The sequence below is a fragment of the Sphingopyxis sp. genome, assembly GCF_036261875.1.
In the GTDB taxonomy this organism is placed as follows: Bacteria; Pseudomonadota; Alphaproteobacteria; order Sphingomonadales; family Sphingomonadaceae; genus Sphingopyxis.
In genome coordinates this window covers 1-55,253 of the sequence record NZ_DATAJZ010000008.1, presented here as the reverse complement: position 1 = coordinate 55,253, position 55,253 = coordinate 1, and the positions used below count along the sequence as shown (strand labels likewise).

The 55,253-nt window shown below is 66.0% G+C and carries 60 protein-coding genes; 33 read left to right on the top strand and 27 right to left on the bottom strand.

From position 1 onward, the window contains the following. Positions 1 to 8: 8 nt before the first annotated feature. From VHO04_RS03790 to thrS, 4 genes are read right to left on the bottom strand one after another with little or no spacing between them, the layout of a single operon-like run. Entirely contained in the window at positions 9 to 707 is a 699-nt protein-coding gene (locus tag VHO04_RS03790) for a helix-turn-helix domain-containing protein (protein WP_329627073.1), read from the bottom strand. Then, positions 704 to 1,003 carry a hypothetical protein gene (locus VHO04_RS03785; RefSeq protein ID WP_329627072.1) on the bottom strand — a complete coding sequence of 100 codons (300 nt, stop codon included), beginning with the start codon at positions 1,001 to 1,003 and terminating at the stop codon, positions 704 to 706. The genes VHO04_RS03790 and VHO04_RS03785 overlap by 4 nt, the downstream gene beginning before the upstream one ends. Further along, the gene (locus VHO04_RS03780; RefSeq protein ID WP_329627071.1) at positions 967 to 1,551 is read right to left on the bottom strand and encodes a metallophosphoesterase; all 585 of its coding nucleotides are present in this window, start codon (positions 1,549 to 1,551) and stop codon (positions 967 to 969) included. The genes VHO04_RS03785 and VHO04_RS03780 overlap by 37 nt, the downstream gene beginning before the upstream one ends. Beyond that, positions 1,548 to 3,551, bottom strand: a complete 2,004-nt coding sequence (thrS, locus tag VHO04_RS03775; RefSeq protein ID WP_329627070.1) for a threonine--tRNA ligase — start codon at positions 3,549 to 3,551, stop codon at positions 1,548 to 1,550. Before thrS ends, VHO04_RS03780 begins: the two co-directional genes overlap by 4 nt. 149 nt (positions 3,552 to 3,700) lie before the next feature. Between thrS and VHO04_RS03770 the strand changes: the two genes are divergently transcribed. The 11 genes from VHO04_RS03770 (at position 3,701) to VHO04_RS03720 (ending at position 9,689) form a co-directional block, all read left to right on the top strand. Next, the gene (locus VHO04_RS03770) at positions 3,701 to 4,126 is read left to right on the top strand and encodes a MerC domain-containing protein (protein WP_329627069.1); all 426 of its coding nucleotides are present in this window, start codon (positions 3,701 to 3,703) and stop codon (positions 4,124 to 4,126) included. 101 nt (positions 4,127 to 4,227) lie between these two features. Then, positions 4,228 to 4,398 (top strand): hypothetical protein, encoded by a 171-nt coding sequence (locus VHO04_RS03765; RefSeq protein ID WP_329627068.1) that lies wholly within the window; start codon positions 4,228 to 4,230, stop codon positions 4,396 to 4,398. 4 nt (positions 4,399 to 4,402) lie between these two features. Continuing rightward, positions 4,403 to 4,816, top strand: a complete 414-nt coding sequence (locus VHO04_RS03760; protein ID WP_329627067.1) for a hypothetical protein — start codon at positions 4,403 to 4,405, stop codon at positions 4,814 to 4,816. Next, positions 4,813 to 5,004: a helix-turn-helix transcriptional regulator gene (locus VHO04_RS03755; RefSeq protein ID WP_257548746.1), complete on the top strand. Its 192-nt coding sequence runs from the start codon at positions 4,813 to 4,815 to the stop codon at positions 5,002 to 5,004. The genes VHO04_RS03760 and VHO04_RS03755 overlap by 4 nt, the downstream gene beginning before the upstream one ends. A 2-nt stretch (positions 5,005 to 5,006) precedes the next feature. Then, a complete protein-coding gene (locus VHO04_RS03750; protein ID WP_329627066.1) occupies positions 5,007 to 5,918 on the top strand; it encodes an alpha/beta hydrolase in 912 nt (303 codons plus the stop codon). Positions 5,919 to 5,997: 79 nt separating this feature from the next. Then, complete coding sequence (locus VHO04_RS03745) at positions 5,998 to 6,252, top strand: DUF6356 family protein (protein WP_329627065.1); 255 nt, start codon at positions 5,998 to 6,000, stop codon at positions 6,250 to 6,252. A 180-nt stretch (positions 6,253 to 6,432) separates the two neighbouring features. Next, positions 6,433 to 7,197, top strand: a complete 765-nt coding sequence (locus tag VHO04_RS03740) for an alpha/beta hydrolase (protein WP_329627064.1) — start codon at positions 6,433 to 6,435, stop codon at positions 7,195 to 7,197. 125 nt (positions 7,198 to 7,322) lie between these two features. After that, positions 7,323 to 7,760 carry a thioesterase family protein gene (locus VHO04_RS03735; protein WP_329627063.1) on the top strand — a complete coding sequence of 146 codons (438 nt, stop codon included), beginning with the start codon at positions 7,323 to 7,325 and terminating at the stop codon, positions 7,758 to 7,760. A 167-nt stretch (positions 7,761 to 7,927) separates the two neighbouring features. Beyond that, positions 7,928 to 8,365, top strand: a complete 438-nt coding sequence (locus tag VHO04_RS03730; RefSeq protein WP_329627062.1) for a VOC family protein — start codon at positions 7,928 to 7,930, stop codon at positions 8,363 to 8,365. Positions 8,366 to 8,431: 66 nt separating this feature from the next. Continuing rightward, complete coding sequence (gloB, locus tag VHO04_RS03725) at positions 8,432 to 9,160, top strand: hydroxyacylglutathione hydrolase (RefSeq protein WP_329627061.1); 729 nt, start codon at positions 8,432 to 8,434, stop codon at positions 9,158 to 9,160. Between the two features lie 67 nt (positions 9,161 to 9,227). Further along, complete coding sequence (locus VHO04_RS03720) at positions 9,228 to 9,689, top strand: hypothetical protein (protein ID WP_329627060.1); 462 nt, start codon at positions 9,228 to 9,230, stop codon at positions 9,687 to 9,689. Positions 9,690 to 9,798: 109 nt separating this feature from the next. Here the strand turns inward: VHO04_RS03720 and VHO04_RS03715 are convergent, their stop codons facing one another. The 3 genes from VHO04_RS03715 to VHO04_RS03705 all read right to left on the bottom strand — a co-directional run bounded on the left by VHO04_RS03715 (position 9,799) and on the right by VHO04_RS03705 (position 14,729). Then, the gene (locus VHO04_RS03715) at positions 9,799 to 11,625 is read right to left on the bottom strand and encodes an AMP-dependent synthetase/ligase (protein ID WP_329627059.1); all 1,827 of its coding nucleotides are present in this window, start codon (positions 11,623 to 11,625) and stop codon (positions 9,799 to 9,801) included. A 181-nt stretch (positions 11,626 to 11,806) separates the two neighbouring features. After that, a complete protein-coding gene (gene ggt / locus VHO04_RS03710; protein WP_329627058.1) occupies positions 11,807 to 13,498 on the bottom strand; it encodes a gamma-glutamyltransferase in 1,692 nt (563 codons plus the stop codon). Between the two features lie 154 nt (positions 13,499 to 13,652). Then, positions 13,653 to 14,729 carry a quinone-dependent dihydroorotate dehydrogenase gene (locus tag VHO04_RS03705; RefSeq protein ID WP_329627057.1) on the bottom strand — a complete coding sequence of 359 codons (1,077 nt, stop codon included), beginning with the start codon at positions 14,727 to 14,729 and terminating at the stop codon, positions 13,653 to 13,655. A gap of 29 nt (positions 14,730 to 14,758) precedes the next feature. On the opposite strand from VHO04_RS03705, the gene VHO04_RS03700 reads away from it, so the two are divergent. The 10 genes from VHO04_RS03700 (at position 14,759) to VHO04_RS03655 (ending at position 24,225) form a co-directional block, all read left to right on the top strand. Then, positions 14,759 to 16,612 carry a DUF885 domain-containing protein gene (locus VHO04_RS03700; RefSeq protein WP_414713078.1) on the top strand — a complete coding sequence of 618 codons (1,854 nt, stop codon included), beginning with the start codon at positions 14,759 to 14,761 and terminating at the stop codon, positions 16,610 to 16,612. Between the two features lie 58 nt (positions 16,613 to 16,670). Then, positions 16,671 to 17,588, top strand: a complete 918-nt coding sequence (locus VHO04_RS03695) for a helix-turn-helix domain-containing protein (protein WP_329627055.1) — start codon at positions 16,671 to 16,673, stop codon at positions 17,586 to 17,588. 430 nt (positions 17,589 to 18,018) lie between these two features. Continuing rightward, positions 18,019 to 18,528, top strand: coding sequence for an Rrf2 family transcriptional regulator (locus VHO04_RS03690; protein ID WP_329627178.1), 510 nt, complete (start codon positions 18,019 to 18,021; stop codon positions 18,526 to 18,528). Continuing rightward, entirely contained in the window at positions 18,525 to 20,012 is a 1,488-nt protein-coding gene (gene sufB, locus VHO04_RS03685; protein ID WP_329627054.1) for a Fe-S cluster assembly protein SufB, read from the top strand. Before VHO04_RS03690 ends, sufB begins: the two co-directional genes overlap by 4 nt. Next, positions 20,012 to 20,296, top strand: a complete 285-nt coding sequence (locus VHO04_RS03680; protein ID WP_329627053.1) for a hypothetical protein — start codon at positions 20,012 to 20,014, stop codon at positions 20,294 to 20,296. Before sufB ends, VHO04_RS03680 begins: the two co-directional genes overlap by 1 nt. Then, entirely contained in the window at positions 20,283 to 21,122 is an 840-nt protein-coding gene (sufC, locus tag VHO04_RS03675) for a Fe-S cluster assembly ATPase SufC (protein ID WP_329627052.1), read from the top strand. Before VHO04_RS03680 ends, sufC begins: the two co-directional genes overlap by 14 nt. Positions 21,123 to 21,273: 151 nt before the next feature. Continuing rightward, positions 21,274 to 22,002 carry a SufD family Fe-S cluster assembly protein gene (locus tag VHO04_RS03670; protein ID WP_329627051.1) on the top strand — a complete coding sequence of 243 codons (729 nt, stop codon included), beginning with the start codon at positions 21,274 to 21,276 and terminating at the stop codon, positions 22,000 to 22,002. A gap of 155 nt (positions 22,003 to 22,157) precedes the next feature. Further along, positions 22,158 to 23,303 (top strand): cysteine desulfurase, encoded by a 1,146-nt coding sequence (locus tag VHO04_RS03665; RefSeq protein ID WP_329627050.1) that lies wholly within the window; start codon positions 22,158 to 22,160, stop codon positions 23,301 to 23,303. Beyond that, complete coding sequence (locus tag VHO04_RS03660) at positions 23,300 to 23,770, top strand: SUF system Fe-S cluster assembly protein (protein ID WP_297662862.1); 471 nt, start codon at positions 23,300 to 23,302, stop codon at positions 23,768 to 23,770. The genes VHO04_RS03665 and VHO04_RS03660 overlap by 4 nt, the downstream gene beginning before the upstream one ends. 92 nt (positions 23,771 to 23,862) lie before the next feature. Further along, complete coding sequence (locus VHO04_RS03655; RefSeq protein WP_329627049.1) at positions 23,863 to 24,225, top strand: iron-sulfur cluster assembly accessory protein; 363 nt, start codon at positions 23,863 to 23,865, stop codon at positions 24,223 to 24,225. Between the two features lie 182 nt (positions 24,226 to 24,407). Here VHO04_RS03655 and VHO04_RS03650 read toward each other — a convergent pair whose 3' ends face one another. Together VHO04_RS03650 and VHO04_RS03645 are read right to left on the bottom strand one after the other, a co-directional pair. Beyond that, the gene (locus VHO04_RS03650; protein ID WP_329627048.1) at positions 24,408 to 25,124 is read right to left on the bottom strand and encodes an extensin family protein; all 717 of its coding nucleotides are present in this window, start codon (positions 25,122 to 25,124) and stop codon (positions 24,408 to 24,410) included. Between the two features lie 44 nt (positions 25,125 to 25,168). After that, positions 25,169 to 26,560 carry a cytochrome P450 gene (locus tag VHO04_RS03645; RefSeq protein WP_329627047.1) on the bottom strand — a complete coding sequence of 464 codons (1,392 nt, stop codon included), beginning with the start codon at positions 26,558 to 26,560 and terminating at the stop codon, positions 25,169 to 25,171. A 174-nt stretch (positions 26,561 to 26,734) separates the two neighbouring features. Here VHO04_RS03645 and VHO04_RS03640 point away from each other — a divergent pair, with 174 nt between their 5' ends. Beyond that, positions 26,735 to 27,514, top strand: a complete 780-nt coding sequence (locus VHO04_RS03640; RefSeq protein WP_329627046.1) for a hypothetical protein — start codon at positions 26,735 to 26,737, stop codon at positions 27,512 to 27,514. 12 nt (positions 27,515 to 27,526) lie between these two features. Here the strand turns inward: VHO04_RS03640 and VHO04_RS03635 are convergent, their stop codons facing one another. The 8 genes from VHO04_RS03635 to VHO04_RS03600 form a co-directional block, all read right to left on the bottom strand. Next, on the bottom strand, positions 27,527 to 28,879 hold the full coding sequence (locus VHO04_RS03635; protein ID WP_329627045.1) for a dicarboxylate/amino acid:cation symporter: 1,353 nt from the start codon (positions 28,877 to 28,879) through the stop codon (positions 27,527 to 27,529). Between the two features lie 72 nt (positions 28,880 to 28,951). Beyond that, positions 28,952 to 30,736, bottom strand: a complete 1,785-nt coding sequence (locus VHO04_RS03630; protein WP_329627044.1) for an SLC13 family permease — start codon at positions 30,734 to 30,736, stop codon at positions 28,952 to 28,954. Between the two features lie 3 nt (positions 30,737 to 30,739). Then, positions 30,740 to 31,816, bottom strand: coding sequence for a chorismate synthase (aroC, locus tag VHO04_RS03625; RefSeq protein WP_329627043.1), 1,077 nt, complete (start codon positions 31,814 to 31,816; stop codon positions 30,740 to 30,742). Beyond that, positions 31,813 to 32,187 (bottom strand): VOC family protein, encoded by a 375-nt coding sequence (locus VHO04_RS03620; RefSeq protein WP_329627042.1) that lies wholly within the window; start codon positions 32,185 to 32,187, stop codon positions 31,813 to 31,815. The genes aroC and VHO04_RS03620 overlap by 4 nt, the downstream gene beginning before the upstream one ends. A 41-nt stretch (positions 32,188 to 32,228) precedes the next feature. Beyond that, complete coding sequence (locus VHO04_RS03615) at positions 32,229 to 32,759, bottom strand: N-acetyltransferase (protein WP_329627041.1); 531 nt, start codon at positions 32,757 to 32,759, stop codon at positions 32,229 to 32,231. Then, complete coding sequence (locus VHO04_RS03610) at positions 32,752 to 33,579, bottom strand: SDR family oxidoreductase (protein WP_329627040.1); 828 nt, start codon at positions 33,577 to 33,579, stop codon at positions 32,752 to 32,754. Before VHO04_RS03610 ends, VHO04_RS03615 begins: the two co-directional genes overlap by 8 nt. Continuing rightward, a complete protein-coding gene (locus tag VHO04_RS03605) occupies positions 33,576 to 34,658 on the bottom strand; it encodes a YihY/virulence factor BrkB family protein (protein WP_329627039.1) in 1,083 nt (360 codons plus the stop codon). Before VHO04_RS03605 ends, VHO04_RS03610 begins: the two co-directional genes overlap by 4 nt. 3 nt (positions 34,659 to 34,661) lie before the next feature. Beyond that, on the bottom strand, positions 34,662 to 35,594 hold the full coding sequence (locus VHO04_RS03600; protein WP_329627038.1) for a DnaJ C-terminal domain-containing protein: 933 nt from the start codon (positions 35,592 to 35,594) through the stop codon (positions 34,662 to 34,664). 228 nt (positions 35,595 to 35,822) lie between these two features. Between VHO04_RS03600 and pdxH the strand changes: the two genes are divergently transcribed. Together pdxH and VHO04_RS03590 are read left to right on the top strand one after the other, a co-directional pair. Continuing rightward, entirely contained in the window at positions 35,823 to 36,401 is a 579-nt protein-coding gene (gene pdxH / locus VHO04_RS03595) for a pyridoxamine 5'-phosphate oxidase (RefSeq protein ID WP_329627037.1), read from the top strand. Then, positions 36,398 to 37,216, top strand: coding sequence for a PhzF family phenazine biosynthesis protein (locus tag VHO04_RS03590; protein WP_329627036.1), 819 nt, complete (start codon positions 36,398 to 36,400; stop codon positions 37,214 to 37,216). Before pdxH ends, VHO04_RS03590 begins: the two co-directional genes overlap by 4 nt. A 156-nt stretch (positions 37,217 to 37,372) precedes the next feature. On the opposite strand, the gene VHO04_RS03585 is transcribed toward VHO04_RS03590, so the two are convergent. Then, positions 37,373 to 38,497, bottom strand: a complete 1,125-nt coding sequence (locus tag VHO04_RS03585; RefSeq protein WP_329627035.1) for a serine hydrolase — start codon at positions 38,495 to 38,497, stop codon at positions 37,373 to 37,375. 9 nt (positions 38,498 to 38,506) lie between these two features. Between VHO04_RS03585 and VHO04_RS03580 the strand changes: the two genes are divergently transcribed. After that, complete coding sequence (locus tag VHO04_RS03580; protein ID WP_329627034.1) at positions 38,507 to 38,929, top strand: hypothetical protein; 423 nt, start codon at positions 38,507 to 38,509, stop codon at positions 38,927 to 38,929. Here the strand turns inward: VHO04_RS03580 and VHO04_RS03575 are convergent. The 8 genes from VHO04_RS03575 to VHO04_RS03540 form a co-directional block, all read right to left on the bottom strand. After that, positions 38,913 to 39,146, bottom strand: a complete 234-nt coding sequence (locus VHO04_RS03575; RefSeq protein WP_329627033.1) for a hypothetical protein — start codon at positions 39,144 to 39,146, stop codon at positions 38,913 to 38,915. The genes VHO04_RS03580 and VHO04_RS03575 overlap by 17 nt on opposite strands. A gap of 41 nt (positions 39,147 to 39,187) precedes the next feature. Then, a complete protein-coding gene (locus VHO04_RS03570) occupies positions 39,188 to 40,408 on the bottom strand; it encodes a low temperature requirement protein A (RefSeq protein WP_329627032.1) in 1,221 nt (406 codons plus the stop codon). Then, entirely contained in the window at positions 40,398 to 41,171 is a 774-nt protein-coding gene (locus VHO04_RS03565; protein WP_329627031.1) for an AraC family transcriptional regulator, read from the bottom strand. Before VHO04_RS03565 ends, VHO04_RS03570 begins: the two co-directional genes overlap by 11 nt. Before the next feature lie 205 nt (positions 41,172 to 41,376). Continuing rightward, on the bottom strand, positions 41,377 to 42,300 hold the full coding sequence (locus VHO04_RS03560) for an alpha/beta hydrolase (protein ID WP_329627030.1): 924 nt from the start codon (positions 42,298 to 42,300) through the stop codon (positions 41,377 to 41,379). A gap of 225 nt (positions 42,301 to 42,525) precedes the next feature. After that, entirely contained in the window at positions 42,526 to 43,410 is an 885-nt protein-coding gene (locus VHO04_RS03555; RefSeq protein WP_329627029.1) for a pirin family protein, read from the bottom strand. After that, positions 43,410 to 43,781, bottom strand: coding sequence for a cupin domain-containing protein (locus VHO04_RS03550; protein ID WP_329627028.1), 372 nt, complete (start codon positions 43,779 to 43,781; stop codon positions 43,410 to 43,412). The genes VHO04_RS03555 and VHO04_RS03550 overlap by 1 nt, the downstream gene beginning before the upstream one ends. Next, positions 43,778 to 44,137, bottom strand: a complete 360-nt coding sequence (locus tag VHO04_RS03545; RefSeq protein WP_329627027.1) for a DUF2200 domain-containing protein — start codon at positions 44,135 to 44,137, stop codon at positions 43,778 to 43,780. The genes VHO04_RS03550 and VHO04_RS03545 overlap by 4 nt, the downstream gene beginning before the upstream one ends. A gap of 8 nt (positions 44,138 to 44,145) precedes the next feature. Continuing rightward, positions 44,146 to 44,394: a BolA family protein gene (locus VHO04_RS03540; protein ID WP_329627177.1), complete on the bottom strand. Its 249-nt coding sequence runs from the start codon at positions 44,392 to 44,394 to the stop codon at positions 44,146 to 44,148. 58 nt (positions 44,395 to 44,452) lie between these two features. Between VHO04_RS03540 and VHO04_RS03535 the strand changes: the two genes are divergently transcribed. From VHO04_RS03535 to cobS, 3 genes are all read left to right on the top strand, one after another. After that, complete coding sequence (locus VHO04_RS03535) at positions 44,453 to 45,043, top strand: J domain-containing protein (RefSeq protein ID WP_329627026.1); 591 nt, start codon at positions 44,453 to 44,455, stop codon at positions 45,041 to 45,043. A 10-nt stretch (positions 45,044 to 45,053) separates the two neighbouring features. Beyond that, entirely contained in the window at positions 45,054 to 45,491 is a 438-nt protein-coding gene (locus VHO04_RS03530) for a nuclear transport factor 2 family protein (RefSeq protein WP_329627025.1), read from the top strand. Between the two features lie 280 nt (positions 45,492 to 45,771). Then, entirely contained in the window at positions 45,772 to 46,761 is a 990-nt protein-coding gene (gene cobS, locus VHO04_RS03525) for a cobaltochelatase subunit CobS (protein WP_257548666.1), read from the top strand. Positions 46,762 to 46,794: 33 nt separating this feature from the next. Here the strand turns inward: cobS and VHO04_RS03520 are convergent, their stop codons facing one another. After that, positions 46,795 to 47,853 (bottom strand): DUF5694 domain-containing protein, encoded by a 1,059-nt coding sequence (locus tag VHO04_RS03520; protein WP_329627024.1) that lies wholly within the window; start codon positions 47,851 to 47,853, stop codon positions 46,795 to 46,797. A 127-nt stretch (positions 47,854 to 47,980) separates the two neighbouring features. Between VHO04_RS03520 and VHO04_RS03515 the strand changes: the two genes are divergently transcribed. The 5 genes from VHO04_RS03515 to VHO04_RS03495 form a co-directional block, all read left to right on the top strand. Beyond that, complete coding sequence (locus tag VHO04_RS03515; RefSeq protein ID WP_329627023.1) at positions 47,981 to 49,162, top strand: alpha/beta hydrolase; 1,182 nt, start codon at positions 47,981 to 47,983, stop codon at positions 49,160 to 49,162. A gap of 165 nt (positions 49,163 to 49,327) precedes the next feature. After that, entirely contained in the window at positions 49,328 to 51,151 is a 1,824-nt protein-coding gene (cobT, locus tag VHO04_RS03510; protein WP_329627022.1) for a cobaltochelatase subunit CobT, read from the top strand. After that, positions 51,148 to 51,681 (top strand): hypothetical protein, encoded by a 534-nt coding sequence (locus VHO04_RS03505; protein ID WP_329627021.1) that lies wholly within the window; start codon positions 51,148 to 51,150, stop codon positions 51,679 to 51,681. The genes cobT and VHO04_RS03505 overlap by 4 nt, the downstream gene beginning before the upstream one ends. A 369-nt stretch (positions 51,682 to 52,050) precedes the next feature. Continuing rightward, positions 52,051 to 53,697, top strand: coding sequence for an acetolactate synthase large subunit (locus VHO04_RS03500; protein ID WP_329627020.1), 1,647 nt, complete (start codon positions 52,051 to 52,053; stop codon positions 53,695 to 53,697). A gap of 170 nt (positions 53,698 to 53,867) precedes the next feature. Continuing rightward, positions 53,868 to 55,253: aldehyde dehydrogenase family protein (locus VHO04_RS03495; RefSeq protein WP_329627019.1), on the top strand; the 1,386-nt coding region annotated here is incomplete at its 3' end.

Genomic DNA, 55,253 nt, shown 5'->3' with positions numbered 1-55,253 from the left:
CGCCAGCCCTAACCGCGCGGCGGCGCGGCGGCTTGAACGGATTTTGCCCGGAAACGAACCGGAGGCATTCCGGTCATCGCGACGACCGAGCGAGCGAGATGCGCCTGATCGGCGAAACCCTGATCGGCGGCGAGGTCAGCGAGGCTGCCGCGCCACGACGGCAGCGCGGCCAGCGCCCCCCGCGTCCGCGCCTCCAGCCGGAAGCGCTTGGGCGTGACGCCATAGGCGCGCGCAAAGCCGCGGCTGACCGATGCCGGGTCGAGCCCCATCGCTTCGGCCCAATGCCCGAGCGTCAAATCAGGGTCGGCCGCCAATGCCCCGGCAAGCAAGTCGGGCCAGTCGTCGCGTCGTTCCACGCCCGACCTGAAATTGTCGCACACATAGATTGCCGCCGCGACCGGATCGCGTTCGGCGAGGCGCACGGCATGGTCGGGATCATCGATCTGCCCCACGCCTGCCGCAAAGCCGGGGACAGCCGGCAGATTGACCACCTGCGCGCCCCGAAGACCAAAGCGATCCTGATGTGCGGTCCAGTCGCCATGCGCCACGACCGTTCCGGCGTAGGCCACAAGCCGCCCCTGATCGCCAGCTTCCTCATAATCGCCGCCGACCACCAGTGCGATATAGCCCCGTACATGGCGATGGCGCGGCAGGGTCTCGCCCGCTGGGTGCCTGTCGATAGCCGCGTGGTGGGGCGAATGCTTCATGCCGCCGGCCCCAGCGTGACGAGCCACACATCAGGCGGCGTGCCGTAGCGGAGCGGAACGATACTGGTGCCGAGCCCCGCACCGACGAACACCGACTGTCCACCCACCTCGATCCGGCCGCAGGCGAAGCGGTCGCCATAGTCGGACGAATAGGTCAGCGCGCCGATGACGGGAAAGACCAACTGCCCGCAATGCGTATGGCCGGTTAGGACGGCAGCGACCGGCGCGGGCAGCTTCGGCACCACGTCGGGACTGTGCGTCAGCAGAACGCGCGGCCCGGGACCGAGCGCTTCCATCGCGGCATAGGTGGCTGGAACATCATCGTGCCTTGTGACTTCGTCGGCGATGCCGCCAATGGCCAGCGGGCCGCGCCGCAAGCCGTATTGGCGAGAACGGCGATGCCTCGTCTTCGCAACGCAGCGGCCTGTGCCGGCGCATCGTGCCAGAAGTCATGGTTGCCGAGCACCGCAACGGTGCCGAGCGGCGCCTTGAACCCGGCAAGCGGCGCGGCGATCTCGTCAGGCGTATGATGGCGGGTAGCGAAGCGCTTGCCGCTGGTAAAATCTCCGGCGATGGCGACGAGGTCAGGCTTCAGCTTATTGAGCTGCGCCACCAGCCGTGTCAGCCGTGCTGGGGACATATCGGGGGTCGAAACATGGACGTCGGACAGCAGTAATATGTTCAGTGGCGGCTGACCCGCCGGCCAATCGGCCACCTCGACCGAGGCCTTGCGCACGATCGGGTCGCGCGTCGCATTCCAATAACCCTTGGCGAGCAGCGCCACGCAGAGCAGCGCGACTAGCGCCACCCAGCGCAGCCAGCGCCGCCGCGATCCGGCGCTCAATCCTTGAGGTCCGGCGGCGTCGCTTCGCCCTTCAGCATCGCGATCGCCTCGGCGAGCGGCAGGATGCGCTGGCCGTCCTGGCCGAGGGTGCGGATCGCGACCGTGCCCTCGTCGGCCTCGCGCTTGCCGACGATGAGCAGATAGGGGACTTTCTGCAGGCTGTGTTCGCGCACCTTGTAGTTGATCTTTTCGTTGCGCAGGTCGGCCTCGACGCGGACGCCGGCGGCGGTCAATTGCTCGACGGCGTCCTTCGCATACTCGTCGGCGTCGCTGACGATCGTCGCGACCACCGCCTGCACCGGCGCGAGCCAGGTCGGGAAGCGGCCGGCGAAATGCTCGATCAGGATGCCGATGAAGCGCTCGTAAGTGCCGAGGATCGCGCGATGGAGCATCACCGGGCGGTGGCGCTCGCCATCCTCGCCCACATAGGAGGCGTCGAGGCGTTCGGGCATCACGCGGTCGGACTGGATCGTCCCGCACTGCCAAGTGCGGCCGATCGCGTCGGTCAGGTGGAATTCGAGCTTGGGGGCATAGAAGGCGCCCTCGCCCGGCAGTTCCTCCCAGCCATAGTCGTCGTTCGCCATACCCGCGCGTTCGACGGCTTCGCGGAGTTCCGCCTCGGCCTTGTCCCACATCTCTTCGGTGCCGAAGCGCATATCGGGACGCAATGCGAGCTTTACGGCATATTTTTCGAACCCGAGCTGCTTGTAGACGCGGTCGAGCAGCGCGCAGAAATCACGCACTTCCTCGACGATCTGATCCTCGCGGCAGAAGATATGGCCGTCGTCCTGGGTGAACTGGCGCACGCGCATGATGCCGTGGAGCGCGCCGTGCGGCTCGTTGCGGTGGCAGCAGCCCATTTCGGCCATGCGCAGCGGCAGGTCGCGGTACGACTTGATCCCCTGACGGAAGATCAGCACGTGCGCGGGGCAGTTCATCGGCTTGAGCGCCATCCACTCGGCATCGTTCGAGACGATCGGCCCCTCATCCTCGGTGTTCGGGATTTCGTCGGGGATGACGAACATATTCTCGCGATATTTGCCCCAATGGCCCGACTGCTCCCACTGGCGGGCGTCCATCACCTGCGGGGTCTTGACCTCCTGATAGTCGGCGCCGTCGATCGCGCGCCGCATATAAGCCTCGAGTTCGCGATAGATGCGATAGCCCTTGGGGTGCCAGAAGACGCTGCCGTGCGCCTCTTCCTGCAGGTGGAACAGATCCATCTCGCGCCCGATCTTGCGATGGTCGCGTTTCGCGGCCTCTTCGAGGCGGACGAGATGCTCGGCGAGCTGCTTCTTGTTGAGCCAGCCGGTGCCGTAGATGCGCGAAAGCTGCGCATTCTTCTGGTCGCCGCGCCAATAGGCGCCCGACACGCGCGTCAGCTTGAAGGCGGCGGGGTCGAGCTTGCCGGTCGAGGCCAGATGCGGCCCGCGGCACATGTCCATCCAGCCGTCGCCGCTGCGGTAGACGGTCAGTTCCTCGCCCTCGGGCAGTTCGGCGGCCCATTCGGCCTTGAACGTCTCGCCATCGGCGCGCCATTTGGCGATGAGCTTGTCGCGCTCCCACACTTCGCGCGTGAGGGGAAGGTCGGCGGCGATGATGCGGCGCATCTCCTCCTCGATCAGCGGCAGTTCGTCGTCGCGAAACGCGCCATGCTCCGCGGTCGGCGCGAAGTCGTAATAGAAGCCGTCGTTCGTCGAGGGGCCGAAGGTGATCTGCGTGCCCGGAAACAGGCTCTGCACCGCCTCCGCCAGCACATGCGCATAGTCGTGGCGCACGAGTTCGAGCGCGTCGGCCTCGTCGCGGCTCGTCACCAGCGCGAGGTTGGTATCCGCCTCCAGCGGGCGCATGATGTCGCGCAGTTCGCCGTCGATCTTCGCGGCGAGCGCGGCCTTGGCGAGGCCGGGGCCGATGTCGGCGGCAATCTGCGCCGGGGTGGTTCCGCGCGCGACTTCACGGGCAGAGCCATCGGGAAGGGTGACGCGGATCATCTGGGACATCGGAAAAGGGAGCCTTTCTGGGCAGGATTGCCGCGCTCCTTTGCCAGCGCGCGAAAGCAGCGGCAAGGGCCGTTTTCACGCGGAAGGGTTGCAATGATACATTGTATCATTATGTAGCGGCGCGATCTGCCAACGGAAAGCCCCTGCCCATGTGCCTCCCCGCCCGCCCTTCGCTGCGCTCGCGCGCCGCCGACCTGCTCGGCGTCGGCCTGTCGCTCGCCTGCCTGATCCATTGCCTCGCGCTGCCGCTGCTGCTGCTCGCCGCGCCGGCGCTCAGCGCCTGGCTGGCGCTGCCCGAGGCGTTTCACGCGATCGTCCTGCTGCTCGCGGTGCCCGCGGCGACGCTCGCGCTGTCGGACGGGTGGCGGCGGCATCGGCATCCCTATCCCGTCGCGGCGGCGCTGACGGGGATCGCGCTGCTCGCCGCCGGGCTTGCCGCGCACGAAGGCTGGATCGCGGGGCTCGATCCCGAAACCGGCGACCGCCTGCTCACCTCACTCGGCGCGCTCGGGCTGGCGAGCGCCCACATCGCCAATTGGCGGCTCCGCCACGGCGAGGTGCCATCTGGCCACTGAAGCGCGCAGGATTGGTTCGCTTGTCATTGTGTAAATGACACTTGACAATCACGACTCGCCGTGTCAATGTCCCTTTACTGATTAACAAGGGAGCTTGACCAATGCCGAAAATCCTCCGCATCCTCGCCCTGCCCGCCGCGACCGCGGCCCTTGCCGGAGCCGGCGGGCTGATCTCCCCCGGACTGACCAGCGCGCTGATCGTCGCGCTGCCCGCCTTCACCGCGGTGCTGCTGATCGCCAAGCGGCACGAAGCCGCGCTGGCGAAAGGCTGAAGAGATGGCGATGAATCCCGCACAGCGGCGCTATATCGGCCGCATGATCCCGGTCAGCATCGCTTATGTGGCCGCGATCTTCCTTGCCAGCAGCCTCGTTCCGAACGGGTCGCCCGCGACCCCGTTGACCGTCGCCGTCGCGCTGGTCCCCGGCCTTGCGGTCGTCGGCTTCATCTGGGCGATGGGCAGCTATTTGTTCGAGCTCAAGGACGAATATGTGCGGCTGCTCGAAGTGCGCAAGGCGTTGATTGCGACCGCCCTGACGCTGGGCGTCAGCGCGACCTGGGGGATATTAGAGATCTACACCAATGTGCCGCGCCTTACGATCTTCTGGGTCTTTCCGATCTGGTGCGTCGGCCTTGCCATCGGCGGACTGGTCAACCGGCTGACGCTCGGCGCCGGCGGGGGGTGCCCATGAGGAACCGCCTCAAGGTGCTGCGCGCCGAACGCGACTGGAGCCAGGGCGACCTGGCCGAACGGCTCGAAGTGTCGCGCCAGTCGGTCAACGCGATCGAGACGGGGAAATACGACCCCTCGCTCCCCCTCGCCTTTCGCATCGCCGACCTGTTCGGCCTCCCCATCGAAGAGATTTTCCTGAAGGATTGATGATGAAAAAACTCGCTATCGCCGCTTCGTTCACTCTGCTGGTCGCGAACCTTGCCGGTCACGCCAACGCCGCGGAAGCGCCGACCGAGGGCGCCTGTTCGGCCGACATCACGCTCGGCAAGAGCGTGACGATCCTGAACGAGGGTCAGGGGCCCGATGTCATCCTGATCCCTGGCCTGTCGACCCCGCGCGCGGTGTGGGACCCGACCGCCGAGCGGCTGAAATCGAAATATCGACTCCACATCGTCCAGATCCGCGGTTTCGGCGACGATGCCGGTCCGAACGGCGAGGGGCCGGTGCTGCCGCGCGTCGCCCAGGACATCCACGGATTCATCGCCGACTGCATCACCGGACAGGACCGCCCCGCCCCGGCGATCATCGGCCATTCGCTCGGCGGCCTGACCGCGATGATGATCGCGGCGCGTGACCCGGAGGACGCCGGCAAGCTGATGGTCATCGACAGCCTGCCCTTCTTCGGGATGCTGTTCGGCCCGACCGCGACCGTCGCCTCCGTCGAGCCGCAGGCCGCCGCGATGCGGAAAATGCTCGCCGCGAAGATCAATGCGGAGGCCGACGACCAGACGCTGCAGATCATGTCGGCGACCGATGCCGGCCGCGCGCAGGTCAAGGCGTGGACCGCCACCGCCGACGCCCGGGTGGCGGCACAGCTCATATATGACGACATGACCACCGACCTGCGCCCCGAACTCGGCGCGATCAGCGCGCCGCTGACGATGCTCTATCCCCTCGATGCGAGCGCGATGCCGGCCGACATGGTCGACGGCCTCTACAAGGGCGCCTTCGCCACCGCGAAGACCGCGACGCTGAAGCGGATCGACGGCAGCCGGCACTTCATCATGCTCGACCAGCCCGCCGCCTTTGCCGCCGCGGTCGATACATTCCTCGCGAATTGACGGCTTCCCGGCGCGCCGCCCTTGCGGGAGACGGGCTCTCCCGCTAGGGCGGCGACAGCCGGAAAGGAGCCACCCCCAGATGTTCAAGCGCCTGTTCGTCGATCACCCGAAGAGCGTCGATGAAAATTATGTCGAACATTTCGGCGTCGCGTCGAAATTCGGGGTGACGATGATCTTCGGCGGCCTCTGCGCGCTGGTCCATGCGATCGTCCCCGGCTGGTGCATCACCACCGGCAGCGACACGATCCGCCGCCTGAACCGGATCATGGTCGAACAGCGCGCCGCCAAGGGGCTGGCGACGATCCAGATGAACACGGTCGACTGGGTCATCTGACGCCAACGGGAAGGCAATCTTGCCCCCATACATCCGTTCGCATCGAGCGAAGTCGAGATGCCCCTCGACCAAGCGTTGCCCCGACGGGTGTCTCGACTTCGGCCAAGGGCCGAAGTTTATCCTGAGCGCCTGCCAAGGCAGTCGAAGGGCTCGATACGAACGGAATGAGAGGCCTGCTCGATGAGTGAACCCGCAATGCCCGACTATCTCGACCGGGCCGATCGCCCGCGCCTCGCCTATCGCCATGTCGCGGGCAGAGGGCCGACGATCGTCTTTCTGCCCGGCTATATGTCCGACATGGCGGGCGGCAAGGCGACCGCCCTGTTCGATTGGGCCGCATCCGAAGGCCGCGCCTGCCTGCTGCTCGATTATGCCGGCTGCGGATTGTCCGACGGGCTGTTCGCCGATCAGAATCTGCTCGACTGGCGCGGCGATGTGCTCGTCCTGATCGATGCGAAGATCGATGGCCCGGTGCTGATCGTTGGATCGTCGATGGGCGGCTGGCTGATGCTGCTCGCGGCGCTCGCGCTGGTCCGGCGCGACGGGCCGAGGCGGATCGCGGGGCTCGTAGGCATTGCGGCGGCGCCCGACTTCACCGACTGGGGTTTCTCGCCCGAGGAGAAGGCGATCATCCTCGCCGAAGGGGCGCTGGTCGAGGACACGCCCTACAGCGACCAGCCCTATGTCACCACGCGCGGCTTTTTCCAGTCGGGCGAGGCGAACCGGCTGCTCGATGCCGACATCCCCCTCGCCTGCCCGGTGCGGCTGCTGCACGGGCAGGAGGATGGCGACGTTCCGCCTGAGATCAGCCTGCGCCTCGCCGCGGCGCTCGCCAGCGAGGATGTGCAGGTGACGCTGGTCAAGGGCGGCGATCACCGCCTGTCGCGCGACGGCGACATCGCGCTGCTCATCGACACGGTGGCGCGTTTGGCGGCCGCAAATTAAACTTTGATTGAAAAAAATCCGTTCCCCCGCGAAGGCGGGGGTCCATCTCCGGTGGGCGCAAGCTCGAACCGTCCGGAGATGGGTCCCCGCCTTCGCGGGGACACAAAGCGTTTCAAAGGATCATCATGGCTCGCAGCGACTTCAAATTCCACGTCACCAAGCGCGTCCGCTATGCCGAGATCGACGCGCAGCGCGTCGTGTTCAACAGCCGCTACCTCGAATATTTCGATATCGGCATCACCGAATATTGGCGCGCAGTGGGCGTCTACGACCGCTGGCCCGACCACAGCAGCCCCGAATTCCACGTCGCGCACGCCGAAGTCGATTACAAGGTGCCGATCCTGCTCGACGAGGAGATCGACATCTGCGTGCGCTGCTCGCGCGTCGGCCGCAGTTCGATGACCTTCCTGTTCGAGCTTCACGGCAAGGGCGCGGACGACCTGCGCGCGACGGGCGTCGAGGTCAGCGTCCACGTCGCCGAAGCGCGCGGTGCGCCTACGCCTGCGCCGGATGAATTCGTGGCGCTGTTCGAGACCTTTGAAGGGCGGGCTTTGCGGGGGTAGGTCTAGGCCGTCATTGCGAGGAGCATAGCGACGAAGCAATCCCCAGCTATCGGCCTTGCGCAGAGCGATAGCGGGAGATTGCTTCGCTTCGCTCGCAATGACGATTCCAGGCGAAGGCATCCTGTTCTAATGGTTCCATTCCTCAAGCCGCGCATTATGTTGGGCGCATGACCCAATATCTTCACACCATGATCCGCGTCACCGACCCCGACGCCACGGTCGATTTCTTCAAGTTGATCGGGCTCGAGGAGGTGCGCCGTTTCGACAGCGAGGCGGGCCGCTTCACGCTGATCTTCCTTGCGCCGCCGGGACAGGCCGGCGTCGCCGAGGTCGAGTTGACTTACAATTGGCCGCCCGAGGACGGCAGCGCGCCCGAAGACTATACGGGCGGGCGCAATTTCGGCCATCTCGCCTATCGCGTCGACGACATCTATGCGACCTGTCAGCGATTGATGGACGCCGGGGTGACGATCAACCGCCCGCCGCGCGACGGCCATATGGCGTTCGTGCGCTCGCCCGACGGCATTTCGGTCGAGCTGCTCCAGGACGGCCATCTGCCGCCGCAGGAACCCTGGGCCTCGATGCCCAACACCGGCGTCTGGTAAATCGGCCAAGGCTGGCCGCCCGGCGCTCCGTCTGGGAGACATGAGGCCGGAAGAAAGGAGATATTCGTGAGCCCGCTCGACATCGTCCGCATTCCGGTCCTCCATGACAATTACGTCTGGCTGGTCCACGATTCCGACAGCAAGGCGACGATGGTCGTCGATCCCGCCGTCGCCGAGCCCGTGCTGGAAGCGGCGGCCGCGCGTGGCTGGACGATCACCGACATCTGGAACACCCATTGGCACCCCGATCACACCGGCGGCAACGCAGCGATCAAGGAAGCGACAGGCTGCACGATCACGGGTCCGGCGGCGGAATATGAGCGCATCCCGACGCTCGATGTGCGGGTGACGGGCGGCGACCGCGTCCGGCTGGGCGCGCATGTCGCCGAGGTCTGGGACGTGCCCGCGCATACCGCCGGGCACATCGCCTATCATTTCGCGGCCGACGACGCGATCTTCGTCGGCGACACCATCTTCGCGATGGGCTGCGGCCGGTTGTTCGAGGGCACCGCCGAACAGATGTTCGCGAACATGCGGCGCTTCGACGCGCTGGGCGATGCGACGCGCGTCTATTGCGCGCACGAATATACGCTGTCGAACGCGCGCTTCGCGGTCACCGTCGACCCCGGCAACGCCGCGCTCACCGAACGGCTGGCGGCGGTCGAGGCGGCGCGCGCGGCGGGCGAACCGACGGTGCCGACCAGCATCGGCGCCGAACGCGCGACGAACCCCTTTCTCCGCGCCGCCACGGCGGCCGAACTGGGACGCATCCGCACGCTGAAAGACGCCGCCTGATGCCGCGGCTTCACCGTCCATTCATTTCGAAAATGTCAGCATCCCCGATGCTGCAAGGAGCCTGACGATGACCCTGACGATAACGGGCCGCAAGCCGATCCGCGCCGCGGCGCTGGCGCTGTTGGCCGCGCCGATGATGGCAAGCTGCGCCCCCAGCGGCACCGCCGAAGCGGGCGCGGCGGCGCTCAGCCCCAAGCAGGCCCAGCAGCTCGACAAACAACTCGCGGGCAAGGTGCCGGGGGAGCCGATCCAGTGCCTGCCCAGTTATCGCACCACCGACACCATCCGCATCTCGGACGATATCCTGCTCTATCGCGCGGGCGGCAATCTCGTCTATCGCAACGATCTCAAGGGAAGTTGCCCGGGCCTCGCGCGCGACAGCGACATCATGGTCGTGCGCCAGTTCGGTTCATCGACCTGCGAAGGCGATTTCTTCCATCTGGTCGACCGCAGCAGCGGCATTCGCGGTCCGACCTGCGTCTTCGGTCCATTCGTCCCCTATCGCAAACCGGCGGGGGACGCTGGCTGAGCCATCGGCTCGGCCGCAGGCGGGGCTCCGGTTTGCACCGAGCTCTTCGGGTCGCATCCCCGCCTGCATTCACTGAAACGTCGCCCCCCGCCTGTGCGGGCGCGACGGCTTATTTATACAGCGCCGCGATCTTGTCCTCATAGACCTGCCGCAGGATATGCCGCCGGATCTTCATCGAGGGCGTCATCTGCTCATTCTCGATCGTGAAGGGTTCGTCGGCGAAGTCGAACTTGCGCACCTTTTCGATCACCGAAAGCTGCTCGTTGACGCGGTCGACCGCGGCGCGGACGGCGGCGCGGAATTTCTCATGCTCGCGGAGCCGTTCGAGATCTTTCGGCAACCCCTCCGCCTCGGCCCATTCGGCCATCCACTCGGGATCGGGAACGAGGATGCCGACGAGATGCGGGCGCTTGTCGCCATAAACCATCGCCTGGAGGATTTCGGGCTGGAGCGTCAGCATCCCCTCGACGCGCTGCGGCGAGACATTGTCGCCCTTGTCGTTGACGATCAGATCTTTCTTGCGGTCGGTGATGACGATGCGCCCCTTGGCGTCGATATGGCCGATGTCGCCGGTGTGGAGCCACGGCCCCTTGTCGGGCTCCGCCGGGTCGACGACGAGCACGCGCTCGGTTTCGGGCTGGTTGCGCCAATAGCCCTTCATCACCAGTTCGCCGCGGACGAGGATTTCGCCGTCGTCGGCGATCTTCACCTCGGTGTTCATCAGCGGCGGGCCGACGGTATCCATCTTGAGCCCAGCGGCGGGGCGGTTGCAGCTGATCACCGGCCCCGCCTCGGTCTGCCCATAGCCCTGGAGCAGGGTCAGACCGATCGAGTGGAAGAACACCCCGATTTCGGGATTGAGCGGCGCGCCGCCCGACACCAGCGCCTTCATCCGGCCGCCGAAGCGCTGCTGGATCTTGGGGCGGAACAATTTGTTGAGGAGGAGGTCGACGGGGCGGTCAAACACGCCCATGCGGCGTTCATAATCCTTTTCGCCGACGCGCAGCGCCTGCCCCAACATCCAGTTCGCAAGCTTGCCCTGCTTCTCGACCGACTTGATCATCCGCGCGCGGATCACCTCGAACAACCGCGGCACGACGACCATGATCGTCGGCTTCGTCTCCTCGATGTTCGAGACGAGCTTTTCGAGCCCCTCGCTGTAATAGATTTGTGCTCCGACCATGATTGGCAGGAACTGCCCGCCCGAATGCTCATAGGCGTGGCTCAAGGGCAGGAAAGAGAGGAATGTCTCATTCTCGCCGATCCCGAAGTCGTTGACGAGAATCTCGGCCGCCCCGGCGCCATTGTGGAGGATCGCGCCATGATGCTGCATCACCCCGCGCGGCGCGCCGCCGGTGCCGCTGGTGTAGATGATGCAGGCGGTGTCGTCGCGCGTCATCGCGAGGCCGCGCGCCTTCGTCTCCTCGACCCACGCCTCGCCGCCGGTGACGAGCGGGTCCCAGTCGAGCACGCGCACATCGCCCTGCTGGCCGACGCGCAGGCTTTCCATCGTGATGACGAGCTTGACGTTCGAGCGCAGCACCGCGGGCATCAGCGTCCGCGCAAGCTTCGCGGTCGAGACGATCACCGCGCTCGCGCCGCTGTTGTCGAGGATATGCTGGTGATCGCGCTCGGTGTTGGTGGTGTAGGTCGGCACGGTGACGCAGCCCGCCGCCATGATGGCGAGGTCGGCGATGCAGAATTCGGGCCGGTTCTCGCTGACCAGCACGACGCGGTCGCCGTCCTTCAGCCCCAGTTCGCGCAGGTTGTGCGCGAGCGCCGATACCTGGTTCGCGACCTGCCGCCAGCTCAGCGGCTGCCAGACGCGATCGGCCTTGCGCCACAGGAACGGATCTTCGCCGCCCCGCCCCGCGCGGTCGAAGAACATCGCGACCAGACTCGGAAAATGGTCGAGATGGGGGTTTTCCAGCTTCATGCCTCTCGCTCTCCTCGGGAGGTTATATTGTCATTGGGCCATTCTTAAGGTCAATCGCCACACGATAGAAGCCCATAACCCCTCCGTCATCCCGGCGAAGGCCGGGATCTCGCCCTCGCGTCACAGCGCAGCGGCGAGATCCCGGCCTTCGCCGGGATGACGATGAAAAAGGCCGTAATAATCAGTTCTGCGCCGGTGCACCGTCGACCGACGAGGTGCCGGGGCCGCGCGGGTCGGCGGCGCCTTGCCAGCCATCCCCGACCCGCTGAATCGCATTGAGTTTCGAGCCGAGGTCGGTCGGCGTGAAGCTGTAGCCGAAAGGCTTCATCTTCGCGGCAATCGCCTCGCCCGCCGCATTATTCTCGATCAGCACGCCCTGCTGGCCGAAGAAGAGGTTGGGAAGCTCCATCGCCGACTTGGCGTCGAGACCCCAGTCGAGGACGCCGATCAGCGTCTTGGTCACGTGCATGATGATCCGCTTGCCGCCCGCCGAGCCAAGCGCGAGCACGACCTTGCCGTCGGGGCCATAGACGATCGTCGGCGACATCGACGACAAAGGCCGCTTGCCCGCCTGCACCCGGTTCTGCGTCGGCACGCCGTCCTGGATCGGCGCGTGGTCAAAGTCGGTGAGCTCGTTGTTGAGGAAATAGCCGTTCGCCATCAGCTGACTGCCGAAGATGCTCTCGACCGTCGAGGTCATCGACATCACGTCGCCGTCCTTGTCGGCGACGACGAAATGCGTCGTCCCCTGCTCCTTGACCGGCGCCGCCGCGGCGCGCGGCTTGGCGCCCGGCGGCGTGCCGGCCTCATAATGCCCGGCGGCGCCGAAGGGCGAGATGAGCTGGCGGCGCTCGGCGAGATAGGCCTTGTCGAGCAGCCCCTTCACCGGCACATCGACGAAATCGCTGTCGCCGAGATAGGCGGCGCGATCGGCATAGGCGAGCTGCATCGCCTCGGCGAGCAGATGCCAGCTCATCGGATCGTCCTTGCCCATCGTCTTCATGTCATAGGCTTCGAGCATCCCGAGAATGCCGAACACGGTCGTCGCCCCCGACGAGGGCGGCCCCATGCCGCAGAGTTTGTAGATGCGATAGGTGGTGCAGACCGCCGGGCGCTCCTTCGCCTTGTAGGCGGCGAGGTCCTTCAGCGTGAGCTGGGTCGCGTTACGCGGCGCTTTCGCGACCGCGTCGCTGATCGCCTTGGCATTGGCGCCCGCGTAGAAGGCCTCGGGGCCGCGCGCCGCGATGTCGCGGAGGATCGCGGCATAGGCGGGGTTCCGGATCGTCGTGCCGACCGGCGCGGGCTTGCCGCCCACATAATAGATGGCGCGCGCCGCCGGGAAGTCCTTCCATAGCGGCTCGAACTGGACGAGCCAGTTATTGAGCGCGGGGGTGACCTGATAGCCCTCCTCGGCCAGCTTGATCGCGGGCTGGAACAGCGCCTTCCATTCGAGCTTGCCCCATTTCTTGTGCGCCATTTCCATCAGCCGGACGTTGCCCGGAACGCCGACCGAGAGGCCGCCGGGAATGATGTCCATATAGGGACGCGGCTTGCCGTCGGGACCGAGGAAACGCTCGGGCTTCGCCGCGGCGGGCGCGGTCTCGCGGCCGTCGATCGTCGAGATGCTGCCATCCTTCGCATCGTGATAGACCATGAAGCCGCCGCCGCCGATACCGCTCGACTGCGGCTCGACGAGTGTCAGCACCGCGACCATCGCAATCGCCGCGTCGGCGGCGCTGCCGCCCTCGTGCAATATCTCGCGCCCGGCCTCGGTCGCGCGCGGATCGGCGGACGAGGTGACGCCCTGCGCGCTCGCGAGCGACGGGAAGGCGATGACGAAGAGGCTGAAGGCCGCAAGGAGTCGTTTGATCATGGGCGCGACATTGGCGCGCCCCTCTGGCGAGCGCAACCCCGCCCTATCGTTCCATTACCCCCGTGTCCCCGCGAAGGCGGGGACCCATCTTCTGCCGGTTCAACATAACGCGGTCCGGAGATGGGCTCCCGCCTTCGCGGGAGCACACGGCTTACTAACTGCCAGAGGCGGTTCCGACCGCATCGCTGACCCGCGCGAACCCATCGCGCGCGGCGAGCTTTTCGAGACCGTGCGCGATGCGCGCGGCAAGCCCCGGCCCTTCATAGACCATCGCCGAATAGATCTGAACCAGGCTGGCGCCCGCACGGATGCGCTGCCACGCCTGCTCGGCCGAGCCGATCCCGCCCGCGGCGATCAGCGGCAGCTTGCCGCCGCTCGCAGCGCGAAAATCCCTGACGCGCTGGAGCGCCAGTTCGGCGAGCGGCGCGCCCGACAGCCCGCCGGCCTCGCCGCCATGGCGCGAGGCGAGCACCGGCCGCGCGATCGTCGTGTTCGATACGATCACCGCGGCGAGCCCCTTGGCGAAGGCAACCGCGACGATGTCGTCGATGTCGGCGGGTTCGAGGTCGGGTGCGACCTTGAGGAACACCGGCTTTGCCGCGCCCTTCGGTTGCGCAGCCGCGACGCCATCGAGCAAGGCTTCGAGCGCGCCCTTGTCCTGCAAGGCGCGCAGTCCGGGCGTGTTCGGCGACGATATATTCACCGTCAGATAATCGGCGAGCGGCGCCATCGCGGCGGTGCCCTTCGCATAGTCGGCGATGCGGTCGGCGCTGTCCTTGTTCGCGCCGATGTTGATACCGAGCGGCACCGGCAGGCCGTAACGGCGCAGGCACGCGATGCGGTCCGCCGCCCGCGCCTGCCCGCCGTTGTTGAAGCCCATGCGGTTGATCACGGCGCGATCCTCGACCAGCCGGAACAGGCGCGGGCGTGGATTGCCCTCTTGCGGCAGCGGGGTCAGCGTGCCGACTTCGACGAAGCCGAAGCCGAAATGCGGCATCGCGTGCGCGGCGCGCGCATCCTTGTCGAAGCCAGGGGCGAGACCGACGGGATTCGGGAAATGCAGCCCGGCGAGATCGGTCGCCAGCACCGGACTGGTCAACGCGCGACGCGCGCGCGGCAAGGGCTGAAGCGCGTTCAGCGTCAGATTATGCGCCGCTTCGCCATCGCTGGCGTGGACGAGCGGGCGGACGAGCGCATAAGCGGCGTCGGCGGCGGATGCGATGAACGACATGGGGTCGCCATTGCGCGCGCCGGGCCGCTATGGCAAGTCCGCCAGCACAGGAAAACAGGGAGAAAATCGTGTCGCACCGCCGCCTGATCGTCGCATTGTCCACCAGCCTGCTGGCGCTGACCGTTGCCGGCTGCGCCGCGCAGCCCGGCGTCGTCACGCCCGCCGCCGAGGCCGCGCCGGACCAGCCGCCCGCGGGGGCCGACCTTGCCGGCTTCTTCCAGAAATACGACGATGCGCAACTCTCGCTGAGCCCGCAGGGCAAGGCCTATCGCGGCATTCGCGACGCCGATTATGGCCGCTGGGACGATGTCGGCGACGAAGCCGCGGTCGCGCGCCACAAATTGCAGCAGGCGAGCGCCGACGCGATGCGCGCGAGCTTCGATCCGGCGACGCTTTCCGCCGACGACGCGCTGTCGTTCGAGCTGTTCAACGCGCAGGCGGCGCGCGCCGACCGGCTCTTCGCGTGGCGCGACCACGACTATATCTTCGACCAGATGAACGGCGCGCAGAGCCGGCTTCCCGCTTTCCTGATCAACATCCACCGCGTCGCCAACGTCGCCGAGGCCGAAGCCTATGTTTCGCGCATTCGCGGGCTCGGCCCGCTGCTCGACGCGCTGTCGGCCGAATCGGCGAAGCGCGCCGGACAAGGCTATGCGCCGCCGAAATGGGTCTATGCCTATGTGCTTTCGGATATCCGCAACCTGCTGAAACCCGACAATGCGGTGATCGAGGATATCACGGCGAAGGTCGGCAAGCTCGACGCCGATGCGACCGAAAAAGCCCGGCTGATCGACGCCGCCAAAGCCGCCTGGGCCGACAGCGCGGCCCCCGCCTATACCCGCCTGCTCGCCGAGATGGAGCGCCAGCAGGCGGTCGCGCCGACCGAGGACGGCGTTTGGCGGATGCTCGGCGGCAAGGATTATTACGCCGCGCTGCTCGCCAATTATACGACCACCGACATGAGCGCGGAACAGATCCACGACCTCGGCCTGTCCGAAGTCGCGCGCATCCATGGCGAGATGGAAGCGATCATGAAGAAGGTCGGCTTCAAGGGCACGCTGCCGCAATTCTTCGAGCATCTGCGGACGAGCCCGCAATATTATTACACGACCCGCGAGGCCTATCTTTCCGACGTCGCCGCCAAAGTGAAGGCGATGGAGGCGCGGCTTCCCGCCTATTTCAACACGCTGCCGAAGGCGCCCTTGCAGGTGAAGGCGGTCGAGGCATTCCGCGAGAAGTCGGCGGGCAAGGCCTTTTACCAGTCGCCCTCGCCCGACGGGTCGCGGCCCGGCACCTATTATGTGAACCTCTATGACCTGCGCGACATGTCGAAGATCGAGCTCGAGGCGCTGGTTTATCATGAGGGCATTCCCGGCCACCACCTCCAGCGCGCGGTGCAGACCGAACTCACCGGCCTGCCGCCCTTCCGCCGCTTCGGCGGCTTCACCGCCTATACCGAGGGCTGGGGCCTCTATTCGGAGGAGCTGGCGAAGGACATGGGCGCCTATACCGATCCCTACAGCGATTTCGGGCGGCTGGGGATGGAGCTGTGGCGCGCGTGCCGGCTCGTCGTCGATACCGGCATCCACGACAAGCGCTGGAGCCGCGAGCAGGCGATCCAGTATCTGAAGGACAATACCCCCAACCCCCAAGGCGACATCGAGAAAGCGATCGAGCGCTATATCGTCTATCCCGGGCAGGCGACCGCCTATCTGATCGGCAAGCTCAAGATCATGGAGCTCAGAACCCGCGCGCAGACCGCGCTCGGGGACCGCTTCGACATCCGCGCCTTCCACGACACGGTATTGCAATCGGGTCCGGTGCCGCTCGACATATTGGAGCGCCGGGTCGATGCCTGGATCGCGCGCGAGAAGCAGGGCTGACACGGAATTGCGGCTTGACGCCTCGCCGCAAATGGAAAATTATAGCGGGTAGAAAAAGGTGGCAACAAAGCTGCCTGGGGTCGGTCTCGTCATGTCGGAAACTGCTACGCCAGCGGGCGCGGAGGGCGATGCGCCGTTCGAGCTCCAATATTTCCCGCCCGATCCCGATCTGGCGGAGATGGTATCGAGCTTCTACTTCGTGCGGATCGACATGCCGCTGTTCGACGAGGCCGAGCGCGCCGACCGACCGCAATTCCGGATCATGAGCACGGCCGAGGGCGAATATGTCTTCCCCGACGGCCACCGCTTTCCCGCCGGGCGCGCGACGATCATCGGCCCGACGAGCGGCAGCGTGCGCGCGATCGGCCGCGGCCCGCTTCGCATCTATGGCTTCGGGATGATGCCCGCGGGCTGGGCGACGCTGATGGGCGACCATGCCGACAAGCTGACCGACCGCGCGATCGACGCCGCCGACCTGTTCGGAAACTGGATCGAGGAAGTGATCGAAACGCTGATCGGCGCCGCCGATACCGCCGAGCGGCTGGTGATCGCCAATAATTTCGTCCGCGAAATCCTGAAAAAGAACGAGCCGGCGCCGGTGTGGTTCACGCGCACGGTCGACCAATGGCTGACCGAATCGATATCGCCGCAGGTTCCCGATCTCGTCGAGGCGACGGGCATGTCGATCCGCTCGGTCGAACGGATGACCAAACATTATTACGGCCTGTCGCCGCGGATGCTGGCGCGCAAATATCGCGCGGTCCGCGCGGCCTCGGCGCTCGCGCGCGGCGAATGCCTGGAGGAAGCGCAGCTCGGCGACGCCTTTTACGACCAGTCGCACCTGATCCGCGAGATGAAGCGCTTCGCGGGCGCGACCCCCGGCCAGCTCGCCCACCCTACCCTCTATACCGAAGCGACGACCAGGGGCCGCAAGCAGATGGCGGGCAAGGTCAGCCCGCTCGTCTCGGACACCTGATCCCCGACCCGTCCCACGACAGGACGAAAGAAAATGGCGCCGAACGACGATTTGGCGTTTTCGTCCAATCGCGAATCGCGCGGCGGGCATAATCGGACCTTGCGACCCAGAAGAGCTCTTCCTCTGACGAGGACTGAGACCTTCATCTCGGCACTCGCTCGGTCTCGGCCGGGCGGGTGCCATCTTTTGTCGCCTCCGGCCCGCTCTTCCTACCGTCATCCCGGACTTGATCCGGGATCCATTCTCTCAGCACTGCGGAAATGGATCCCGGATCAAGTCCGGGATGACGAAGCTGGAACGGTCGGCTTACACCCATTCCCCTCTTTACCCCGCCCAACCACGGCTTGCTTGCGCCGCGCGCAACCCTCGCCTATATAAGTGGAGTAATTTGCTCCAGTTAAGAATCATTCGCAATTCCAACGAGGATTTCGTGCGCCTGTCGAACCTTGCCGATTATGCCGTGGTGCTGATGAGCGCCGCCGCGCGCCAGTGCGGATCGGTGCCGCTGCACGCCGCGCTGCTCGCCGAGCAGACCGGGATTCCGGGGCCGACCGCGCAAAAGCTGGTGAGCGGCCTCGCGCGCGCCGGGCTGCTCGTCGCCTCGCGCGGCAGCGGCGGCGGCGTGCGGCTCGCGCGGCCCGCGGCGGCGATCAACGTCGCCGAGATCATCGAGGCGGTCGAAGGCCCGATCGCGCTGACCGCCTGCTGTGACGAGGGGCGCCACGACTGCGGCTTCGAAGGAAGCTGCCAGGTCCAGCCGCACCTCGGCGTCGTCAACGGCGCGGTGCGCGCGGCGCTGGCGGGCATCAGCCTGGCGAGCCTCGTTAAACCCCTCCCGCTTGCGGGAGGGGTTTGGGGAGGGCCTGTTGCCACCCCCGCTTCCGCCGACACTCCCTCCCCCAACCCCTCCCGCAAGCGGGAGGGGAGGATAGAAGCATGACCGACAACCCCACCCTCCCCGTCAAGGACCAGGCCGCGCACGATGCCGCGGCGAAGGTCGCCGATTATGAACATGGCTGGTCGTCGGCGATCGAAACCGACTTCGCGCCGAAAGGGCTGAACGAGGATATCGTCCGTTTCATCAGCGCCAAGAAGAACGAGCCCGAATGGATGCTCGACTGGCGGCTGAAGGCGTTTCGCCACTGGCTGACGATGGAGACGCCCGACTGGGCGAAGCTCGACGTTCCGCCGATCGACTATCAGGACGCCTATTATTACGCAGCGCCCAAGGCGAAGCCGAAGCTGGCGAGCCTCGACGAGGTCGATCCCGAAATTTTGGAAGTTTATAAAAAGCTCGGCATCCCGATCGAGGAGCAAAAGGTGCTCGCCGGGGTCGAGGGCGCGCGCAAGGTCGCGGTCGACGCGGTGTTCGACAGCGTCAGCGTCGCGACGACCTTCCGCGAGGAATTGAAGCGCGCGGGGGTGATCTTCCTCTCGATCAGCGAAGCGATCCGCGAATATCCCGATCTGGTGAAGAAGTGGCTCGGCAAGGTCGTGCCGATGCACGACAATTATTTCGCGACGCTCAACTGCGCGGTCTTTTCGGACGGCACCTTCGTCTATGTGCCCGAGGGGGTGCGCTGCCCGATGGAGCTTTCCACCTATTTCCGCATCAATGCCGAGAATACGGGGCAGTTCGAGCGGACGCTGATCATCGCCGACAAGGGCGCCTACGTCTCCTACCTCGAGGGTTGCACCGCGCCGATGCGCGACGAGAACCAGCTTCACGCCGCGGTGGTCGAACTGGTCGCGCTCGACGATGCCGAGATCAAATATTCGACCGTCCAGAACTGGTATCCCGGCAATGCCGAGGGCCTCGGTGGCATCTATAATTTCGTCACCAAGCGCGCGCTGTGCCAGGGCGCGCGGTCGAAAGTGTCGTGGACGCAGGTCGAAACCGGCAGCGCGATCACCTGGAAATATCCGAGCTGCGTCCTCAACGGCGACGACAGCGTCGGCGAATTCTATTCGGTCGCCGTCACCAACAATTTCCAGCAGGCCGACACCGGCACCAAGATGATCCACAACGGCAAGCGCACCCGCTCGACCATCGTGTCGAAGGGCATCAGCGCGGGCCAGTCGAACAACAGCTACCGCGGCCTGGTGCGCGTCGCGCCCAATGCCGAGGGCGTGCGCAACTTCACCCAGTGCGACAGCCTGCTGCTCGGCGACCGCTGCGGGGCGCATACGGTGCCCTACATCGAGGTCCGCAATCCGAGCGCGCAGGTCGAGCATGAAGCGACGACGAGCAAGATCAGCGACGACCAGCTCTTCTACGCGATGCAGCGCGGGCTGTCGCAGGAAGAAGCCGTGGCGCTGATCGTCAACGGTTTCGCGAAGGAAGTGCTGCAGCAATTGCCGATGGAGTTTGCGGTCGAGGCGCAGAAGCTGCTGGGGATTTCGCTTGAGGGGAGCGTGGGGTGATGGATGGAATGATTGCCTCCGTCGTCTGCGGCCTCTTTGCGGTTTTGTTTGCCTTCGTTGCGAAGCGAAGAATCGAAACCGGCTCAATTTTAGCTTCGTCCGAACCTGGAATGGGCTCGGGCCAGACGACACGTGAGAAGTATCCGATCTTCTTCTGGTTTTGGAATATCCAACTCATCGGCGTGACCCTGATATTTGGTACAGTCGCTATTATGTGCCTCGCAGAGGCAGTTGGGATCACGCACTTCTCAAACACCCTTGAAGGCCAACATGCTCAAGATTGAAAACCTCCACGCCACCGTCGCCGACAAGCCGATCCTGAAGGGGCTGTCGCTCAGCATCAATGCGGGCGAGATTCATGCGATCATGGGGCCGAACGGCGCGGGTAAGTCGACGCTGGCCTATGTGCTGGGCGGCCGGCCGGGGTATGAAGTGACCGAGGGGTCGGTGACCTTTTCTCCCCTCCCGCTTGCGGGAGGGGTCGGGGGAGGGTCTGTTTCGGCATCGTCCGATCTCGACATGCCCTCCCCTAACCCCTCCCGCAAGCGGGAGGGGGATTTGGACCTCCTCGCCCTCGACCCGCACGAGCGCGCCGCGGCGGGGCTGTTCCTCGGCTTCCAATATCCGGTCGAAATTCCCGGCGTCTCGAACGTCCAGTTCCTGCGCGAAAGCCTCAACGCCCAGCGCAAGGCGCGCGGTGAGGAGCCGCTGTCGGGCGGCGATTTCCTCAAGCTCGCGCGCGAGAAGGCGGGGCTGCTCAAGCTCGACATGGATATGCTCAAGCGCCCGGTGAACGTCGGCTTTTCGGGCGGCGAGAAGAAGCGCAACGAGATGGTGCAGATGGGCATCCTCGACCCGAAGCTCGCGATCCTCGATGAGACGGACTCAGGCCTCGACATCGACGCGCTGCGTATCGTCGGCGACGGGATCAATGCGATCATGCGGCGCCCCGACAAGGCGGTGCTGCTGATCACCCATTATCAGCGCCTGCTCGACTATGTGCAGCCCGATTTCGTCCACGTCCTCGCCGCCGGCCGCATCGTCAAGTCGGGCGGGCCGGAGCTGGCGCGCGAACTCGAAGCGCATGGCTATGCGGAGGTGGTGGCGTGAGAGTGACGCGCCGCACGATCCTCCCCGGAACGGGGAGGGGGACCATGCGAAGCATGGTGGAGGGGCACGCGCAGTCGAGCGCCGCGTCCGACCTCCTGTGCCCCTCCACCACCCTTCGGGTGGTCCCCCTCCCCCTATGGGGGAGGATCCGATGACGGCGCCCCTCCCCACGCGCCGTGATGAGGCGTGGCGGTATAGCGATATGGAGGCGCTGGCGCGCCTCTGGCCGCTGCCGGCACCCGAGAGCATCATGGTGCCCGCGGGCGGCAGTTTTGCGCGCGCGATCGTGCAGGACGCGGGCGCGATCCGGCAAATAGAGCTCACCCTTGGTAAGGGTGCGGTTGCCAAACTGCATGTTCTCAACATCGGCGGCGCCTATGGGCGCATCGAACTCGAGGTCACCCTCCATGAGGGCGCCGATTTCACGCTCGGCGCGGTGCAGATCGGCGGGCGGGAGCAAACGCTCGAGATCGTCACCACCGTCACCCACACCGAGCCCGGCGCGACCTCGCGGCAGGTGGTGCGGTCGGTGCTGGCGGGAACCGCGACGGGCACCTATCTCGGCAAGGTCGCGGTTGCGCGCGATGCGCAGGCGACCGACAGCGCGCAGGATGTAAAGGCGATGCTGCTGACGCGCAGCGCGACCGCCAACGCCAAGCCCGAACTCGAAATCTTCGCCGACGACGTCAAATGCGCGCACGGCTGCGCGATCGGCGAGCTCGATGCGGAAGCGCTCTTCTACCTCCAGTCGCGCGGGATGCCGCCCGCCGAGGCGAAGAAGATCTTGCTGCAGGCGTTCGTCGCCGGCGTGTTCGACGGGGCGGAGGACGAGGCGCGGTTGCAGGAACTGGCGCTGGCGAAATTGGGGGAATTGGTGTGAGCAGCGACGCGAAGATCCTCCCCGGAACGGGGAGGGGGACCAGCGAAGCTGGTGGAGGGGCACCCTCGGGTGAGCGCTCCGCCGATAGGTCGCGCAAACCGCCCGTGCCCCTCCACCATCCTGCGGATGGTCCCCCTCCCCGTTCCGGGGAGGATTTGAGGGCCGAGTTCCCCGGTCTCACCCCCGGCTGGCATTATCTCGACACCGCGGCGACGGCGCAGAAGCCGCAGGCGGTGATCGATGCCTGCACGCTGGCGATGGGGCGCGATTATGCGACCGTCCACCGCGGCGTCTATGCGCGGTCGGCCGACATGACGCTCGCCTATGAGGCGGCGCGGCGGCGGATCGCGGCGTTCATCGGCGGGACCGAGGAGCAGGTGACGTTCGTGCGCGGCGCGACCGAGGCGATCAACCTCGTCGCCTATTCGCATCCCCGCAAAGGCCGCGTGCTGCTCTCGACCCTCGAACATCACAGCAATATCGTGCCGTGGCAGCTCGCGGGCTGGGAGATCGACGTCTGCCCGCTGACGGCGGATGGCCGCATCGATCTGGACGCGGCGGAGACGCTGCTGACCCCCGATCACACGATGGTCGCCTTTGCCCATGTCTCGAACGTGCTCGGCAGCCCGCTCGACGTCGCGCGCGCGGCGGCACTCGCGCACCGCGTCGGCGCCGAGCTGCTGATCGACGGCTGCCAGGCGGTGCCGCGGCTGCCGGTCGATGTCGCCGCACTCGCCTGCGACTATTATGTCTTTTCGGGGCACAAGCTTTACGGCCCCACCGGCATCGGCGTGTTGTGGAGCGACAAGCTCGACGCGCTGGCGCCGTGGCAGGGCGGCGGGTCGATGATCGACCGCGTGACGTTCGAGAAGACGACCTACGCCCCTGCCCCCACCCGCTTCGAGGCCGGCACCCCGGCGATCGTCGAAGCGCTGGGGCTCGCCGCAGCGGCCGATTATGTTGCGGGACTGGGCGTCGAGGCGATTCATGCGCATGAATGCGCGCTGGTCGGCTCGTTGCGCGAACAGCTTGCGCGGCGGAACAGCATCACCCTGTTCGGCCCCGAGGACAGCGCCGGGATCGTCAGCTTCGCGATGGCGGGGGTCCATCCGCACGACATCGGCACGATCCTCGACGAAAGCGGGGTCGCGATCCGCGCCGGGCATCATTGCGCGCAGCCGCTGATGGCGCATCTCGGCGTGCCGGCGACGGCGCGCGCCAGCTTTGGACTTTACAGCAACGACGACGATGTGGCGGCGCTGATCGACGGTCTCGCCCGCGTCGAAAGGATTTTCGGATGAGCGACGAGCGGACGATCAGGATCGAGGAAGTGGAAAGCGTCGAGGCGCCGCCCAAGGCGCGCGTCGAGGACGCCGAGCCGGCTGCTGCAAAGCTGGAGCGCAAACGCGACTATCTGGAAGGCTTCCTCGCCGCCAAGCCGGCGGCCGACGATCCGAATGCGGTCGGCGGCGATCTCTACGAAGCCGTCATCAATGCGCTCAAGGACATCTACGATCCGGAAATCCCAGTGAATATCTATGACCTCGGCCTCATCTACAATGTCGAGATCGACGAGGGGCATGTGCTGATCACCATGACGCTGACCACCCCGCATTGCCCGGTCGCCGAATCGATGCCGGGCGAGGTCGAACTGCGCGTCGGCGCGGTGCCTGGCGTGGGCGATGCCGAGGTCAATCTGGTGTGGGATCCGCCCTGGTCGCCGCAGAATATGAGCGACGAGGCACGGCTCGAACTCGGGATGCTGTGATCGCAGGCGCGATCGGGGGTGGGCGCAGGCACGAACCATCCCTATATTGCACGAACCCACCCCCGACCCCTCCTGCAAGCCGGAGGGGGGAGATGACGATGACCGACACCAAGACCCGCACCCGCCCCGCCGCGGTAACGCTGACCCCGAACGCCGAGGCGCGCGTCGCCGCGCTGATGGCATCGGCACCCGAGGGCGCGATCGGGGTCAAGCTGTCGACCCCGCGGCGCGGCTGTTCCGGCCTCGCCTATTCGGTCGATTATGTGACCGAGGAAGCGAAGTTCGACGAGAAGATCGAGACGCCGGGCGGCCCCTTCTACATCGACGGCGCGTCGGTGCTCTATCTGATCGGCAGCGTCATGGACTGGGTCGAGGATGATTTCGCCGCGGGCTTCGTCTTCCAGAACCCCAACGCCAAGGGCGCCTGCGGCTGCGGCGAGAGCTTCACGGTCTAGGGTCAGATTGCTTCAAATCGACTCCGGTTTCCGTTCGTGTCGAGCGAAGTCGAGACACCCATCGGCCTTGCGCGACACCGATGGGCGTCTCGACTTCGGCCTTTGGCCGAAGTTTATCCTGAGCGCCTGCCAAGGCAGTCGAAGGGCTCGACACGAACGGTTCAAGCTAAAGCCCTCGGGGTCTAACGGCACACCGTCCACCCCAGCGGCCGTGCCGCCAGGTCGAGGTGGAAATGGCTGGCGTGCGCGGCATTGTGGTCGGGCGACAGCACCGTGCTGAACAGCCCGCACGACCCGTCGCGCACCGCGTGCAGGAACTCGCTCCGCACATCCTCGTCCTTCCAGTCGTTCAGCAACGAGACGCGCGTGCCGTCGGCGAGGATGAAGGCGGAGATGTCGATCGCATTGGCGGTCGAATGCTCGCTCTGCGCGCTCTGTCCCGCGATCTTGCGGCAATTATAGCTGCCGAGATTTTCGAGCGCGACGACCCGCTGCCCGAAATATTTCCGCGCCGCCGGCTGCACGACATCGCGCGTCCAGAGCGCCATCGCCGCGGTGACCGCGCAGCCCGGCGCCGCATTCGCGGGGCGCATCGTCGGCACCAGCCGGTCGCCGGTCAATATCATCCGCTGGCTGGCGCGGCATATCCCCTGCCCCACCACCGGGCGCCGCAGATAGCCCGCCTTGGCGCGGTCGAACGCCGCGAAACAGGCGGCATCGTCGGCGGCAAGCCGCAGCAGCTTGCGATGCGTCGCCCAGCCCCGCGGCTGGTCGAGCTCGAAGCGCGCGCCGGGAAAATGCTCGGGATGCTTCTTCGCCCACCCGATCGCCGAAATCGCGCCGAGCGTCAGCAGCACAGCGACGGCGAACCAGATCAGATAGGGGCGCAGGCCTGTCATGTGCCCCAGATGGCGCCCGGAAAGCCGCCGCACAAGACAGCACGTCAGAGCGGCTCGAACGTCACCGTGAGCCCGTCCTTCGGACGCGGGATCGGCAGCATCTGCCATTCGGGCGCATAGCCGTCGCGCACGACGATCCGATGCGTCGTCACGACATGGTGGAAGAAGATCTTCGCCTGCATATAGGCGAAGTGCAGCCCCAGGCACATATGCGCGCCGCCGCCGAAGGGAACCCAGGCATATTTGTGCCGCTCGCGCGTCGGCTCGGGCGCGAAGCGCATCGGGTCGAACGTTTCGGGGTCGGGCCAATGCTCCTCCATCATGTGGGTGAAGGCGGGGCTCACCCCGACACTGGTGCCAGCAGGGATGCGGTAGCCGCCGAACTCGAAATCCTTGAGCGCGCGGCGCGGGAAGGTCGGCACCGGCGGCACGAGGCGCAGCGATTCCTTGAACGCCCATTCGGTCATTTCGAGCTCGCCAAGGCCGTTGTGCCCGACCCCCTCGCCCGCGGGCGCGACGCTCAGCATCTCCTCGCGCAGCCGGTCCTGCCATTCGGGGTGCTTGGCGAGCTGCCATACCATCGTCGTGACCGAGCTGGTGATCGTATCGTGCGCTGCCATCATCAGGAAATTCATATGATCGACGATCGCGTCGACCGGCAGATATTCGCCGTCGTCGTCCCTCGCGCGGCAGATCTGGCTGAAGATATCCTCACCCGCGCCTTCGCGCCGCTCGGGCACCATCTTGCCGAAATAATCGACCAGAAAGGCGCGCCCCTTCGCGCCGCGCCCCATCGCGGTGAAAGGCAGCGGGCGGCGGACGACGCCGATCGATGCCTGCACCATGTCAACGAACGCCTTGTTGACCCTGTCGGCTTCCGGCCCCCACGGGATGCCGAGAAAGCTGGTCGCGGCAAGGTCGAGCGTCAGTTCCTTGATCGCGGGATAGAATTGGAACGACTTGCCGCTCCACGCGGCGACGCGGTCGCGAATCCCCTCGTTCAGCGAATCGGCATAATGGCGCATCGGTTCGGGCTTGAAGGCGATCGACAGCACCTTGCGGTCGGCGCGATGCTTCTCGAAATCCATCAGCATCAGCCCGCGCGGAAAGAGCAGGTTGAGCACCGGCCCCCAGCCCTGTTCGGACGAGAATATCTTGTCGCGGTCGAACATGATGAGTTCGTTCGCTTCGGGCCCATGCAGCGCGACGCTACGCCCGCCGAAGCTGTTGTTGCGATAGACGCGGCCGTATTTGGCGACCATCCGCCGCGCGAAGCCCGGATAGTCGCGCAATTGTTCGAGCGTGTTGCCAATCACCGGTAGGCCGTCCTCGCCCGGAATATGGTCGAGCAGGCTCTCGGGGCCGCGCGGCAGCCAATGCGCCGTGTCGGGCCCGAACCGGCTTTCCGACCATGTCAATTTCGCGGGGGCATTCATGCGCAAGACCTCGTCCATCGTTGCAATCGGCCGGAGGCTATCGAACTACTGACATCAATGCAAGTAACGCCGTGTCGGCCCGCGCTCTCCATTCACCGCAAATTCAACTCGACTCGCGCAATCTGGCACTCAAGATGACGGGTCGCATCCGTTGACCCTCCAAAGGACAAGACCATGCCTCAGAATTTCAGGCGCTCTCTCTCCATCGCGCTCGGCGCGCTCGCGACGACAACGCTCGGCGGCTGCTATTATGGCGACGTCTACGGCAGCAGCTATGCTTCGGGCGGCGACTGCGCGTCGCGCTATGGCGCCGATTATTACGACAGCGACGGCTATGCCTATGACGACGGCTATGGCTATGACTGCTACGACGCCGCCGATTACAGCGGCGGCTTCGCGCAGATCGGCTTCGGCGGCGGCTGGTACGACGATTATTATTATCCGGGCTACGGCATGTGGCTCTTCGACAGCTATCACAACCGCTATCCGCTGCGCGGCCAGTATCTGAACTATTGGGGCGGCCGCCGCGCCTGGTGGAAGCATCACAAGGATCGCCCGAACGGCGGCCACTGGACGCCGAGACCCGGTCAGGGAGGCCATGACGGCAAGCCCGGCCGCCCCGGCGGCTGGAATCACGGCGATCGCGACGGTTCGCACGCCAAGCCGCCGACCGCCGTCAATCCGAACCGCCCCGATCGCGGCCCCGGTGCCGCGCGTCCTTACCAGCCGCGACCGGGTGGCCATGGTGACGCGCGCCCCCCGCGCAACTGGTCGCCGGGCGCGAACGGCCCGCGCCGCCCGCAGGCTACGGCCCCCGCACCGGCGACGCCGCCCGCAGCACGGCCCTCCGCGGCAAGGCCGGCCGCGCCCGTCGCACGCCCGGCCGCTCCGGCGACACCGCGACGGGCAACACCCCCCAGGCGGCCGGACAGCCGTCACGAACGGCCGCAATAACCGCCGACATAATCAACGATCGGCGGGCGGCTGCTTTCGCTCGTCGGTCACCATATCCTCGGCCAGATCGAGCCCCCGCGCGCCGCGATGCACGGTGTGCGCGGGCGCGTGCGGGCGCTCGGCATCGACCGGCTCCTCGACCTCCAGCATCCCTTCCCATTTGGTGATGACGCTGGTCGCGACCGCGTTGCCGACGACATTGGTCGCGGTGCGCCCCATGTCGAGGAAATGGTCGATCGCAAAGACGAGCGCGACCCCTTCGACCGGCAGATCGAACATCGCCAGCGTCGCGGTGATGACGACCAGGCTGGCGCGCGGCACCGCGGCAATCCCCTTCGACGACACCATCAGCGTCAGCAGGATCAGGATCTGCGTCGTGATCGACAGCTCGATGTCATAGGCCTGCGCGATGAAGATCGTCGCGAAGCTGGCATACATCATCGATCCGTCGAGATTGAAGCTGTAACCCAAGGGCAGCACGAAGCCCGAGATGCGGCGCGGCACGCCGAAGCGGTCGAGCTGCTCGAACAGCTTGGGCATCGCCGCCTCCGACGAGGCGGTCGAGAAAGCGATCAGCAACGGCTCGCGGACATAGCGGATGAGCGAGAAGATGCGCGTGCGCAGAAAGATCGCCCCGGCGCCGAGGAGCAGCGTCCAGAGCAGCACCAGCGCGATGTAGAATTCGGTCAGCAGTTCCGCATAGGTGCCGAGGATGGCGAGGCCATATTGCGCGACGACCTTCGCCAGCGCCCCGAACACCGCGAGCGGCGCAAGGAGCATCACATAGCCGGTGATCTGGAGCATCAGCTCGGCCAGCGCCTCGGCGCCGCGCACGAGCGGCTTGCCCTTCTCCCCGATCGCGGTCAGGCCGATCCCCGCGAACAACGCGAAGACCAGGATCTGGAGGACATTATTCTCCGCCATCGCCTGCACGACGTTCTTGGGAAAGATATGCTCGATGAACTCGAACAGGTCGAGCTTCTTGACCTCGCCCACCTCGGCGGTCGAATGCGCGCCGACCGCCAGATGGAGTCCCGCGCCGGGTTCGAGCAGATTGACCATGACGAGGCCGAGGCTGATCGAAACCAGGCTGGCGAGAATGAACCAGGCGAGCGCGCGGGTGCCGATGCGGCCCAGCGCCGAACTGTCGCCCATATGCGCGATACCCGCGATGAGCGTGCCGAGGATCAACGGCGCGACGAGCATCTTGATCAGGTTGAGGAAGATGGTGGCGAGCGTGCCGAAACCGCGCAGCCAATATTCATAGGCCTGGCTGTCGGCGGGCACGAAGCTTCGCACCGCGAATCCGACGACGATGCCCAAAACCATGCCGATCAAGATGAAAACCGTAAGGCGACGCGCCATCCAATACTCCCCTGTCCCGCCGATGCGGTTGCTATCGGGCGGGGGTAACAGGCTGACTGGCCGCGGGCAATCTCAGGTCAGGAAAAACACGATCGCCAGACAGGTCGATACGCCGGTGATGATGTTCAGCGGCACGCCGATCCTGACGAAATCGACGAAGCGATAATCGCCGGCGGCATAGACGATCGTGTTGGTCTGATAGCCGATCGGCGTCGCGAAACAGGCCGACGCACCGATCATCAGTGCTATCACCAGCGGCCGCGGGTCGACGCCGAGTTCGGCCGCGATCGCGAGCGTCACCGGGGTCATCAGCGCCGCGACCGCATTGTTGCTGAGCAGTTCGGAGAGGATCAGCGCAAAGAAATAAATGCCGAAGACAAGCACCCAGAGGGGCGCACTGGCGAGCGACGGCTCGACCCAGCCGACCATCATCGCGACCGCGCCGCTGTTTTCGAGCGCGACGCCGACCGCGAGCATCGCGAAGATGAGGATCAGCACGTCGCCGTCGATCGTTCCCCACGCCTCGTCGCTGTCGATGCAGCGGGTGACGAGAATGACGCCGATGGCGATGATCGCGGCGACGCCGATCGGCATCACGTCGAGCGCCGCGAGGCTGACGACCCCCGCCATGCATAGTATCGCGATCCACGCCTTGCCGCGCCGGAAGGCCCGCGTCTTGGCAAGGTCGGCGCCGATCAGGCCGGGATTGTCGCGCAGCGCCTCGACCTCGCGCGGGCCGCCGGTGACGAGCAGCCGGTCGGCGGGACGGATGCGGACGCTCGCGAGGTCGGGACCGGCCTCGTGCAGCGGCCGGTCGAGGCCGATGATGCGCGCGCGGATCTTTTGCAGAAAGGGAATATCGGCGAGCCGCTGCCCGATCGACGGATGCGTGGGAGCGATCATCGTTTCGACGACCATGTCGCTCGCGGACGGCTCGCCGTTGCCGATTCCCAGCAGGAAGCGCCCCTGTTCGCGCCAGGTCACCAGCGTCGCGCCATCGACCCGAACGATCAGCCGGTCGCCGGCGGCAAGCGTCCAGTGATCGAGTTCGGCGCCGTGGACGACGGCCGAAGCGCGGCGCACGCCGATGACGCGGCCCGACCGCGGCAGGTCGCGAAACGCCTCGACCGTCATGCCGACCAGATCGTCGTCGTCACCGAGCACCAGTTCGGTCAGATATTGATGCGCATCGTGCGTCCCGGCGGCGCCCGCGATCGGCTTGTCCGAAGGCAGCAGCCACCACATCAGCCCGAGCGCGATCATCCCCGACGCGGCGGTGACGAGGCCGATCGGGGTGATCTCGAAAATGCCGAAACGCGGCATTCCGGCCTGCCGGACGATGCCGTCGACGACAAGGTTGGTCGATGTGCCGATGAGCGTCAGCGTGCCGCCGAGCACCGCCGCGATCGACAGCGGCATCAACAGCTTCTTCGCGCTGACCCCCGTGACTTCGGACAGTTTCATCATGATCGGCAGCAGCACGACGACGACCGGCGTGTTGTTAAGGAATGCCGAGGCGGCGAGCGCGCCGAGCAGCACCTCGACGATCGCAAGGCGCGGATGCTTTTCGGCGCGCGCCATGATCGCATCGGCGACGCGCTGGATCACCCCGGTGCGGATCAGCGCGCCCGACAGCACGAACATCGCGCCGATGACGATCGGCGCCGAGTTCGAAAACACCGAATAGGCCGCCTGGGCATCGAGGATGCCGAGCGCGAGATAGGTGCAGGCGCCGAGAATCGCGATCACCGTCGCGGGAAGACGTTCCATCAGAAAGCCGACGAACATCGCCGCCAGGATCACCAACGACAGGACCGCTTGATGCGCTTCGATGAAGGATCGCAGCGCCTCGATCATATGTCAGCCGTTCTGCGCGCGGTGGAGCAATTTATGGTCGGCGAGGACGAGCGCCATCATCGCTTCGACCACCGGCGCGCCGCGGATGCCGACGCAGGGGTCGTGGCGGCCCTTGGTGACAATGTCGGCCGCCTCGCCCGCGCGGTTGATCGTCGGCACGGGGGTTAGGATCGAGCTCGTCGGCTTGAACGCGACGCGGACGACAACCGGCTGCCCGGTCGAAATGCCACCCGCGATGCCACCGGCATTGTTCGACAGGAAATCGGGGTGGTTGCTGCCGTCGCTCGCGGGGCGCATCGCGTCGGCATTCTCCTCGCCGCGCAGGCGCGCGGCCTCAAAACCGGCGCCGATCTCGACGCCCTTGACCGCGTTGATCCCCATCATCGCGGCGGCAAGGTCGCTGTCGAGCTTGGCATAAACCGGCGCGCCCCAGCCCGCCGGAACGCCGCTCGCCGCGCATTCGACGACCGCGCCCAGCGAACTGCCCGCCTTGCGCGCGGCGTCCATCATTCCCTCCCAGCGCTGCGCCGCGGCCGGATCGGGGCAGAAAAAGGGGTTGCGGTCGATTTCCTCGAGATCGAAATTTTCGGGATCGATCGCATCGCCGCCGATCTCCGCCACCCAGGCATGAATCTGCACCTCGGGGATCACCAGCCGCGCGACGCCGCCCGCGGCGACGCGCGCCGCCGTCTCGCGCGCGCTCGACCGGCCACCGCCGCGATAGTCGCGGATGCCATATTTGGCGTCATAGGCATAATCGGCGTGGCCGGGGCGATAGGCCTGCGCGATTTCGCCATAATCCTTCGATCTTTGGTCGACATTCTCGATCATCAGGCTGATCGGGGTGCCCGTCGTCTTGCCCTCGAACACCCCCGACAGGATGCGTGCCTGGTCGGGTTCCTGCCGCTGCGTCGTATGGCGCGACTGGCCGGGGCGCCGCTTGTCGAGATAGGGCTGGAGGTCGCCCTCCGACAGCGACAGCCGCGGCGGACAGCCGTCGACCACCGCGCCGAGCGCGGGTCCGTGGCTCTCCCCCCAGGTCGTGAACCGAAACACGCGTCCGAAGCTGTTGAAACTCATGCGCGCGGCGTCCTGTCCATGAACTCGATCCGGTTGCCGAAGGGGTCTTCGGTAAAAAAGCGGTAACGCCCATCGACCGGGCTGTCATCCTTCGCCTTGTGGCCGCCCGCCTCGACCCGCGCGCGCAGCGCGTCGAGCGCGTCGGTCGACAGCGCGACATGCGCCTTTTTGGCGGGGCGGAAATCGGCCTCGACGCCCAGATGCAACTGACGCGCGCCGACCGCGAACCAGCAGCCCCCGCGCGCCGCCATATCGGCGGGCTTGGGCAGTTCGGTCAGGCCGAGCAGGTCGCCGTAAAAGCTGCGCGCCTCCGCTTCGCCCCCAACCGGGATGGCGATCTGCACATGATCGATGGCGAGCGCAGGGTCCATGCCCGCGCGATGGCGGGAAATACGCCGAAATTCAACCCTTGTCAGCCGAGCCGGCCAAAGGCGGGGGCATAGTCCGCGCGGCCGCCGCGGGGCCAGTCCGCTTCGGGATCGAGCATCTGCGCCATCAGATGCGGCCCGGCGAACGGCGACGCGAATCGCGCCGCAAGCTCGGGCAAATAGCCGAAGCGCGGATAATAAGCGGCATCGCCGAGAACGAAACTCATTGCGATCCCACGCACGCGCAACGCATCGAGCCCGGCGCGAATCAGCGCGCCGCCAATGCCCTGCCCTTGCCGTTCGGGCGAGACCGCGACCGGCGCGAGCCCGGCCGCCGACAGCGCCGCGCCATCGGCTTCGACGTCCATCCGGCTGAACAGGACATGCCCGACGACAACGCCCGCAATCTCGGCGACGAGCGAAACGAGCCCATCGCCATCGGCCTCCAGCATACGCACCAGTTCTGCCTCGCCCTGATGGCCGAAGCCGGTTCCGGCAAAGGCGGCGCGGACGACCCCGTCGATGGCATCGGCATCCGCCGCCGTGGCGGCGCGGATGACGAGGCCGTCAGGCAAGCGCGATGTCCGGCGCGTCTTCCTGCTTCATCCCGACGGTGTGATAGCCCGCGTCGACATGATGCGTTTCGCCGGTGACGCCCGACGCAAGGTCGCTGAGCAGATAGAGCGCCGAGCCGCCGACATCGTCGATCGTGACGTTGCGGCGCAGCGGGGCATTATGCTCGTTCCACTTGAGGATTAGGCGGAAATCGCCGATGCCGCTTGCGGCCAGCGTCTTGATCGGCCCGGCCGAGATCGCGTTCACGCGCACTCCCTGCGGGCCGTAGTCGTTGGCGAGATATTTGACGCTGGTTTCCAGCGCCGATTTGGCGACGCCCATGACGTTGTAGTGCGGGATCACCTTCTCGGCGCCGTAATAGCTCAATGTCAGCAGCGATCCGCCGCCCGCGCCCGTTTCGGGGTCGAAGGGCGTCATCATCGCCGCGGCGCGCTTGGCGACCGCGGTGAAGCTGTAGACGCTGATGTTCATCGTCATCAGGAAATCGTCGAGCGTCACGTCGGCATAATGGCCGCGCAGCGCCTCCTTGTTGGTATAGCCGATCGCGTGGACGACGAAATCGATCGTCGGCCAACGCGCGCCGAGCGTCGCGAAGGCCGCGTCGAGATTGTCCATGTCGGCAACATCGCAATCGATCAGGAAATCGCAGCCAAGCTGGTCGGCGAGCGGCTTCACCCGCTTTTCCATCACCTCGCCCTGATAGCTGATCGCGAGTTCGGCGCCGTGCGCGTGGAGCGCCTTCGCGATTCCCCAGGCGAGCGACTTGTCGTTCGCAAGGCCCATGATCAGCCCGCGCTTGCCCTTCATCAGACCCGTCATTCCGTTTCTCCGGCCTTTTTCTCTTCGACAATGATGTCGTCCACGCGCCCAATAGCGTCGTGTCCCAAATCCTCAACCTCGACGAGTGCGGCGTTGAGTTCGGCACCGATCACCATACCCAATCCGACGAGATAGAAAAAGAACAGCGCGACCATCACCCCGGCCAGGCTGCCATAGGTCGCGTCATAGCTCATCAGGCTGGCGAGCAGCGGCGGCAGCGCAAGCGTGACCGCGACCCACCAGAGCGTGGTGAACAGCGCGCCCGGCCATTTGGGGCATTTGAGGCGGCGGTATTTCGACGGAGTGAGCGAATAGAAGAGCATGTAGATGGCGAGAAACAATCCCGCCGCCGACACGATGCGCGACAGCGCGACCGTTCCCGCCGCCTGATAGGCGGAGGGCAGCACGCGCGTCACAAATTGCTCGATACCGACGATCAGCACCTGCATGCTGAACGACAGGATCATCAGCACGACCGCGCCGGTGATGATGCCGATCGACAGCAGGCGATAGTGGAAGAATCCGCGCGAGAAATGGGTGCCATAAGCGCGGCGCAATATGTCGCGCATCGTCTCGATGAAGCTGCCGACGGTCCACAACGCGACGATCGCGCCGAGCCACAGGAAAATGCCAGTGCGCGCGCCCATCACCTCGCGAATCGGTCCCGCCAGCGCCTTGGCGACGGTCGGCGGCATGACCGAGAACACCGCCTCGATCGCCGCCTCGCCCCCCGCGCTGCCGCCGAGCAGGCTGACGACGGCGGCGACGAGGATGAAGAAGGGGAACAGCGCGATCAGCGCGAGATAGGCAAGGTTGCCCGCGTGGATGAAGCCGTCGGTATAGGTGCCGACAAGCACCCGGCGCATCACCCGGAAAACGCGCGTTCCCGGCCCCAGCGTCTCGCGCCCGCGTTCGAGGACGCCCTGCGCCCGCGCACGCAATTTGACGCGCTTCGCGCGTTCGGCACGCGCTTCGGGCGAATGCGGCGAATGGCCTTCGGCCAGGAAGAGCTGATCGACCTCGGCGGCCACTTCGCGTTCGAGCGCGGCCGCCACTTTTTTCTCGCCCGGCTCAGCCACGCATCACACGCCGAGGTCCGCCCGCACGGCGCGGCCGTCGGTCCAGGCCTCGACCAGCTTGGCAAGCTCGGCATCCTCCTTGGGGATATCGACCATCAGCCGCACGAGTTGATCGCCGCGACTGCCGCCCTTGCGGCTGAACCCCTTGCCCTTGAGCCGCATCACCTTGCCCGAGGTCGAGCCGGCGGGGATCGACAGCATCACCGGGCCGTCGACGGTGGGCACCTTGATCTTCGCCCCCTTGACCGCCTCGTTCAGCGTGATCGGCAGGTCGAGCCGGATATTGTCGCCGTCGCGCTCGTAGAAAGGATGGTCGCCGACGCTGATCGTGACGATGCCGTCGCCCGGCCCCGCGGCGCCGGGCTGCCCCTTGCCCGCGAGGCGCATCTGGGTGCCGGTCTCGACCCCGGCGGGGAGTTTGAGGTCGATCGTCTTGCCGTCAGCGAGGGTGATGCGCTGCATTGCCTGCGTCGCCGCGTCGACGAAGGACACCGACAGGCGATAGGCGACGTTCGCGCCCTTCGCGGGCGGCGGCGCGTGGCGGCCGCCGCCGAAGCCGAACGGCCCGCCGCCACCGCCGCCGCGTCCGCCGAACAGCCCCTCGAAAATATCGCCGAAATCGGCGCCGTCGCCGCCAAAGCCGCCCTGTGGCTGCCCGCGCGGGTCGCCGCGGAAACCGCCGCCTCCGCCGCCGAAGCCGAAGGGCATGGCGGGATTGCCGTCGGCGTCGATCTCGCCGCGGTCGAACTGCGCGCGCTTCGTCTTGTCGGACAGCAGGTCATAAGCCTTGGTGACGTCGGAGAATTTCTCCGCCGCGTTCGGCTTGTCCTTGTTGCGGTCGGGATGCAGTTCCTTGGCGAGCTTGCGGTAAGCGGACTTGATCTCCGCTTCGCTCGCGCTTTTCGCGACGCCGAGGGTGGAATAGGGATCTGCCATCTGTCTTCTGTAGCCCGATAAGTGACTGGCCGTGAAGGCCTGATGAGCGCGCGATGTGGTGCGGGTATTCGAGACGGTCAAGTCTACTTCCCTCGTCACCCCGGACTTGATCCGGGGTCCCGCTCCGAAACGGCGAGAAGCGGGACCCCGGATCAAGTCCGGGGTGACGAAGAAGGAAAGCATGTCTTTCGCTCGACCATCGCCGCGCGCCGCATTATGACCGCGCGCATGACGACCGATCCCTTTCCCCTGTTCGACGCCTGGCTCGCCGAAGCGCGCGCGAGCGAACCCAATGACGGCAACGCGATGGCGCTCGCGACCGCGACGCCCGATGGCCGCCCCTCGGTGCGCATGGTGCTGCTCAAGGGGCATGGCCCGGACGGCTTTATCTTCTATACCAATCTCGACAGCCGCAAGGGCGGCGAACTCGCCGCGAACCCGCAGGTCGCATTGCTCTTTCACTGGAAATCGCTGCGCCGCCAGATCCGTATCGAGGGGCCGGTCGCGCCGGTCGAGGACAGCGTCGCCGACGCCTATTTCGCGACGCGCAGCCGCGACAGCCAGCTCGGCGCCTGGGCGAGCGATCAGTCGCGCCCGCTGGACGACCGTGCGACCTTCGAAGCGCGCTTCGCCGAAATGCAGGCGCGCTTCGCGGGGCAGGACGTCCCGCGCCCGCCGCGCTGGTCAGGCTGGCGCGTCACGCCCGAGCGGATCGAATATTGGCAGGACCGCGAACATCGCCTGCACGAGCGCAATCTCTATGTGCGGGGCGACGACGGCTGGACGAAAGGGCTTCTCTATCCATGACCGCGCTGCGTTCCTTTCCGGTCACCCGCGTCGACGCCTTCGCCGACCGGCCGTTCACCGGCAATCCGGCGGCGGTAATGCCGCTCGAGGAATGGCTGAGCGACGAGGTGCTGCAGGCGATGGCAGCGGAGAATAATCTCGCCGAAACCGCCTTCCTCGTCCCCGATGAGAGCGGCGAGGCCGATTATGAGCTGCGCTGGTTCACCCCGGCGATTGAGGTCGCGCTTTGCGGCCATGCGACGCTGGCGAGCGGGCATGTGCTGCTCTCGGCCGCCCAATGGCGGAACGAGATGCGCTTCCGCACCCGCAAGGCCGGCATATTGCAGGTCGCGCGGAACGGCGACGACGAAGGCTATCGCATGGAACTGCCCGCCTATCGCGCCGGCGCCAAGCCGCTGCCCGACATTGCGCGCGCAATGGGCGGCGACGTCGTCGAGACGCTGTGGCACGACGGCGGCTATGCGCTGATCGTCTATCACAGCGCCGAGGAGGTCCGCGCGCTGACGCCAGATCTCGCCCTGCTGTCCGGGGGCGACATCCTCTATATCGCGACTGCGCCCGGTGCGGGCGATCCGTCGGGCGCCGACGTCGTCAGCCGCGCCTTCGCCCCCGGCGCCGGCATTCCCGAGGATCCGGTCACCGGATCGGCACACAGCGTGCTGACACCCTATTGGACCACCCGCCTCGGCCGCGACGCCTTTGCGGCTTATCAGGCCAGCATGCGCGGCGGGCATGTGGGGTGTCGGCTGATCGGCGACAGGGTCGAACTGACGGGGCGCTGCGTGACGACGCTGGTGGGAGAATTTCTGCTGTAGCGAGTCGGCCTTCGAGTGGAGAGTGGACGGTCGTTTCCTACTTTCGTCATCCCCGCGAAGGCGGGGATCCAGCTTTCCTTCATCGTAGCCAAGCGGGATCCCCGCCTTCGCGGGGATGACGGGAAACGGTCACAAATGGCCATCCCGAAGCATAACTCAAAGCGCCGCCGTCAAATCCGCCAGATGCCGCCTGAGCGCCGGAAACTGATCGTCCTTGGTGATCCCCAGCCGCACGATCGTCACCCGCTGCGACGGCGAGACGATGATATATTGCCCCTGATGGCCGATGCAGGCGAACAGGTCGTTCGGACCGCGGTCGGGCCATAGCGCGACATCGGCGCCCTGCGGACGGCGGCGGTTGAGCCAGATATGGCCGCCATAGCCCGGATCATCCTCCGACGGGGTCAGCATGAAGCGCATCCACGTCTCGGGAAGCAGCCGCTGGCCACCCGCGACGCCATGGTTGCGCAGGAACTCGCCGAACTTCGCATAGTCGCGCGCGGTGGCGTGCATGATCGAGCCGCCGATCATCGTGCCTTTGGCATCGAACTCGGGGGTCAGGCTGGTCATGCCGAGCGGTTCGACCAGCCGCCCCTGGATGAAGTCGCGCACGGCGTCGCGCCGCGCTTCGGGATTTTGCGAGGGGGTCAGCGTGTCCGCCAATATGTCGGCAAGAATGACGCTGGTCGCCGAACTGTAGTTGAATATCTCGCCCGGTTTGGCGGCCGCGGGCTTGGCTTCGGCAAAGGCGGCCATATCGCCCGCGCCGCCGCCGAACAGCATCTCGACCGTATCGCCCTTCCACACCGGGTCGCCCGTTTCGACATGCTCGAGCCCCGAGGCCATGTGCAGCAGGTGGCGCAGCGTGATCGCACCGCGCGGATCGCCGGTCCGCTGCCACGCCGCGACCGGTGCCGGGGCATCGAGCGATAATTGCCCGTCGGCGACGAGGAAGCCGATGAGCACCGCGGTGATGCTTTTCGCCATCGACCAGCTTATCAGCTTCGAGTTGCGGTCGAAGCCATGTCCATAGCGTTCGTAGACCGGATCGCCGTCGCGCAGCACAAGCAGCGCGCGCGTTTCGCCGACATCGTCAGCATCGGTGAACAGCGCGTCGGCCTTGGCGCGGATCGTCGGATCGAGCGCGGGAAGCGCGGGCGAGGCGTCGACCGGCCGGGCCTCGCCGATCGGGGTACCGGACTGCCCCGCCGCCCCGGCGAGCGACCAGCCGCCGAGCAGCAACAGCGCGGCACTTGCCAGCATGGCTTTTTTCGTGATCATGGCGACCCCGTGAGTAACACCAACCCGCCCGAAACGGCAACGGCCGACCAGCGGCCCGGCGAGACGCCGCCGCCAGAGGTGCCGCCACACCTGCGCGGCCGCAAGCGGCGCGATGGCAAACAGAGTGGCTGTCTGCCGTGGGCCCTTGGTTTCGCGGTCCTGTTTGCGCTGTTCCTCGTCTGGAAGCTCCCCTCGTTCAAGGCGCAGGCCGAACTGGGGTCGGCCTATGCCGCACGGGTCGGCTGCTCGTGCCGCTATGTCGAGAAGCGCAGCCTCGAAAGCTGCCAGAGCGATTTCGAGCCCGGCATGGAGATGGTATCGCTGAGCGAGGATGCGGCGACCAGGACCATCACCGGCAGCGTACCGCTGCTCGCGTCGCGCAGCGCCCGCTATGCCGGGGCGAGCGGCTGCCTGATCAATCCCGCGAACTGAGGCGCGCGGCCGTCAGGGCAAGCGCGACGGGTACGCCGAAGACGAACAGCCAGACGGCCGCTTCCTCGGCCCAGCCATAGCCCGCCGACAGCACGCCGACGAGCAGATTGCCCAGCGAAATGATAAGCCATAGGAACAGAAAGGCCCATGTCGCCCGCGCCTTGTCGCGGACGAGAAGACGCAGCACGATCAGCAGCGCGAGGCCTGCGATCAACATGATGACACTATGCGGCATGGGCTGGTCCCCCTTCCAACGGTCTATTTACTCCGGTCGAAGCGTTCGATCCACGGCGCCCAGCGCTGCCAGCCGCCGTGATAGCTGCCCCATTCCCAGACGGCGGTGAAGACGAGCGCCGCGAAGGTCGCGAGGCCGAGCGCGATCGGCTGCCAATGGCCGAACCACGCCGCCGCACCGGCCGCGAGCAGCAAGGCGCTGCCGAGCATGTGCGAAAAGGGCGGCAGGCGGCGGTCGTTCGTCGCCTTCTTGAACCCCATGTTGCCGATCAGGAACAAGAGCGGCCCGCCGACCGACACCGCGAGCAGGCCGGGTTCGATATGCCCCTGCGGGTGCATCAGCAGCATTTCGTCGGCAACCGCCGAGACGACGAGCCCCGCGACGATCGCGATGTGCCAATAGGTATAGGCGTTGCGTGCGATCAGCCCCGCCTGATCGCTCGCCTCGATCCGCTCGCTGCCGCGCTTCGCGCCGCTGTCGAAATAAAGCCACCAGAGCGCCGCCGATCCGAGGAAGCAGGTCGCGAAAGCGAACCAGTGGAGTCGGTCCTGCGGCAGTTCGGCAAAGGTCGCGCCGGTGATCAGCACCCCCTCGCCCAGCGCGATGATGATGAACAGCGCGCAGCGCTCGGCCATGTGCGCCCCCGAAATGTCCCAGTCGCCCGCCTGCGAGCGCCCGAGGATCGGGGTCGGATAGAAAAGCGCCGGCCCCGAATAATCGATCAGCAGCGCCGCCCCCCAGAACAACAGCCGCTGTTCGGGCGCAGCGCACGCCCCGGCGATCCACAGCGGCAGCGACAGCAGCAGCCAGAAGGTGATGCGCAGGAAACTGCGCGCCCGTGCGGGATGGACGCCCCAGCTCACCCAGACCACATAAAGCGAGCGGCCGATCTGCATCGAACAATAGGCCGCGGCGAACAGCCAGCCGTTCTTGCCGAAAGCGCCGGGGATCGAACTCGACAGCACCAGCCCGCCGAGCATCAGCACGATCAGCATCAGCCGGACATGCGCGCGTTCGGGGTCGAGCCAGTTCGCGACCCAGGTCGTATAGATCCATACCCACCAGACCGCGAACAGCAGCAGCAGTGTCTGCAGCGCCCCGAGCCACCCCAGATGGTGGAGCAATGTATGCGACAATTGGGTGATCGCGAAGACGAAGACGAGGTCGAAGAAAAGTTCGATATTGGTGACCGGCGCATGGCCGTGCCCGCCATGATCGCGGAACAGTTTCGCCTTACCCGTCACAATCGACTCTCCCCCGCGCAAAGTCGCGCCACTCCCCCGGTGACATAGCAAGCTTGCGGCGAAAGGCAGCACAGAGATGCGCATGGCTCGAAAAGCCGGTGGCAAAGGCGATCTCGGCGACCGACAGCGGCCGGTTGGCGAGGAACCAGCAGGCGCGGCGCAGCCGCTGGTGCAACACATATTGCGCCGGCGTCCGCCCTGTCACGCGCGCGAAATTGCTGATCAGGCTGTTGACCGACATGCCCGTCTCGGCCGCCATCTCCTCGACCGGGATCGGCATTTCGAGCTGGGTCTGAATCGACGCCATCAGATCGTCGATGCGCTGGGCGATCGCGGGAGGAACCGGCCGCGCAACGCGGCGCGCGAGCGTTTCGGCGAGCAGCGCCGGCAGCGCTGCGGCGGCGACTTGCTTTCCCTCGGCCACTTCGCGGACGAGGTCTGCCAGCATCTGGTCCTGATAGGCTGCGATCGGGTGCGCGCCGGGTGGAACCGACAGCATGTCAGCCGGTATTTCGACCTCGACGATCCGCACCCCACCCCCCTTGGCCGCGGCACGGTAGATATGGCCCGCGGGCACGAACCACATCTCGCCCGGCAGCGGATCGCCGAGCGAGGTGCGATGCCCGTCGAGCCAGGTTTCGAGCCAGTGATAGCTTCCCGCCTCGTGCAGGATGAGCAGATGCGCGTCGCGCGCGATGGTCCAATCGGAAGGGCCGTCGATCCGGTCGACCGTCGTGACCACGCTGAGCCTGCCGACTTTCATGGACAGGAATATGCCAGAGGCGGGAGAATCTGAAAGCCTGCAACTGGGGCGAAACTTATGGTTAACTCGCGCCCGGGCTACGCGGGCGCATGATTTTGACCAGTTGCGGCAACCCCGCAGAACCGACCCCTCCCGGCAGGCGGCGGCACCCCTGCCGCCTGCCAACTTTTTCTTCCTATTTCAGTCGCTTGTTTGCGCGCGGCGATCAGCCCCCGGCGAGGAAATCGTCCATCGCCGCATTGACCGCGTCCGGCTTTTCCCACGGCACGAAATGGCCGCAGCCGGGCACCTTCACGATCGTCGATTGCGGCACCAACTCGTCCATCCCGTCGAGGTTGCACGCGGGCAGCGCGACGTCGTCGAGCGCCCAGATCACCAGCGTCGGGATCGTCAGTTTCGGGAAAGGTCCGGCGGGCGGCGCGGCATAGGGTTCGTCCATCGCGGGGACCACCGCGGGCGAGGCGCGATACCAGTTGATCATCGCGCGGCAGGTGTCGCGATCCTCCCAGTCTTTCAACAGCCGGGCGATCTCGTCGGGCGGCTGGATGCCGCCGCTCGGCACGCGCCCGGCAAAGGCGTGCGCGAGAATGCCGGCAATGCCATGCTCCGCGATGATCGCGTCGCTCGCCGGGTCGCGGAAGGTGCGGATATATTGGCTCGCCGCGCGCTGCTCTTCATTGGTGAGGAGCAGGCGCTGGAAGATCGCGGGGTGCGGCGCATTGGCGATCACCGCGCGGGTGACGCGTCCCGCCCACTCGGGATGCAACCCGCCCGGCTGACCGCCCAGCGCGACACCCCAGGCGATCGCCCCGCCCCAGTCGTGCCCAACGATCGTGAAATCATCGACGTCCAGCGCATCGGCGAGCGCGAAGATGTCGGCGATCAGCTTGTCCGGGGTATAGGCCTCGACCTCCTGCGGCTTCGACGAGCCGCGATAGCCGCGCTGGTCGGGCGCGATGCAGCGATAGCGATCCGAAAAATGCGGCAACTGGAACCGCCAGGTGCGGTGCGATTCGGGAAAGCCGTGGAGGAAAATCAGCACCGGCGCATCGCGCGGTCCGACATCGACGACGTCGAGTTCGACTCCGGTCGCCAGCTTCACCCGCACCTGCTCGAAATCGCCGCTCATGCATCGCTCCCTTGGTTTCGTTTCGAAACTCTTGGCGGATGGCTGCCCGGCTGGCAAGCGTGCACCGGGAGAGGATGGTGCGCCAGCTTTGGGTGGAGAGCGGACATTGCCCAACCGCTCTCGTCATCCCGGACTTGATCCGGGATCCATTCATCCGGTGCTGAGAGAATGGATCCCGGATCAAGTCCGGGATGACGATGAAAGATAGCTCGGCTACCCGCCCCTTTACGGATAGGTCGGCGTCTTCGGCATCCCGGGCAGCGGAATGAACTCTTCCGTATCGCCCGGCACCAGCGGGAATTTGCGGTCCTTCCAGTCGTGCTTGGCCTCGTTGATCCGGTCGCGCGACGAACTGACGAAATTCCACCACAGGTGGCGCGGCGTGCTGAACGCCTCGCCGCCGAGCAGCATCACCCGCGCGTCCGTCGCGGCGCGCAGGGTCATCGCTTCGCCGGGCTTGAGGATATAGAGGCTGTAGCGTTCGAGCGCCTCGCCATCGAGGCTCGCATCGCCCATCGCGACGACCACCGCGCGCTCGTCGGCTTCAGCCTCGATCGGCAGACTGGCGCCCGCGTTCATCACGATATCGGCATAGATGGTCGCGCTATGCTGCGTCGTCGGGGCGGTCGCGCCCCACAAGCTCCCCATGATCACCCGCGCCGAGACTGCTCCATCCTCGACCAGCGGCAGGTCTTCGGCCGCGACATGCTCGAACGCCGGGTCGATCTCCTCCTTGCCGTCGGGCAGCGCCAGCCAGGTCTGCATGCCGGAGATCGGCGAGCCGGTGGCGCGTTCGGCCTGCGGCGTGCGCTCCGAATGGACGATGCCGCGCCCCGCGGTCATCAGGTTGCACGCGCCCGGCCGGATCGTCGCATAGGTGCCCAGGCTGTCGCGATGGTCGATCGCCCCTTCGAACAAATAGGTCAGCGTCGACAGGTTGATATGCGGATGCGGCCGCACATCCATCCCCTGCCCGATGTCGAAATGCGCGGGCCCGAACTGGTCGACGAAGATGAAGGGGCCGACCATCGTCCGCTCCTTGTCCGGCAGCGTCCGTCGCACGTCGAAGGCGCCGATGTTGTGGGTCGAGGGCGTGATGACGGTGAACATCAGCGAATCCTTTCGAGTTTCCGGCGCGTTTTTTCGGTTTCGATATTGCCCGTGTTGCGCGTCGAATTGGGTTCGAGCAGCAGGACATGGCATTCGCCGCCCAGCGCCTCGGGACAATGTTCGATGCCGTGAGGGACGATGATGAACTCTCCCGGTCCGACGATCACGTCGCGGTCGCGAAACGCCATCTTCATCCGGCCCGCGACGACAAGGAATAATTCATCTTCCATATCATGGTGATGCCAGTCGAACTTGCCGTCGAGCTTCACCAGCTTGACGTGGAAATCATTGATGTCGCCAGCGACACGCGGGTTCCAGTGATCATCGAAAGTCGCGAAAGCGTCGGCGAGATTGACCTTGTCGATCGTCATGGCGCTGGTGCCCGCAATATCTTCTCCATCGCCTTCCCCTTGGCGAGTTCGTCGATCAGCTTGTCGAGATAGCGGATCTCGCGCATCAGCGGCTCGGCGATATCCTCGACGCGCACGCCGCAGACGACGCCCTTGATCTCGGCTCGCGCCGCGTTCATCGCGGGCGCCGCGGCGAAGAAACCGGCGAAATCGGTGCCGACCGCGAGCTCTGCGTCGAGTTGCTGCTGGCTATAGCCGGTCAGCCAGTGGATGATTTCATCGACCTCGGCCTTCGTCCGCCCCTTGCGCTCCGCTTTCGCGAGGAGCAGGGGATAGACCTTCGCAAAGCTCATCCGATAGATGCGATGCTCCGCCATGCCGCGCCCTATTCTCCCGGCGCCGTCGCCTTGATCGCCAGCGCATGGACGCGGTTCCCCGGCAGGTCGCCGAGCGCCTTGTTCACCGCGCGCTGACGCGCGATGCGATTCTGCCCGGCAAAGCCCGCCCATGTGATGCGCAGGCTGAAATGCGATTCGCCCGATCCGTCGTCCCCGGCATGACCGTGATGCCGGGCGCTATCGTTGCTGAGGATGAAATCGGCATCGGGAAAAGCCGCGCTCAGCCGCTCCTCCATCTCGTGTTGCACTGGACCTTTTTGCGTCATGCCCCCATGTTGGGACCGGATACTCCGCATGACAAGCCCCCGCTCCCCCCGATTCCATGGCCGCGTTCCGCGCGAGGCCCCCTGTGCCGTCGCCGGTTGCCGCGAGCCCGGAGAGTTTCGCGCCCCCGCGACCCAGCAGCGCTCGCCCGACGGCCCGCCCCCCTATCGCTATCTGTGTCTCGACCATGTCCGCGAGTTCAACGCAGGCTATAATTTCTTCGAAGGCATGAACGCCGACCAGATCATGGCGGCGCAGTCGCCGACCGCCGGCTGGGAAACCGAAAGCCGCGCCTTTCGTCCCGCTGGCAGCGCCGACTTGCCGCCGCGCTGGGCCGATTTCAGGGACCCGATGGACGCGCTCGGCGCACGCTTTCGCCAGCGGATGTACGAAGCGCGCCGCGAAGCCGCCGACCCGCGCTTCAATCGCGAAGAGCATCGCGCGCTGGAGCTGATGGGCCTTTCGTCCGAGGCCGACCGCGCTGCGCTTCGCCGCCGCTACAGCGAACTCGTACGCAAATATCACCCCGACCGCAACGGCGGCGACCGCAGTTTCGAGGCGAAGCTCGGCGAAGTGGTCGCGGCCTATCAGTTGCTGAGAAAGACGAAGGCATTCGCATAGGAGACGCGCGATGAGCGACCTCGACGAAAGGCGTATCGAAACCGTCCGCCGCCACATGGCGCTGGAGATCACGCACGATTGGGACGGCGTCCTCGCGACCTTCGATCATCCGCGCTACGAACTGCTCGGCCCCGGTACCGTCTTCGACGGCGAGGCGGCGGTGCGCTCCTATTTCGCGGCGTCGCGCGAGCCTTTTCCCGATCAGGCAAACGAGGTGATCGCGATCGCCGCCGATGCGGCGACCAACACCGTGCTCGTCGAATTCTGGCTGACCGGCACCCATCTCGGCCCGCTGCGGCTCGGCCTGCGCACGGTCGAGCCGACCGGCAAGGCGTTTCGCGTCCGCATGGCAGCGAGCTTCGAATTCGCGCCCGGCAGCGACAAGATCGTCTGCGAACGCCCCTATTATGACCAGTCGGCGGTGATGAAGGCGCTCGACATCTTCTGAATAAGCCGTTGCAAGCCGCAACCCATGGCGATACCGCGACGGCGAAGCGCCGCAGCGCGGCGACTCTCCCCATACCCCTCTCCCCTTGAGGGAGAGGGTTGCGAAGACTTGGCAGCTCGCTGCCCTAGTCGAAGCTGGGTGAGGGGTATGCGAGCCTCTGGCTCGCGCGAAGCTTCGCTTCGCTCACCCCCATCCAACTTCGCCTAATCGCTTCGCGATAAGGCTGCGTATCCTTCTCCCTTCAAGGGAGAAGGAAATGAGATTTGAAAGCGACGACGACATGACCGACATCCCGAACAGCCTCCCCGACCATCACGGTTCGACGCTTCTTGCGGCCCCGGATATCGAGGTCGATGCGCGCGAGGTTTTCGGCGTCGATATCGACATGAAGGTGCCTGCGTTCAGCGAGGCCGATGAGCGTGTCCCCGACCTCGACCCCGCCTATGTCTTCGACGGCGACACGACGCTCGCGATCCTCGCCGGGTTCAAGTTCAACCGCCGCGTCATGGTGCAGGGCTATCACGGCACCGGCAAATCGACGCACATCGAACAGGTCGCCGCCCGCCTCAAATGGCCGTGCATCCGCGTCAACCTCGACGCGCATATCAGCCGCATCGACCTCGTCGGCCGCGACGCGATCGTGCTGCGCGATGGCCAGCAGGTCACCGAGTTCCGCGAAGGCCTGCTCCCCTGGGCGCTGCAGACCCCGACCGCGCTCGTCTTCGACGAATATGACGCGGGGCGCCCCGACGTGATGTTCGTGATTCAGCGCGTGCTGGAGGCGGAGGGCAAGCTGACCCTGCTCGACCAGAACCGGGTCATCCGCCCGAACCCGCATTTCCGCCTCTTCTCGACCGCGAACACCGTCGGGCTCGGCGACACGAGCGGGCTGTATCATGGCACGCAGCAGATCAACCAGGGCCAGATGGACCGCTGGAACATCGTCGTCACGCTGAACTATCTGCCCGCCGCGACCGAAAGCGCGATCATCCTGGCCAAGGTGCCCGGCACCGACGACGCGACCGTCGCCAATATGGTGAAGGTCGCGGACCTCACGCGCCAAGGTTTCATCAACGGCGACATCTCGACCGTGATGAGCCCGCGCACGGTGATCAGCTGGGCGCAGAACGCCGCGATCTTCCACAATATCGGCTTCGCCTTCCGCCTGTCGTTCCTCAACAAGTGCGACGAAGCCGAACGGATGATCGTCGCCGAATATTATCAGCGCGTGTTCGGCGAAGATCTGCCCGAGGGCGTGATCGGAAAATAAGCGGCCGGGGCGGCGGCGCGCCGCCCCGCACCGTCATTTCAATAGGGTTTCGGCATCGACCAGCCGGACGTCGTGCATCTGGTTCAGATAGGCTTCGAAATAGCCCTTGTGCGACGCGCCGACGATGCTGAGCGTGCGTGCGCCCGGCTGCACCGCCATCGCCGCGCGGATGTTCGCGGCCATGCGCAGGTTGCGCGTTTCCCACCAGCCGACATAGCGGCGGCCGTAATTCTGCGGCGTCGCATCGGCAAGCGCGGCCCCGAAATCGCTGTCATACGCCACGCGCGCCGTCGCCGGACTATTATAGGCGCGATAGAGGTCGAGCAGGCCGGCCCCGTCGAGCTTCGCCTCCAGCGCCTTGTCGGCGGCGGCGCGTTCCTTCGCGACCGGATTGTTCCAGATCCGCTGCAAGGCGGCGTTGAATCCGGCATCGTCGTTCAGCCACGCGGTCGTCGCATCGGCGCTATGGTCGTCGACCGAATAGACGCGCTCCAGCCCGAGCCGCGCCGCGAGCGCAGAGGCGATCAGGAAATTCTCGTTGCGACGGGTCGTCAGCGTGTCGAGCCGTTCCGCGAGCGCCGCGTCGAGTCCGTCGCCCGCGTGCCGTTCGGCGGCGGGCAGGCGCAGCCATTGGACGAGCGCCGACGCCTGCTCGCCGCCCGCGAGGAAGACCGCCGCCAGATGACGCCGCTCGGTGGCGGCGGGGTTGGCGGGCCATGCCGCAAGCAGGCGCCCGGCCTCGGCAGTGGCCGCCGGAACGTCGAGCCCGGTCGCCTTGCGGGCCGGTTCGGGGTCCCAGCAATAAGTGTCGTAGACGTCGGGATAGAGCGACTTGTAGCGCAGCAGCATATCGCAATCGGGGCCGGAAACACCCTCGATCGTGATGATCCGTGGTTTCCATGCCGCCAGCCGCGCGAGCAGCGGGTCGAGGCTGGCGGCCGAAAACCCGTCGGGAAGCCCCGACAGATGGGGAGTGCCGAGAACGAGCAGTTCGCCCGCCGCATCGCTCTTGAGCGCCGCCGGATCGAAGGACGGCACATAGGGCGGCGCGCTGGTCCCCGCGACGAACAGCAGAGCAGCAAATAGCGACATGGCATTTCTCCCTCGATCGCCGCTCACGGCGTTCCGCTGCGATAGATGAAGTGTATTACTCGATCAATACTCCCGATCGATCCATTTTCGCCTTTCCAAGCCGGACCGGCTCTGCCAGCGTCGCGCGATGCGCCTCCTTGCGGCTCTCGCCTGCCTTCCCCTTGCGGCCTGCATCTCGCCCGTCGATTACGGCGATGTCCGCCATGCCGCCTATGTCGCCGACCCGCGTTGCACCGCCGCGGCCGGCGCGCCGGTCGATGCGGCGGCGCTGCCGCTCTTTTTCGTGACCAGCCGGCTGCCCGACTGCCGCACCGAGGCGGTCACGCTCACCAACCATCGCGGCGACCGGGTGCGCTACGGCCGCTTCGCCGCGCCGGGCGAGAGCACCATCGGCGGCAAGAAAAAATTCCGCACGCCGATGGCGTTCCAGAACGAGGGCGACTGGTGGCAGGCCCTGCAGGCCGAAACGGACCGCAAGCAGGGCCGCGTGCTCCTCTATGTCCACGGCTATCGCGAGACGTTCGAGACGACCTCGAAGGACGCGGCGCAGATCGCGCGCATGACCGGCTTCGACGGGCCGGTGATCGAATATAGCTGGCCGTCGCAAGGCGAAGTGTTGAAATATGCGGTCGACGAGACCAATATGTATCACGACGTGCGCTATTTCGGCGATTTCCTGCGCACCCTCGCGGACCGGCCGTGGGTCAAGGAGATCGTCGTCGTGTCTCACTCGCTCGGCGCGCGGCTGGTGATCCCCGCGATCGCGACCGCCGATCGGCTGTCGCGCCGCGCCGGACGCGCGACGAACATCTCCAACATCATCCTCGCCTCGCCCGACATCGACCGCGAGACCTTCGAGCGCGACATCGCGGGCGACGTGCTGGCGCCCGAGCGCGTCGAGCGCGGGCGGCATATGACGATCTATGTCTCGCTGCGCGACAAGGCGCTCGCCGCCTCGCGCGCGCTGCACGGCTATCCGCGGCTCGGTTCGCCCTATTGCTTCGATCCGTTCGAGGCTGCCGACCTTCGCGCCAGGGGCCTGCCCGAGCGCTGCTATGTGCGCGCGCTGCCGGGCGTGACCGTGATCGACACGACCGACGTCTCACGCGGATCGACCGGACACAGCAATTTCCTGCGCAGCGCGGTCGCCTGCCGCGACTTCGTCGATGCCGTCGCCGGCAAGTCGGCGCGGCCCGAGCGCGTCGCGACGCTCTGGCCCTATATCTTCCGCCTGATCCCCGATCCCGCCGACCCCAAGCCCGACGACAATCTGATCTGCCACCGCACCGCGGGCGACGAGGAGGATTGAGGCCGGGGCAGCCATTCCTTCCCTCGTCACCCCGGACTTGATCCGGGGTCCCGCTCAGCGACGTAGATAAGCGGGACCCCGGATCAAGTCCGGGGTGACGAATGTGACATGCGCCGCGCCCATCCCCTTCCTTCCGTCCCAAAAGCTGGTTAGAGCCGACTCGTCATGGCGTCCCAATCTCCCCTCGACGATCTGAAGACCGCGCTGTCGAGCGTCGCGCGCGCGGTCACCCGCGATGCGGAGGTCGAGGTCGGCTTCACCGCCGACGCCCCCGCGCAGATCGGCAAGGCGATCAAGGTGCCGACCCCGTCGCGCACCCTGCCGCGCGATCAGGTTGCCGAAGCGCGCGGCTTCGCCGACAGCTATGCGCTGCGCATGAAGCATCACAGCGACAAGCTCCACAATGCCGCGCGCCCCGCCGAACCGCTCGCCGCCGCCGCGTTCGACGCGATGGAGCGCGCGCGGGTCGAGGCACTTGGCGCGCGCAACATGGCCGGAATGCGCGCCAATCTGTCGGCCAGCCTCGCGATGCGGATGCGGTCGGACCCGATCGCGCGCGCGCAGACCAAGGACGATGTGCCCATATCGAGCGCGCTCGAACTGATGCTGCGCGAGGCGCTGACCGGCGAGCAGGCGCCGCAGGGGACCGAAACCGGCCTGTCGCTGGTGCGCGAATGGATCACCAAGGATGCGGGCGGCGACCTGACCGCGCTCGCGATGCTGATCGACGATCAGGCCGCCTTCGCCGAAACCGCGAAGCTCGCGCTCCGCCACCTCGACCTCATCCAGGGCGACGAACCGGTCGAGCAAGGCTCCGAAGACAGCGGCGAAGAGGATGAGTCCGAGGCCGAGGACAGCCAGGAAGAACAGGAAAGCGAGGACGGCGGCGCCGGCGAAAGCCAGGTCGACGCGCGCGCCGAAATGGCGGGCGATCAGGCCGACGACGGCGAATCCGACCCCGACGCGCAGGAGATGGAGGCGGACGGTGAGCCCGAGATGGGCGGCGAAGGCGACGAGGGGATGCTGCCCGTCCGCCCCAATCGCCTGCCGACCGACGTCCCCGATTTCAATTATATCCGCTTCACCGAAAAGCATGACGAGATCGTCGCCGCGACCGAGCTTTGCGACGCCGACGAGCTGACGCGGCTGCGCGCCTATCTCGACCAGCAGATGACGCATCTGCAGGGCGCCGTGACCAAGCTCGCGAACCGCCTCCAGCGCCGGTTGATGGCGCAACAGAACCGCGCGTGGGATTTCGACCAGGAAGAAGGCCAGCTCGACGCCGCCCGCCTCGCCCGCGTCGTCGTCTCACCCGGCAGTTCGCTGTCGTACAAGGTCGAGCGCGACACTGATTTCCGCGACACCGTCGTCACCTTGCTGCTCGACAATAGTGGATCGATGCGCGGGCGACCGATCAGCATCGCCGCGATCAGCGCCGACATCCTCGCGCGCACGCTCGAACGCTGCGGGGTGAAGACCGAAATCCTCGGCTTCACCACCCGCACCTGGAAGGGCGGGCAGAGCCGCGAGGACTGGCTCGCCGCCGGGCGCCCGCCGCACCCCGGCCGCCTCAACGACCTCCGCCACATCATCTACAAGCCCGCCGACGAACCCTATCGCCGCGCCCGCAAGTCGCTCGGCCTGATGATGCGCGAAGGGCTGCTCAAGGAGAATATCGACGGCGAGGCCCTGATGTGGGCGCACCACCGCATCATCAATCGCCCCGAGGAACGCCGCATCTTGATGGTGATCAGCGACGGCGCGCCGGTCGACGACAGCACGCTGTCGGTCAACCACGGCGCCTATCTCGACCAGCACCTGCGCCAGGTGATCGAATGGATCGAGAACCGCTCGCCGGTCGAGCTTTGCGCGATCGGTATCGGCCACGACGTCACGCGCTACTACAGCCGCGCGGTGACGATTATGGACGCTGAACAGCTTGGCGGGACTATGGTCGAGCAATTGGCGGGGTTGTTCGATATCGCATGAGCCTGTCAGGCAAGCGATTGAGCCGAGGCAAGGCCATCTTCGCGGGCGCGCTAGCCGGCATGGCGATAGCTGTATGCGCGGCCGTCATTATCGGCATGAACATCGCAGGCAAATCGAACGACTTTACCGACCAGGGCTTGACCGGTCTGACCTTTGCTTTGCTCGTGTTGCCGGGCTCACTTTTGATCGGCACGATATTCGCTCTGCCAACGTCGGCAGCAATGGTATTTTCCATAACCGCGCTTTCCCGGAAACTCCCCTTTCTCGACAGCGCTATTGCCTGGATCTTGACCGGCGCTCTGTTCACCTCGCCTACCGCTTATCTCTTCTCGGACCTTCAAGCGGGTCCGCACCGGTTCGGGCTGATTTCCATCTGGTCGTTTCTGTTGATGCTCGGCGCAATTGCGGGATTCGTCGCATGGCTGTTCCGATTCACGACGCAATCAGAAGCTGAAGGACCACGGCAGCCCATGCATCAAGCACCATCGCCCGCCCCGGCGGGAGATGCCCAAAACGCATTTTCCGAGTGAATATACTCCGTTTTCCGGGCTTTTCCGCAAGTCCTCTGCGGCCTCTGCGCGAATCTTATGCAATGTGGCGGTGGAAAAGCCCTCCCCGCTGCGACTAGCGAGCAAGCTCGCAAGTCTCGCTGCCCCTCCCACGGCGGGAGGGGAATAGGGTGGATGCGCTCGCAATGACGCGGGCGCAGAGGAATGGTTTACGCGCTCACCAAGCCCCGCGTGACAACCCCCTCCCCCCTCGTTACAAATCCTCCCCGGCAATGCAGGGACTCGCGACCAACGACGGGAACCGCTGCGCCGATATTTGCGCCGCTGGTCGCCGGCACGGACTGAAAAGCCGCACCGGCACGGTGCATGGGCTGAGGGGGCGACTATAGCATGAAAAAAGCATCCGACCTGTTCATCGAATGCCTCGAGGAAGAGGGCGTCGAATATATCTTCGGCGTTCCCGGCGAGGAGAATCTCGACTTTCTCGACAGCCTGTCGCGCTCGAAGAAGATCAAGCTGATCCTCACGCGCCACGAACAGGGCGCGGGCTTCATGGCCGCGACCTATGGCCGCCACACCGGCAAGACCGGCGTCTGCCTCGCGACGCTCGGCCCCGGCGCGACGAACTTCGTCACCGCCGCGGCTTACGCGCAGCTCGGCGGGATGCCGATGATGATGATCACCGGGCAGAAGCCGATCAAGAAATCGAAGCAGGGCCGCTTCCAGATCCTCGACGTCGTCGCGATGATGGGGCCGATCACCAAATATACCCACCAGATGGCCTCATCGGACAATATCCCGAGCCGCGTGCGCGAGGCCTTTCGCCTCGCCGAGGAGGAAAAGCCCGGCGCGGTGCATATCGAACTTCCCGAGGATATCGCCGACGAGCATACCGAAAGCCTGCCGCTGAAGCGCAGCCATTCGCGGCGGCCGACCGCCGACGTCAAATCGATCCGCGAGGCGGTGAAGGCGCTCGAAAATGCCAAATCGCCGGTGCTGGTGATCGGCGCGGGCGCGAACCGCACGATGACCAGCCGGATGCTGCTGCAATTCATCGAAAAGACCGGCATCCCCTTTCTGACTACGCAGCTCGGCAAGGGCGTGATCGACGAGCGGCACCCGAAATTCCTCGGCTGCGCCGCGCTGTCGGCGGGCGATTTCGTCCACCGCGCGGTCGAGGCGTCGGACTGCATCGTCAACATCGGCCACGACGTCATCGAAAAGCCGCCCTTCTTCATGAAGGCGGGCGGCCCGACCGTCATCCACGTCTCGACCAAGACCGCCGAGGTCGATCCCGTCTATTTCCCCGACATCGAGGTGATCGGCGACATCGCCAACGCGATCTGGCAGATGAAGGAGGATATCGTCCCCAACGGCGGCTGGGCGTTCGACCATATGCTCGCCTATCGCCAGGCCGAGGTCGATCACACCGCGCCGCTCGCCGCCGACGCGCGTTTCCCGATCTTCCCGCCGCATCTGGTGCAGCAGGTCCGCGACGCGATGCCCGACGACGGGATCATCTGCCTCGACAACGGCGTCTATAAGATCTGGTTCGCGCGCGGCTATACCGCCTATCGCCCGAACACCGTGCTGCTCGACAATGCGCTCGCGACGATGGGCGCGGGGCTGCCGTCGGCGATGATGTCGGCGATGGTCTATCCCGATCGCAAGGTGATGGCGATCTGCGGCGACGGCGGCTTCATGATGAACAGCCAGGAGATGGAGACCGCGGTGCGCCTCGGCCTCAACATCACCGTGCTGATCCTCAACGATTCGAGCTATGGCATGATCCGCTGGAAACAGGCGAACATGGGCTTCGAGGATTGGGGGCTGACATACGGCAACCCCGATTTCGTCAAATATGCCGAGAGCTACGGCGCCAAGGGCTATCGCGTCGAAAGCGCGGCGCACCTCAAGGAACTGCTGGCGCATACGCTGAGCACGCCGGGCGTCCACCTGATAGATTGTCCAGTGGACTATTCGGAGAATGACCAGATTTTGAACGTCGACATCAAGAAGCTGTCGAAGGAGTTGTAACAGGCTTCGCGACCGCCCGTTTCCGTCATCCCCGCGAAAGCGGGGATCCAGCTTTCTTCTTCGTGCCTTTGCGCCTTTGCGTGAGGAAATTATAGACTCGCGCAAAGGCACGAAGAAGGAAAATGGAAGAAGCTGGATCCCCGCTTTCGCGGGGATGACAGCCTTGGAGAATGATTGTGAAGTTGAAAGACGTTTACCCGCTCTACCTCAACAACAAGGCGGTGCAGCCGAACACCGACCTTGTCGTCACCGACAAATATACCGGCGAGGTCGCGTTCCGTACCGCGCTCGCCACCCCCGACGTGATCGACGAAGCGATCGCCGGGGCGGTGCGCGCCGCCGAGCCGATGGCGAAGCTCGCGAGCTTCGAAAAGCGCGACGTCCTGACTCACTGCGTGGGCCGCTTTCAGGAGCGGTTCGACGAACTCGCCTATGCCCTCTGCGTCGAGGCGGGGAAGCCGATTGCCGACGCCGAGGGTGAGGTCGGCCGCCTGATCGACACTTTCCGCATCGCCGCCGAGGAAGCGGTGCGCAACTATGGCGAGGTCCAGCCGCTCGACATTTCGGCGCGCGCCAAGGGCTATATGGGGATGTGGAAGCGCGTGCCGATCGGGCCGTGCAGCTTCATCTCGCCGTTCAACTTCCCGCTCAATCTCGCCGCGCACAAGATCGCCCCCGCGATCGCGATCGGCTGCCCGTTCGTGATGAAGCCCGCGTCGATGACCCCGCTCGGCGCGATCATCATGGGCGAAGTGCTCGCCGAATGCGACGTCCTGCCCGAGGGCGCGTTCAGCATCCTCCCCGCGAGCCGCGACGGCGCCGACCTCTTCACCACCGACGAGCGGCTGAAACTGCTGAGCTTCACCGGCTCGCCGGGCGTCGGCTGGGATTTGAAGGCCAAAGCGGGCAAGAAGAAGATCGTCCTCGAACTCGGCGGCAACGCCGCGGTGATCGTCGACAAGGACGCCGACCTCGACCATGCACTCGCGCGGATCATCTTCGGCGCTTTCTATCAATCCGGCCAGTCGTGCATCGGCGTGCAGCGGATCATCATCCACGCCGACATCTACGACCGCTTCCGCGACATGCTGGTCGAAAAGACCAAGACGCTCGTCGCGGGCGACCCCAAGGACCGCAGCACCTTCATCGGCCCGATGATCTCCGAAAAGGAGGCCGCGCGGCTCGACGGCTGGATTCAGGAAGCCATCGCCAATGGCGCCAAACTGCTCGTCGGCGGCAAACGCGACGGCGCGATGCTGGAGGCGACCTTGCTCGAAGACGTCGACCGCAGCGCCGCGGCCTATCGCGAGGAAGCCTTCGGCCCGCTCGCCATCCTGTCGAAATTCACCGACTGGGACGCGGCGCTCTCCGAAGTCAACGACAGCAAGTTCGGTCTCCAGGCCGGCCTCTTCACCCGCGACCTGCACCAGGTGCTGGAGGCGTGGGACCATCTCGAGGTCGGCGGGGTCGTCGTCAACGATGTGTCGAGCTACCGTGTCGACAACATGCCCTATGGCGGCGTGAAGGATTCTGGGCTCGGCCGCGAAGGCATCCGC

Excerpts from the sequence above, each read along its gene's own strand:
- VHO04_RS03790 (WP_329627073.1), bottom strand. The coding sequence starts at position 707 with ATGAAGCATTCGCCCCACCACGCGGCTATCGACAGGCACCCAGCGGGC.
- VHO04_RS03785 (WP_329627072.1), bottom strand. The coding sequence starts at position 1,003 with ATGGAAGCGCTCGGTCCCGGGCCGCGCGTTCTGCTGACGCACAGTCCC.
- thrS (WP_329627070.1), bottom strand. The coding sequence starts at position 3,551 with ATGTCCCAGATGATCCGCGTCACCCTTCCCGATGGCTCTGCCCGTGAA.
- VHO04_RS03770 (WP_329627069.1), top strand. The coding sequence starts at position 3,701 with ATGTGCCTCCCCGCCCGCCCTTCGCTGCGCTCGCGCGCCGCCGACCTG.
- VHO04_RS03765 (WP_329627068.1), top strand. The coding sequence starts at position 4,228 with ATGCCGAAAATCCTCCGCATCCTCGCCCTGCCCGCCGCGACCGCGGCC.
- VHO04_RS03760 (WP_329627067.1), top strand. The coding sequence starts at position 4,403 with ATGGCGATGAATCCCGCACAGCGGCGCTATATCGGCCGCATGATCCCG.
- VHO04_RS03755 (WP_257548746.1), top strand. The coding sequence starts at position 4,813 with ATGAGGAACCGCCTCAAGGTGCTGCGCGCCGAACGCGACTGGAGCCAG.
- VHO04_RS03750 (WP_329627066.1), top strand. The coding sequence starts at position 5,007 with ATGAAAAAACTCGCTATCGCCGCTTCGTTCACTCTGCTGGTCGCGAAC.
- VHO04_RS03745 (WP_329627065.1), top strand. The coding sequence starts at position 5,998 with ATGTTCAAGCGCCTGTTCGTCGATCACCCGAAGAGCGTCGATGAAAAT.
- VHO04_RS03740 (WP_329627064.1), top strand. The coding sequence starts at position 6,433 with ATGAGTGAACCCGCAATGCCCGACTATCTCGACCGGGCCGATCGCCCG.
- VHO04_RS03735 (WP_329627063.1), top strand. The coding sequence starts at position 7,323 with ATGGCTCGCAGCGACTTCAAATTCCACGTCACCAAGCGCGTCCGCTAT.
- VHO04_RS03730 (WP_329627062.1), top strand. The coding sequence starts at position 7,928 with ATGACCCAATATCTTCACACCATGATCCGCGTCACCGACCCCGACGCC.
- VHO04_RS03720 (WP_329627060.1), top strand. The coding sequence starts at position 9,228 with ATGACCCTGACGATAACGGGCCGCAAGCCGATCCGCGCCGCGGCGCTG.
- VHO04_RS03715 (WP_329627059.1), bottom strand. The coding sequence starts at position 11,625 with ATGAAGCTGGAAAACCCCCATCTCGACCATTTTCCGAGTCTGGTCGCG.
- ggt (WP_329627058.1), bottom strand. The coding sequence starts at position 13,498 with ATGATCAAACGACTCCTTGCGGCCTTCAGCCTCTTCGTCATCGCCTTC.
- VHO04_RS03705 (WP_329627057.1), bottom strand. The coding sequence starts at position 14,729 with ATGTCGTTCATCGCATCCGCCGCCGACGCCGCTTATGCGCTCGTCCGC.
- VHO04_RS03700 (WP_414713078.1), top strand. The coding sequence starts at position 14,759 with ATGGCAAGTCCGCCAGCACAGGAAAACAGGGAGAAAATCGTGTCGCAC.
- sufB (WP_329627054.1), top strand. The coding sequence starts at position 18,525 with ATGACCGACAACCCCACCCTCCCCGTCAAGGACCAGGCCGCGCACGAT.
- VHO04_RS03680 (WP_329627053.1), top strand. The coding sequence starts at position 20,012 with ATGGATGGAATGATTGCCTCCGTCGTCTGCGGCCTCTTTGCGGTTTTG.
- sufC (WP_329627052.1), top strand. The coding sequence starts at position 20,283 with ATGCTCAAGATTGAAAACCTCCACGCCACCGTCGCCGACAAGCCGATC.
- VHO04_RS03670 (WP_329627051.1), top strand. The coding sequence starts at position 21,274 with ATGACGGCGCCCCTCCCCACGCGCCGTGATGAGGCGTGGCGGTATAGC.
- VHO04_RS03660 (WP_297662862.1), top strand. The coding sequence starts at position 23,300 with ATGAGCGACGAGCGGACGATCAGGATCGAGGAAGTGGAAAGCGTCGAG.
- VHO04_RS03655 (WP_329627049.1), top strand. The coding sequence starts at position 23,863 with ATGACGATGACCGACACCAAGACCCGCACCCGCCCCGCCGCGGTAACG.
- VHO04_RS03650 (WP_329627048.1), bottom strand. The coding sequence starts at position 25,124 with ATGACAGGCCTGCGCCCCTATCTGATCTGGTTCGCCGTCGCTGTGCTG.
- VHO04_RS03645 (WP_329627047.1), bottom strand. The coding sequence starts at position 26,560 with ATGAATGCCCCCGCGAAATTGACATGGTCGGAAAGCCGGTTCGGGCCC.
- VHO04_RS03640 (WP_329627046.1), top strand. The coding sequence starts at position 26,735 with ATGCCTCAGAATTTCAGGCGCTCTCTCTCCATCGCGCTCGGCGCGCTC.
- VHO04_RS03635 (WP_329627045.1), bottom strand. The coding sequence starts at position 28,879 with ATGGCGCGTCGCCTTACGGTTTTCATCTTGATCGGCATGGTTTTGGGC.
- VHO04_RS03630 (WP_329627044.1), bottom strand. The coding sequence starts at position 30,736 with ATGATCGAGGCGCTGCGATCCTTCATCGAAGCGCATCAAGCGGTCCTG.
- aroC (WP_329627043.1), bottom strand. The coding sequence starts at position 31,816 with ATGAGTTTCAACAGCTTCGGACGCGTGTTTCGGTTCACGACCTGGGGG.
- VHO04_RS03620 (WP_329627042.1), bottom strand. The coding sequence starts at position 32,187 with ATGGACCCTGCGCTCGCCATCGATCATGTGCAGATCGCCATCCCGGTT.
- VHO04_RS03610 (WP_329627040.1), bottom strand. The coding sequence starts at position 33,579 with ATGACGGGTCTGATGAAGGGCAAGCGCGGGCTGATCATGGGCCTTGCG.
- VHO04_RS03600 (WP_329627038.1), bottom strand. The coding sequence starts at position 35,594 with ATGGCAGATCCCTATTCCACCCTCGGCGTCGCGAAAAGCGCGAGCGAA.
- pdxH (WP_329627037.1), top strand. The coding sequence starts at position 35,823 with ATGACGACCGATCCCTTTCCCCTGTTCGACGCCTGGCTCGCCGAAGCG.
- VHO04_RS03590 (WP_329627036.1), top strand. The coding sequence starts at position 36,398 with ATGACCGCGCTGCGTTCCTTTCCGGTCACCCGCGTCGACGCCTTCGCC.
- VHO04_RS03585 (WP_329627035.1), bottom strand. The coding sequence starts at position 38,497 with ATGATCACGAAAAAAGCCATGCTGGCAAGTGCCGCGCTGTTGCTGCTC.
- VHO04_RS03575 (WP_329627033.1), bottom strand. The coding sequence starts at position 39,146 with ATGTTGATCGCAGGCCTCGCGCTGCTGATCGTGCTGCGTCTTCTCGTC.
- VHO04_RS03565 (WP_329627031.1), bottom strand. The coding sequence starts at position 41,171 with ATGAAAGTCGGCAGGCTCAGCGTGGTCACGACGGTCGACCGGATCGAC.
- VHO04_RS03560 (WP_329627030.1), bottom strand. The coding sequence starts at position 42,300 with ATGAGCGGCGATTTCGAGCAGGTGCGGGTGAAGCTGGCGACCGGAGTC.
- VHO04_RS03555 (WP_329627029.1), bottom strand. The coding sequence starts at position 43,410 with ATGTTCACCGTCATCACGCCCTCGACCCACAACATCGGCGCCTTCGAC.
- VHO04_RS03550 (WP_329627028.1), bottom strand. The coding sequence starts at position 43,781 with ATGACGATCGACAAGGTCAATCTCGCCGACGCTTTCGCGACTTTCGAT.
- VHO04_RS03545 (WP_329627027.1), bottom strand. The coding sequence starts at position 44,137 with ATGGCGGAGCATCGCATCTATCGGATGAGCTTTGCGAAGGTCTATCCC.
- VHO04_RS03540 (WP_329627177.1), bottom strand. The coding sequence starts at position 44,394 with ATGGAGGAGCGGCTGAGCGCGGCTTTTCCCGATGCCGATTTCATCCTC.
- VHO04_RS03535 (WP_329627026.1), top strand. The coding sequence starts at position 44,453 with ATGACAAGCCCCCGCTCCCCCCGATTCCATGGCCGCGTTCCGCGCGAG.
- VHO04_RS03530 (WP_329627025.1), top strand. The coding sequence starts at position 45,054 with ATGAGCGACCTCGACGAAAGGCGTATCGAAACCGTCCGCCGCCACATG.
- cobS (WP_257548666.1), top strand. The coding sequence starts at position 45,772 with ATGACCGACATCCCGAACAGCCTCCCCGACCATCACGGTTCGACGCTT.
- VHO04_RS03520 (WP_329627024.1), bottom strand. The coding sequence starts at position 47,853 with ATGTCGCTATTTGCTGCTCTGCTGTTCGTCGCGGGGACCAGCGCGCCG.
- VHO04_RS03515 (WP_329627023.1), top strand. The coding sequence starts at position 47,981 with ATGCGCCTCCTTGCGGCTCTCGCCTGCCTTCCCCTTGCGGCCTGCATC.
- cobT (WP_329627022.1), top strand. The coding sequence starts at position 49,328 with ATGGCGTCCCAATCTCCCCTCGACGATCTGAAGACCGCGCTGTCGAGC.
- VHO04_RS03505 (WP_329627021.1), top strand. The coding sequence starts at position 51,148 with ATGAGCCTGTCAGGCAAGCGATTGAGCCGAGGCAAGGCCATCTTCGCG.
- VHO04_RS03500 (WP_329627020.1), top strand. The coding sequence starts at position 52,051 with ATGAAAAAAGCATCCGACCTGTTCATCGAATGCCTCGAGGAAGAGGGC.